Origin of the sequence: Alteromonas profundi (assembly GCF_010500865.1) — a bacterium.
Classification (GTDB): Bacteria; Pseudomonadota; Gammaproteobacteria; order Enterobacterales; family Alteromonadaceae; genus Alteromonas; species Alteromonas profundi.
This window is the reverse complement of record NZ_JAAAWN010000032.1, coordinates 1-40,744: the sequence shown is the minus strand read 5'-3', so window position 1 is coordinate 40,744 and position 40,744 is coordinate 1. Positions and strand designations below refer to the sequence as shown.

Annotated in this window: 39 protein-coding genes; 24 read left to right on the top strand and 15 right to left on the bottom strand. The window is 45.8% G+C overall.

What is annotated here, in order from left to right:
• Positions 1-53: 53 nt before the first annotated feature.
• The 5 genes from GTH32_RS17485 to rsd all read right to left on the bottom strand — a co-directional run bounded on the left by GTH32_RS17485 (position 54) and on the right by rsd (position 3,219).
• Positions 54-1,256, bottom strand: coding sequence for an OmpA family protein (locus tag GTH32_RS17485; protein WP_163088192.1), 1,203 nt, complete (start codon positions 1,254-1,256; stop codon positions 54-56).
• 93 nt (positions 1,257-1,349) lie between these two features.
• Complete coding sequence (locus GTH32_RS17480; RefSeq protein ID WP_163088190.1) at positions 1,350-1,796, bottom strand: secondary thiamine-phosphate synthase enzyme YjbQ; 447 nt, start codon at positions 1,794-1,796, stop codon at positions 1,350-1,352.
• A complete protein-coding gene (locus GTH32_RS17475; protein ID WP_163088188.1) occupies positions 1,786-2,250 on the bottom strand; it encodes a chemotaxis protein CheX in 465 nt (154 codons plus the stop codon). Before GTH32_RS17475 ends, GTH32_RS17480 begins: the two co-directional genes overlap by 11 nt.
• Positions 2,240-2,713 carry a transcriptional repressor gene (locus GTH32_RS17470; RefSeq protein ID WP_163088186.1) on the bottom strand — a complete coding sequence of 158 codons (474 nt, stop codon included), beginning with the start codon at positions 2,711-2,713 and terminating at the stop codon, positions 2,240-2,242. Before GTH32_RS17470 ends, GTH32_RS17475 begins: the two co-directional genes overlap by 11 nt.
• Before the next feature lie 29 nt (positions 2,714-2,742).
• Positions 2,743-3,219, bottom strand: a complete 477-nt coding sequence (rsd, locus tag GTH32_RS17465; protein WP_163088184.1) for a sigma D regulator — start codon at positions 3,217-3,219, stop codon at positions 2,743-2,745.
• 149 nt (positions 3,220-3,368) lie between these two features.
• Between rsd and nudC the strand changes: the two genes are divergently transcribed.
• The 3 genes from nudC to GTH32_RS17450 all read left to right on the top strand — a co-directional run bounded on the left by nudC (position 3,369) and on the right by GTH32_RS17450 (position 6,136).
• Complete coding sequence (nudC, locus tag GTH32_RS17460) at positions 3,369-4,205, top strand: NAD(+) diphosphatase (RefSeq protein ID WP_163088182.1); 837 nt, start codon at positions 3,369-3,371, stop codon at positions 4,203-4,205.
• 255 nt (positions 4,206-4,460) lie between these two features.
• Positions 4,461-5,552: a uroporphyrinogen decarboxylase gene (gene hemE / locus GTH32_RS17455; protein WP_163088180.1), complete on the top strand. Its 1,092-nt coding sequence runs from the start codon at positions 4,461-4,463 to the stop codon at positions 5,550-5,552.
• 35 nt (positions 5,553-5,587) lie between these two features.
• Positions 5,588-6,136 carry a hypothetical protein gene (locus GTH32_RS17450; protein ID WP_163088178.1) on the top strand — a complete coding sequence of 183 codons (549 nt, stop codon included), beginning with the start codon at positions 5,588-5,590 and terminating at the stop codon, positions 6,134-6,136.
• Here GTH32_RS17450 and queG read toward each other — a convergent pair.
• A complete protein-coding gene (gene queG, locus GTH32_RS17445; protein ID WP_163088176.1) occupies positions 6,133-7,296 on the bottom strand; it encodes a tRNA epoxyqueuosine(34) reductase QueG in 1,164 nt (387 codons plus the stop codon). The two genes, GTH32_RS17450 and queG, sit on opposite strands and share 4 nt — an antisense overlap.
• Positions 7,297-7,302: 6 nt before the next feature.
• Between queG and GTH32_RS17440 the strand changes: the two genes are divergently transcribed.
• The 14 genes from GTH32_RS17440 (at position 7,303) to GTH32_RS17375 (ending at position 24,149) form a co-directional block, all read left to right on the top strand.
• Positions 7,303-8,802: an NAD(P)H-hydrate dehydratase gene (locus GTH32_RS17440; RefSeq protein ID WP_163088174.1), complete on the top strand. Its 1,500-nt coding sequence runs from the start codon at positions 7,303-7,305 to the stop codon at positions 8,800-8,802.
• Positions 8,803-8,849: 47 nt separating this feature from the next.
• Positions 8,850-9,332, top strand: coding sequence for a tRNA (adenosine(37)-N6)-threonylcarbamoyltransferase complex ATPase subunit type 1 TsaE (gene tsaE, locus GTH32_RS17435; protein WP_163088172.1), 483 nt, complete (start codon positions 8,850-8,852; stop codon positions 9,330-9,332).
• Positions 9,333-9,402: 70 nt separating this feature from the next.
• On the top strand, positions 9,403-10,761 hold the full coding sequence (locus GTH32_RS17430; protein WP_163088164.1) for an N-acetylmuramoyl-L-alanine amidase: 1,359 nt from the start codon (positions 9,403-9,405) through the stop codon (positions 10,759-10,761).
• 39 nt (positions 10,762-10,800) lie between these two features.
• Positions 10,801-12,633 (top strand): DNA mismatch repair endonuclease MutL, encoded by a 1,833-nt coding sequence (gene mutL, locus GTH32_RS17425; RefSeq protein WP_163088162.1) that lies wholly within the window; start codon positions 10,801-10,803, stop codon positions 12,631-12,633.
• Entirely contained in the window at positions 12,626-13,561 is a 936-nt protein-coding gene (miaA, locus tag GTH32_RS17420; RefSeq protein WP_163088160.1) for a tRNA (adenosine(37)-N6)-dimethylallyltransferase MiaA, read from the top strand. Before mutL ends, miaA begins: the two co-directional genes overlap by 8 nt.
• 78 nt (positions 13,562-13,639) lie before the next feature.
• Positions 13,640-13,891 carry an RNA chaperone Hfq gene (gene hfq, locus GTH32_RS17415; protein ID WP_163088158.1) on the top strand — a complete coding sequence of 84 codons (252 nt, stop codon included), beginning with the start codon at positions 13,640-13,642 and terminating at the stop codon, positions 13,889-13,891.
• 17 nt (positions 13,892-13,908) lie between these two features.
• Positions 13,909-15,198, top strand: coding sequence for a ribosome rescue GTPase HflX (gene hflX, locus GTH32_RS17410; RefSeq protein ID WP_163088156.1), 1,290 nt, complete (start codon positions 13,909-13,911; stop codon positions 15,196-15,198).
• 70 nt (positions 15,199-15,268) lie between these two features.
• Positions 15,269-16,420: an FtsH protease activity modulator HflK gene (hflK, locus tag GTH32_RS17405; protein ID WP_163088154.1), complete on the top strand. Its 1,152-nt coding sequence runs from the start codon at positions 15,269-15,271 to the stop codon at positions 16,418-16,420.
• Positions 16,421-16,422: 2 nt separating this feature from the next.
• Complete coding sequence (gene hflC, locus GTH32_RS17400) at positions 16,423-17,307, top strand: protease modulator HflC (protein WP_163088152.1); 885 nt, start codon at positions 16,423-16,425, stop codon at positions 17,305-17,307.
• A 291-nt stretch (positions 17,308-17,598) separates the two neighbouring features.
• A complete protein-coding gene (locus GTH32_RS17395; RefSeq protein ID WP_203565542.1) occupies positions 17,599-19,200 on the top strand; it encodes an AbgT family transporter in 1,602 nt (533 codons plus the stop codon).
• A gap of 160 nt (positions 19,201-19,360) precedes the next feature.
• Positions 19,361-20,440: a ferrochelatase gene (hemH, locus tag GTH32_RS17390; RefSeq protein ID WP_163088150.1), complete on the top strand. Its 1,080-nt coding sequence runs from the start codon at positions 19,361-19,363 to the stop codon at positions 20,438-20,440.
• Between the two features lie 10 nt (positions 20,441-20,450).
• On the top strand, positions 20,451-20,876 hold the full coding sequence (locus GTH32_RS17385) for a DUF4112 domain-containing protein (protein WP_163088148.1): 426 nt from the start codon (positions 20,451-20,453) through the stop codon (positions 20,874-20,876).
• Positions 20,877-21,064: 188 nt separating this feature from the next.
• Positions 21,065-22,705, top strand: a complete 1,641-nt coding sequence (locus GTH32_RS17380) for an acetolactate synthase large subunit (RefSeq protein WP_163088146.1) — start codon at positions 21,065-21,067, stop codon at positions 22,703-22,705.
• Positions 22,706-22,715: 10 nt separating this feature from the next.
• Positions 22,716-24,149: an aldehyde dehydrogenase family protein gene (locus GTH32_RS17375; RefSeq protein WP_163088144.1), complete on the top strand. Its 1,434-nt coding sequence runs from the start codon at positions 22,716-22,718 to the stop codon at positions 24,147-24,149.
• A gap of 29 nt (positions 24,150-24,178) precedes the next feature.
• Here GTH32_RS17375 and GTH32_RS17370 read toward each other — a convergent pair whose 3' ends face one another.
• On the bottom strand, positions 24,179-24,547 hold the full coding sequence (locus GTH32_RS17370; RefSeq protein ID WP_163088142.1) for a DUF2237 family protein: 369 nt from the start codon (positions 24,545-24,547) through the stop codon (positions 24,179-24,181).
• Between the two features lie 142 nt (positions 24,548-24,689).
• Here GTH32_RS17370 and ubiG point away from each other — a divergent pair, with 142 nt between their 5' ends.
• The 3 genes from ubiG to GTH32_RS17355 all read left to right on the top strand — a co-directional run bounded on the left by ubiG (position 24,690) and on the right by GTH32_RS17355 (position 26,859).
• A complete protein-coding gene (gene ubiG, locus GTH32_RS17365) occupies positions 24,690-25,442 on the top strand; it encodes a bifunctional 2-polyprenyl-6-hydroxyphenol methylase/3-demethylubiquinol 3-O-methyltransferase UbiG (RefSeq protein ID WP_163088140.1) in 753 nt (250 codons plus the stop codon).
• Positions 25,443-25,591: 149 nt separating this feature from the next.
• Positions 25,592-26,200: a glutathione S-transferase family protein gene (locus GTH32_RS17360; RefSeq protein ID WP_163088138.1), complete on the top strand. Its 609-nt coding sequence runs from the start codon at positions 25,592-25,594 to the stop codon at positions 26,198-26,200.
• Positions 26,200-26,859, top strand: a complete 660-nt coding sequence (locus GTH32_RS17355; protein WP_163088137.1) for a glutathione S-transferase family protein — start codon at positions 26,200-26,202, stop codon at positions 26,857-26,859. Before GTH32_RS17360 ends, GTH32_RS17355 begins: the two co-directional genes overlap by 1 nt.
• A 119-nt stretch (positions 26,860-26,978) precedes the next feature.
• Here GTH32_RS17355 and GTH32_RS17350 read toward each other — a convergent pair whose 3' ends face one another.
• Complete coding sequence (locus GTH32_RS17350; RefSeq protein WP_281360054.1) at positions 26,979-27,866, bottom strand: homocysteine S-methyltransferase family protein; 888 nt, start codon at positions 27,864-27,866, stop codon at positions 26,979-26,981.
• Between the two features lie 31 nt (positions 27,867-27,897).
• Positions 27,898-29,055, bottom strand: a complete 1,158-nt coding sequence (locus tag GTH32_RS17345; RefSeq protein ID WP_163088135.1) for an ROK family transcriptional regulator — start codon at positions 29,053-29,055, stop codon at positions 27,898-27,900.
• Positions 29,056-29,405: 350 nt separating this feature from the next.
• Between GTH32_RS17345 and GTH32_RS17340 the strand changes: the two genes are divergently transcribed.
• A complete protein-coding gene (locus GTH32_RS17340; RefSeq protein ID WP_163088133.1) occupies positions 29,406-30,374 on the top strand; it encodes a carbohydrate kinase family protein in 969 nt (322 codons plus the stop codon).
• Between the two features lie 116 nt (positions 30,375-30,490).
• Here GTH32_RS17340 and GTH32_RS17335 read toward each other — a convergent pair whose 3' ends face one another.
• Positions 30,491-32,083 carry a cisplatin damage response ATP-dependent DNA ligase gene (locus tag GTH32_RS17335; protein ID WP_163088131.1) on the bottom strand — a complete coding sequence of 531 codons (1,593 nt, stop codon included), beginning with the start codon at positions 32,081-32,083 and terminating at the stop codon, positions 30,491-30,493.
• Positions 32,070-33,101: a ligase-associated DNA damage response exonuclease gene (locus GTH32_RS17330; protein WP_163088128.1), complete on the bottom strand. Its 1,032-nt coding sequence runs from the start codon at positions 33,099-33,101 to the stop codon at positions 32,070-32,072. The genes GTH32_RS17335 and GTH32_RS17330 overlap by 14 nt, the downstream gene beginning before the upstream one ends.
• A 149-nt stretch (positions 33,102-33,250) precedes the next feature.
• On the opposite strand from GTH32_RS17330, the gene GTH32_RS17325 reads away from it, so the two are divergent.
• Together GTH32_RS17325 and pdeM are read left to right on the top strand one after the other, a co-directional pair.
• Positions 33,251-35,719: a ligase-associated DNA damage response DEXH box helicase gene (locus GTH32_RS17325; RefSeq protein WP_163088126.1), complete on the top strand. Its 2,469-nt coding sequence runs from the start codon at positions 33,251-33,253 to the stop codon at positions 35,717-35,719.
• A gap of 83 nt (positions 35,720-35,802) precedes the next feature.
• Positions 35,803-36,552 carry a ligase-associated DNA damage response endonuclease PdeM gene (gene pdeM, locus GTH32_RS17320; protein ID WP_163088124.1) on the top strand — a complete coding sequence of 250 codons (750 nt, stop codon included), beginning with the start codon at positions 35,803-35,805 and terminating at the stop codon, positions 36,550-36,552.
• A 108-nt stretch (positions 36,553-36,660) separates the two neighbouring features.
• Here pdeM and GTH32_RS17315 read toward each other — a convergent pair whose 3' ends face one another.
• From GTH32_RS17315 to folM, 3 genes are all read right to left on the bottom strand, one after another.
• Positions 36,661-37,554 carry a carbon-nitrogen hydrolase gene (locus GTH32_RS17315; protein WP_163088122.1) on the bottom strand — a complete coding sequence of 298 codons (894 nt, stop codon included), beginning with the start codon at positions 37,552-37,554 and terminating at the stop codon, positions 36,661-36,663.
• Entirely contained in the window at positions 37,535-38,605 is a 1,071-nt protein-coding gene (locus tag GTH32_RS17310; RefSeq protein WP_163088120.1) for an agmatine deiminase family protein, read from the bottom strand. Before GTH32_RS17310 ends, GTH32_RS17315 begins: the two co-directional genes overlap by 20 nt.
• A 131-nt stretch (positions 38,606-38,736) precedes the next feature.
• Positions 38,737-39,444, bottom strand: coding sequence for a dihydromonapterin reductase (gene folM / locus GTH32_RS17305; protein ID WP_163088118.1), 708 nt, complete (start codon positions 39,442-39,444; stop codon positions 38,737-38,739).
• Between the two features lie 170 nt (positions 39,445-39,614).
• Between folM and folE the strand changes: the two genes are divergently transcribed.
• Complete coding sequence (gene folE / locus GTH32_RS17300; RefSeq protein WP_163088116.1) at positions 39,615-40,301, top strand: GTP cyclohydrolase I FolE; 687 nt, start codon at positions 39,615-39,617, stop codon at positions 40,299-40,301.
• A 55-nt stretch (positions 40,302-40,356) separates the two neighbouring features.
• Here folE and GTH32_RS17295 read toward each other — a convergent pair whose 3' ends face one another.
• On the bottom strand, positions 40,357-40,566 hold the full coding sequence (locus GTH32_RS17295; protein ID WP_163088114.1) for a hypothetical protein: 210 nt from the start codon (positions 40,564-40,566) through the stop codon (positions 40,357-40,359).
• Positions 40,567-40,744: the final 178 nt, after the last annotated feature.

Genomic DNA, 40,744 nt, shown 5'->3' with positions numbered 1-40,744 from the left:
AAGCTATAAAAAAGGCGCCCAATGGGCGCCTTTTTTTATTAGGTGAAAGAAAATTACTTCTCTTCTGGTACTTTAACCGTTTCTTCAACTGTCACTGAAATGCGACGGTTGATGCGGTGCGCTTCAGCGTTATTCGCTGTATCTAGTAAGCGAGTCTCACCGTAGCCAACAGTTTCTAGACGGCTGCTATCAATACCGTACATATCAACCATTACGTCTTTAAAGCTAGCGGCACGTTCCTTAGAAAGGTCCATGTTGTATGCTTCTGTACCTGGCGCTGAAGTGTGACCTTCAATAACCGCAGTAGTAGAAGGATACTGCTTCATAAATTCAGCAAACTCTGAAATCTCTGGATCTTTAGGCATTTTCACTACCGCACTTTCGTTATCGAAAAGTACGCGTAGGGTAATTTCAACTTTTTCTTCGTCAAATACTACACAGCCTTTAGCATCAACTTTAACGCCTGCCTCTGTATCTGGGCACATGTCTTTTGCGTCAACGACACCGTCGTTATCAGAATCTTTAATTGCACAACCTTTCGCGTCAACGTTAACGCCAGCAGGTGTATTAGGACACTGGTCTACGCTGTTAAGTACACCATCGTTGTCATTGTCTACGGCACAGCCTGTTGCATCAACACGAACGCCAGCAGGTGTCATCGCGCACTGATCACGACTATCAATAACGCCATCGTTGTCGCTATCTTGCGGCGCAGTTGGCGTTGATTTACCGAAAGGAATGCTCACACCTACTTTTACGCTGTAATCGTTGTAGTCTTCACCGAAATCGTGATAAGTAGCAACTTCAGTAATAATTTTAACTGAATCAGCAAGGTCCCAGTGTTTACCGATACCAATATTTGCAAGCGTAGTAGACTCACCCACTGATTGACGTTTAATACCACCAAATAGGTAATACATGTCGTCAGGCATGAAGTATAGTGCGTCTACACCAACCATTTCGCCGTCTTCACTATCTGAACCAGAACTGATAGGTGAACGGTAATCTAACTCAAGGTCAGTATACTCGATACGCGCAGCCCAGCTTTGTGTAAAACGAAAGCCATACTCAAAAGAGACGCCTTGGCCATCGTCATAAATTCCTTCAGCTAATGGGCGACCTGGATCGGTATTGTAATACATACCAGAAAGACCAAACCATTGCTTATAATCTGGCTCTTGAGAGTCTTGAGCAAATGCTGAAGTTGAAGAAAGAACAGCTAGCGAAAGTGCAGCCAATTTAAAGTGTCGTTTCATAGTCACATCCTGTTAAACGTTGAGTGATTATCGATTTATGATAATTCTATCTTGTGCTTACTTAAAATCTGTAAGCACGATTTGTGCCGTTTGTTATATGGGATTTATTTCAGTCCCTTGTAATGTGGCAATAATTCTTCTTGGGCCGCCATAATTGCGGTGTTCTCCGAGTATGATACCCTGCCAGGTACCTAGCTGGAGTTTACCTTGCTGAACAGGAATGGTTACCTGACAACCAAGTATACTAGATTTTAAGTGCGCTGGCATATCATCACTGCCTTCGTACGTATGTTTTAGATACGGCAAGTTCTCTTTAACACTGTCGTTAAAGAAAGCCTCCATGTCTTGTCGTACGGTCGGATCGGCATTTTCGTTCACAGTTAAACTAGCACTCGTATGTTGCAGCCATAAGTGTAGCAAACCTACGTCAATATTTTTCAAAACCGGTAACGCTTCAACAATGTACTCTGTTACGAGATGAAAGCCACGGGGGAATTCCGGTAGTGTAATTTTTTCAGAGTACCAGAAATTATTTGTCAAAACAGATTTCCAAGTGCGCTAGCCCCTCCTCGCACATAAAAGGTAAAATGATTTTAGCACCGTCTACTTGATGGCTTATCGTATGTTGCTTTCCCGACACTACCATAGGGGTTGCCATACCAAACTCAAACCCCCTTTCAGCTAAGTCGCGCTTGGCGTTGCCACATATCATATTAGTGACTTCACCCACCATATCACCGACTTCTGCGTCTAACTTTTGTGGCCGTTCACCCACCATACGCTCCATTATTGTAAGGGCGAGGGACTCATCAAAGGTAATCGACATTGACCCGCGAACGTTAGGGCCTACCATACCAATTAAACCTGATACGTCACCTTTGGCTACATCGCTCTGTTTACGCTTAGGCTTACCCGGTGTAAGCGTGGTTTGTGCCATTGTTTCCAACACATTTAACAACCCTGCAATGAAAGGGTTTACAAAATCAGCATTCATGTGCGTGCTCCTTTGAGTCAGGGTTTTCTGTCTCTTGACAGTCTGCACACAGTCCATGAGCCTCTATGGTTTGCTTGGAAATACTAAAGCCATGCGCTTTCGCTTGGTTGTCTAAGGTATCTTTTAAACCTTCCGACTGTATCTCTGCGACGTCACCACAACTGTCGCAAATTAGGAACTGTACTGGGTGTTTACAGCCGAAGTGGTAACATGCGACAAACGCCTTATTTGACTCTAGGCGATGGATTAAACCAAAATCTAATAGAAAGTCTAAGGCTCTATACACCGTGGCGGGCTTAGCACCTGATTCGGTTTCCTTTAATGCATCTAACAGTTCATAGGCGCCCATAGGCCCGTGTTTAGACACTAAAATTTCGTATACTTTTTCCCGTAAAGGGGTGAAACGAGCTCCTCGCTGCTCACAATAGACGCGGGCTTTATGGATCAGCGTTGCATTATTCATTTATTACTACCATGGCTACGTTGTGAATTTCACTGCGTCGGTCGAACTTCGTGTGCGGCGCGAGTTGGGGTGGTGTGCATATGTTCTATCAGTTTATCTTCTAAACCGAAACGTTCTTCTAATGTTTCACCAAGTTTCGCTAATGCATCGTCAAAGTTTGCAGCTTGCTCAATCGTAACGGCTTCTGCAAATTTATCATTAAATTGTAACGCAGCATCGGTGGTTTGGGTAAGTTTTGGGTAAAGATGCGCTTTTAATTGTTGTCCATCAGCATCGTCACTGACCAAGATATCGAACACTTCGAAATGACCCGCTGATAAATAATCCATTAAACATTCGCAAAAATGCGCTATCTCATTGGCTTCGGGTAAGGTTTCGTTTCTTTTATCCATACCTGCGAGGTTGCAAAAGTTGATCAATAATTGCTGTCTAGCATTTAGCCAGTTATCAACTGTTTGACTTTTACCGCCCCATTTTGTTTTAACATCTTCTAGTTGCTTTAACATGTTTTGGTCCTCAAAACGATACCCGCGCCGCGCAAGTGAGTGCTAGTATAACACCGTGTTAACGCGACACAAATTGAAGGCGGTGACTGGATAGGATTAAATTTATGCTATCGTAGCGCTAATTAGACCCGAAAATAGGTAATAAGCTTATGATGATCAAGCAAAATATGACACAACTGGATACGAGGGCTGGCCATTGGGTTATTGTCAGTAAGGAACGGATCATCATACGAAAGGGTGAGAAAACAATCCCTTCCGGGCACGTATCTCAGTTCAATTTTCTTACATCCTACCTAGAAGACGTTCACGAACTGCCTCCATTAAGTCCTGATACCGATGTATTAAATGACCCCGTTTACGTTGTTGATATGGGGGCTGAAATGGTACAAGAGGAAGAATGGGAAGCTGTGCCGCTGCGTCATTTATTGTACGAACAGCAAACGATTATTTTCTCTGTCATTGGACGGGCATGGCAATACGTTCACTTTTTGCGTACTCACCGATTCTGTGGCAAGTGCGGCAGCCATACCGAGCGCGTAAATTGGGAAATGGCTGTGCATTGTCACCGTTGCCATCATCGCAGTTACCCGCGGGTGTCACCCTGCATTATCGTTGCAATTCACAATAAACAGGCGTTGTTATTAGCAAAAGGGGTGAGACATAAAGAAGCCAATATGTACTCTACGCTGGCCGGATTTGTTGAAAGCGGCGAAAGTTTAGAAGAAGCTGTGCATCGCGAGGTGTTTGAAGAAGTTGGCGTTAAAGTGAAGAACCTTCAGTACTTCGACAGCCAACCCTGGCCCTTTCCCCATTCTATTATGGTGGGGTTTATCGCTGAATACGCTGGAGGTGATATTCGCTGCCAAGAAAATGAGATTGACGACGCTCAGTGGTTCAAGCCAGACGCGTTACCCACTATACCGCCTAGAGTATCGATTGCAGGAAAGCTAATAGAAGAAACGCTTTCTATTATTGAAAACCAGTAAACACCAGACAATAAAAAACCCTGCCGAGGCAGGGTTCCAATGAGGTTAGCACGGTCCCTTAATGGGCTTCTTTTTCGTTGCTGTAGTAGTAATAGCAAACGCTTTCATTTAATGCAAATTTATTTTCAAGTAAACCTTATCCCATTTTCTGGTTATTTGACCGCAAGGTTTAAATATTACTAACCTTTTAGCACAATTAGCAGGGTTTGCTGATATAATTCCGGTGTTTAATTTTTCTTTAGTTTAGGTGAGTTTATGTCGCAGAATGAGAGCAGTGTTGCAAAGCCAGCATTAAAAAATGACCGCTATCTTAGGGCCCTTTTGAAACAGCCGGTCGACGCAACGCCTGTTTGGATGATGCGACAAGCGGGTCGTTACTTACCTGAGTACAAAGCGACCCGCGCGGTGGCGGGCGATTTTATGTCGTTGTGTAAAAACGCAGAGCTTGCGTGTGAAGTTACGTTGCAGCCATTGCGTCGTTTTCCACTTGATGCAGCCATTTTGTTTTCTGATATCTTAACTATCCCTGATGCTATGGGCCTAGGCCTGTATTTTGAAACCGGTGAAGGCCCGCGTTTTAAGAACCCTATTACGTGTAAAGCCGATGTAGACAAAATTGGCCTTCCCGATCCAGAAGGCGAATTGCAATATGTGATGAACGCCGTGCGTACCATCAGACGGGAACTTAAAGGTGAAGTCCCGCTAATTGGTTTTTCAGGTAGCCCATGGACACTGGCCACTTATATGGTTGAAGGCGGGTCAAGTAAAGCGTTCACTAAAATTAAGAAGATGGCCTTTGCTGAACCAGCAACCCTACACGCATTGCTGGCTAAACTTGCCGACTCAGTGACTGAATATCTTAATGCCCAAATAGCCGCGGGCGCGCAGTCAGTAATGATATTTGATACATGGGGCGGCGTATTATCCCCCCGTGATTACAACGATTTTTCTTTACAGTATATGGCACGTATTGTTGATGGGTTAACCCGTCATGCCGATGGCCGCAAAGTACCTGTAACCCTATTCACTAAAAATGGTGGCATGTGGTTAGAATCTATTGCTGCAACGGGCTGTGATGCTGTGGGTCTTGATTGGACAATTGATATTGCCCAAGCGCGTGCGCGTATTGGGGATAAAGTGGCACTTCAGGGTAACATGGACCCTTCTATGCTTTATGCATCGCCTGAGCGTATTCGTGAAGAAGTCGCCACTATCTTGTCTGGTTACGGTGAAGGCAGTGGTCATGTATTCAACCTTGGTCATGGTATCCACCTAGATGTGCCGCCAGAAAATGCGGGTGTGTTCGTTAACGCCGTGCATGAACTAAGTACGCCGTATCACAAATAATTACGCAATCAAGAGACAAGCGAATTTCCTAAAACATGATGAAGCTTTGGGTTGGCATTGTTTTAGTACTTTTTATTGCTGTAGCCGGTTACCAATTTGGCTTTTACCACGGTAAATTAACCGCGTCTACAGCAGAAAAGGTGCGCCTTAATAGCTTACTTACCCGTGAGCGTAGCCACGCGCCTGGCGATTTGCGTGTTATGAAAGGCCTAGGTCAGGCGCATAGCAATAACCAGGCAAAACAAGGCGGGGCGGACGCGACAGGGGAGCGTGATCGCAGTACAGATAAAAACAGCAACGGTGAACGTCAGCTTATTGCTTACCTGCAACAACACCCGCAAGGACAAACGCTAACTGTCAGTGCGTTTGCATGCGTGAATGAAATTTGTGAGTTTTCTGCGCGATATGCGGGCAAGCAGGAAGACTTTTCCCGTTTGCTTCACGACCTACAAAGACAAAGTTGGTGGCGGTATCAAGAAGCTGAACGCTCATCTAATGTTCAAAATGGCATAGAGCAAATAGATATAACCTTTACCACGAATGCGTCCACACCCGAGCAGCATGTAGGCGAGTTAACAAGCTAGGCGTCTCGCGGTAGCCCTTTTTCGACTACCCGTGTTAGACGTAACTGTTGACGATTACTAGCTGAAACGGCTTCTTTGTCATCTCGTTTACTCGTTTGCTGTTCGATAGCCCATTGAATATGGCGATCTACTTGCGCATTCACTTTGCCATGTTTTTCCAACAAGGCTGCAAGTATTGCCTCGCTGTATTGCGCATTGCCTAACGCCACGGCAATATTACGTTGCCATTTGTTAAAACCGATTCGCCGAATTGGCGAACCTTGGGTATTTTCTAAAAACTCAGATTCAGACCATTCAAAGAGTGAAAGTAAAGGCTGCCCGTGAAGCATTTTACGGGGGTGGAAGTCTTCTTCTTCGGTAATATCTGCGTATCTATTCCATGGGCAAACAAGTTGGCAATCGTCACAGCCGTATATTCGATTACCCATTAACGGGCGCAACTCTACAGGAATATCCTCGTCAGATTCAATGGTTAAATAAGAGATACAACGACGGGCATCTACTGTATACGGGGCTACAATTGCCTTAGTAGGGCACATTGTTATGCACGCCGTACAACTGCCACAGCCTTCCTCAACGGGGCTATCTACGGGCAAGGGTAAATTTATAAATAATTCACCGAGAAAAAACCACGAGCCAGCTTCCTTATTGAGGGTAAGACTATGTTTACCCGTCCAGCCAAGGCCAGCTTTTTCAGCAATGGCATGCTCAAGCACCGGGGCAGAGTCTACAAAGGGGCGATATTCGGGCGTAGTATCCATCTCACTTAACGCACTCGCAATTTTATCACCCAGCTGTTTTAGCCGCTTGCGCAGTACTTTGTGGTAGTCACGGCCCAGCGCATAGCGACTGATATAGCCTACGTCTGATTGTCGTAAATGGCGGGCAAACGATGCATCAGGGGGTAAATAGTTCATGCGTACACTTATTACCCGCAATGTACCGGGGACTAACTCATCAGGTCTCGCCCGCTTCATACCATGGCTTTGCATATACGACATACTGCCGTGATAGCCTTTCTCTAACCATTGAGCGAGGAACTTTTCATGGTGACTTAGATCAATATCGCTAATACCAACTTGTTGAAAGCCTAGCGCGCGGCCCCAAGCCTTGATATTGTGGGTTAATTGGATTAAGTCTACAGATTGAATTTTGGACATGTCATTATGTTAGATACTCAGCTCTCCTCAAGCTTATCATACAAACTGTTTCGCGCCGACCAGGTGAGAGAAAACGAAGCCAAAGCGGCGGAAAAATCGGGGTGTGATATGTTCACACTTATGCAACGAGCAGGAGATGCCGTTTATCAACAGTGCCAAGAGCGGTTTGCTAATTCCGATGTTTTTTTAGTTGTAGCAGGGCAAGGGAACAATGCGGGTGATGGTTACATTACTGCCTTACACGCTAAGCAAAATGGTAAGCGGGTGATCCTTTGTGCAGTGGAACCCGAGCGAAAATTAGAGGGCGATGCGGGGAAAGCGCAACAGCATTGGCTTGATGCAGGAGGAAAGGTTGAGGCATTCGACCCTACATTTATCGAAAGTGCAGACGTAGTTATTGATGCTCTACTTGGTACCGGCATTACCTCCCATATACGAAACGAATTCGCCGATATTATTGATGCCCTCAACGGCGCGCAGACGCCAGTAGTGAGCATTGACGTGCCCTCCGGATTAGATGCCAATACCGGGCAAAGCCTAGGGCGCTGTGTTCAAGCTACGCTCACGGTGACCTTTGTAGGCATTAAACCTGGTTTGGTAACAGGTGCAGGAAAACAATCTTGTGGCCAGCTCATTTACGCCGATTTGGGTATAGGTAAAGCATTTCAGTCACTTGCCAGACCTTGCGCCACATTACTTAATATCGATCACTTTAAGGGAATGGGGCCAAGGGATGTTCATAGTCACAAAGGCACCTATGGACGTTTGCTTTGTATCGGGGGCAATAAAGGTACCGCTGGTGCTATACGCCTTGCCAGTGAAGCGGCGCTTAGAAGTGGTGCGGGTATGGTAAGAGTTTACACCCATGAAGCATCCATCATTCAAGTTAGCGCTGGCCGCCCGGAACTTATGGTAACAGATAGCGACCTTGCTGCCGCACTAGAGTGGGCCACCTGCATTGTAATTGGTCCGGGGCTTGGGCAAGACGCATGGGCAGAGGCCACCTTCGCCGCCACTATGAAGCACTGTCAAAGTGAAAATAAACCTGTGGTTATTGACGCCGACGCTCTCAACCTGCTTTGCCAGCAGTCCACTGCGTTCACTATTAACGAGTCTATTCTTACCCCCCATGCGGGAGAAGCCGCGCGTCTGCTGGGCGTGTCAGTCGATGATGTGGAATCAGACCGCTTTAATTACGCCCGACAATGTTCCCAACGCTATCACGCGGTGTGTGTACTTAAAGGAGCAGGCACGTTAATTGATAACGAAGAGCGAACATGGGTTTGTCGACATGGCAACCCTGGAATGGCCACCGCGGGCAGCGGTGATGTACTGAGCGGCATATTAGGTGCGTTGATGGCTCAGGGGTTACCTGTGGATTTGGCTGCTAAATATGGTGTAGTGCTGCACGCAAAGGCAGGGGATGATATTGCGCAGTTATATGGTCAACGTGGTATGATAGCGAGCGACTTATTTGATGCTGTTCGCGCGCTTATTAACCACTGACGCCGGGTAGCGAGTTATTTAGCACCTGATGTGGAACCGAATTAACGATGTCATACCCACAAACTACCTATTTCGCCGCAACGCCAGAAGAAACGCAAACGCTTGCTGTAGACTTAGCAAACGCAATAGCAAGCCAGCGCCCAATAGATACCGTGGTCTTTCTTAATGGAGACCTAGGCGCTGGAAAAACCACCTTTAGCCGGTTTTTTATTCAGTCTTTAGGTCATGAAGGGAGTGTAAAAAGTCCAACTTATACCCTCGTTGAACCTTACGAGCTGGACGTGGCATCTATTTACCATTTTGACCTGTACAGGCTGGCTGATCCTGAAGAGCTAGAGTTCATGGGTATAAGGGACTACTTTGGCGATGGAACTATTGCGTTAATTGAATGGTCAGAAAAAGGCGGGGAATACTTGGCATCGCCAGACTTAGTGATTAGTATAAATATTGAACGTGAAGGACGACGCTTTTGTGTAGAAGCTCGTTCTGCAAAAGGCGCTAAAATTTTGCAAAACTGTACGTGTGTTTAACCGGCCACTGGCAGATCAAAAAAGATAATAAACCTGTATAGACAGGTAAAAGGCGGTGTAAGGCTTGAATATGGTGCGCATAATTTGTTCGGTAGTTTGCTTATGGGTGATCGCAGGCATAGCTGTGGCTGCCCAAAACAAAATAGATGGCGTTCGTATTTCGCCCTCCTCAAACACCACGCGTTTGGTGTTTGATATGCACAGCGAACCTGAATTCACCTATTTCACCCTAGAGGGTCCTCATCGACTGGTTATCGACCTACCTAATACCTCAAATAAGACCGATCTTTCTACTACTGCCATCAACGGCAGTTTAGTTCGTAAAGTGCGCTACTCCACGCCCAAAAATAAACATTCAGCGCGGGTGGTGGTAGAGCTAAACAGAGTGGCGAAGCCGTCGCTCTTTAGCATGGCTCCCGCTGCACCCCATGGCCATAGATTGGTGGTAGATTTAGAAGATAGCCAGCCTGCCTCTGTATCTACTCCAACTGTATCTGCATCAGCGAATGCGTCTAACCGCGTAGTAATGGACGGTTCTACAAGCACGCGAGATCGGGACATCATAGTTGCGATTGATGCGGGACACGGCGGGCACGACCCTGGCTCCATAGGTCCTGCTGGAACCTATGAGAAGAACATAACGTTAAGTATAGCCAAGAAACTGGAAGCTATGGTGAATGCAGAGCGGGGTATGCGGGCGATTATGACGCGAAGTGGCGATTACTATATTTCGCCGAATAAACGCCCTGAAGTTGCACGACAAAAGAAAGCTGATTTGCTGATATCTATACACGCCGATGCCTTTAGTCAACCTCAGCCGAGAGGGGGGTCTGTTTGGGTGTTGTCTATGCGCCGGGCCGATTCAGAGTTAGGGCGGTGGTTGGAAAAATCTGAACGCCACTCAGAGCTATTAGGCGGCGCAGCGGAAGTGATAAGTGATAAATCCAGCGAACGCTACCTAACTGAAACGATTTTAGGATTGTCTATGGATCATAGCATGGCCACCAGCCATGATTTAGGCAATAAGGTAGTAGAAGAATTAAGGCAAGTAACAAGTTTGCATAAAAGGCGTCCTCAAGCCGCTAGTTTCGCCGTATTAACAGCGCCAGATATCCCCTCTATTTTGGTAGAGGTTGGGTTTATTTCAAACCCGCAAGAAGAAAAGAATTTAAATTGGTCGAAGTACCGAGAACGCCTTGCCCATGCGATGTTCAATGCAACAAAGCGTTACTTCAAACAAGTGCCCCCCGATGGCACGTTATGGGCCGCAGAGAAAATGAATAACCGTACGCATAAGGTAAAAAGTGGTGAATCACTTTCTTTGCTCGCCCAACGATATAATATAAAAGTAAGTGCGCTTAAAGCTGCCAATAATCTTAATAGTGATGTGGTAAGAATAGGGCAAGTACTCAGCATTCCAAGCACCTAAACTAACGTTTTCATTTAATTTTAGCTCACAGGTATCCCATTGCCTATACAGTTTTTATCTCCCCAATTAGCGAACCAAATAGCGGCGGGTGAGGTCGTTGAACGACCTGCGTCTGTGGTTAAAGAGTTACTCGAAAATAGCCTCGACGCCGGCGCCGACCGTATTGAGATTGATATTGAAAAAGGCGGCCACAAAAGAATACGCATTTTCGATAACGGAAAAGGTATCCCGAAAGACGAATTACAATTAGCGTTGAGTCGGCATGCAACCAGTAAAATTGCCACCCTAGACGATTTGGAACATATCTTATCGTTGGGCTTTCGAGGCGAAGCATTGGCAAGTATAAGCTCGGTGAGCCGTTTAACGCTTACTTCGCGTACGGCCAATCAAAACGAAGCATGGCAGGCATGTTGTGAAGGACGAGAAATGGCGGTTACAGTGCAGCCCGCCGCTCACCCACAAGGCACCACCATAGATGTGGCCGACCTGTTTTATAACACGCCCGCCCGACGTAAATTTCTGCGTACTGAAAAGACCGAGTTTCAACACATTGAAGAAGTGATAAAGCGCATTGCGCTGAGTTACCCCCATGCCAGCTTTTTATTAAAACATAATGGGAAACTGGTAAAGCGTTTTATCGCCGACAAGCAAGGTGCGCTGGCGCCACGGATAGCCTCGGTATTGGGACAAAAGTTTGTCGATAACGCAGTGCATATCAATGTGGATTATGAAGGCATTCAAATGGATGCATGGCTAGGTAACGAGTCGGTGCTACGCAGTAGCAACGACTGTCAGTTTAGCTTTGTGAACGGAAGGGGGATGCGCGATAAGCTTATTATGCACGCAATACGTCAAGCCTATGAAAGTGTTTGGGGCGTATTAGAGCAGCCCTCATTTGTGGTTTATCTTACCCTTGACCCTCGCGACGTAGATGTAAATGTTCATCCGGCTAAGCATGAGGTACGTTTCCAGCAAGGACGATTAGTACACGACTTTATCTGTAAGTCTGTGTGCGATGCATTGCATGCTATTTCCCAGCCTGAATCCCACGAAGAAACGGTTACTGAGTCCTCAACAAGGGCTGACACCATTAGTCAAAGTCCCGCGCCATTTCAACATGAGCCTGCGAACCACGAATACATCAGGCCATTGGCCGCAGCTCCCCAGTCGCCTAAAGTGGGCGGTCAGAGCGCACCATTCACGCCTCGCCAATCAAAAGGGCCGAGCGCAGCTTATCAAGCGGGGTTTCAATCCCTTATGTCGCCAAATAGCGACATGCAAACGAAAGATTCAGGATCGCAACCTAACCATGTGCAGTATCTGGGCCTATCGTCACTGTGTAGAATTTACTCACACAATGAACGAATTTACCTACTCGATGTGGTTAACATAGTGGGGTACTGGCTTACTGAGTTGTGTTCGAAGGCACAGCACAGCCAGCCCCTATTAATGCCCGTAGCCCTTGCTATGCCAATGGATAGTGCGGGCGATGAAGCGGATAATCGAGCAGAAAATATCGCATTATTAAACGGATTGCACTTTGAAATAAATCAGGTAGCTGGAAAATACCGTTTACAGCAAGTTCCGGCTGGAACTCGCCATTTACCGTGGCTACGTTGGTTTGAAAAACTCTTGTCGGCAAAACTTTTTTCACACGCAAACACAAAGGATTCGGAAGAAGGTAGCCAAAAACAGACAGTTTTATTTGACTTTTCCGTCGCAGAAAATGAATTGGACGATAATACCGCGCATCAGGTGTGGCACTGGTTGGAGCAGCAAAACGATCTGAAACAATGGGAAATGATCGAGCGATTTGGTACAGTGCGCGACGTAACGCAAGTAGTTAACTTCTTGAGAGGGACAAATGGGTAGTGGCATAAATCCTGCTAAACCTGTAGTAGCCATTATGGGGCCAACTGCCTCGGGTAAAACAGGGCTTGCTCTTGAATTAGCAAAAGAAGTTGATTGCGAAATTATTAGCGTAGATTCTGCATTGGTGTACACCGATATGGATATCGGCACTGCGAAGCCCACGGCTGGCGAACGTCAAAGTGTGCCTCATCATTTAATCGATATTATTGACCCTGTACAAAGCTACTCGGTAGCGCAATTTTGTCAGGATACGGTAAGACTGATTGGTGATATTCACAGTAGAAATAAGGTGCCAGTATTAGCTGGTGGTACAATGATGTACTTTAATGCCTTGATAAATGGAATTTCGCCACTACCTAAGTCAGATGAAAACATTCGTAGCGAAATTAACGCCCAGGCAAAGAGCAAAGGCTGGCAAGCACTACACCAAGAGTTGTGTCGTGTGGACCCCGTTAGCGGCGAGCGAATTCACCCGAATGACCCTCAGCGGCTAACCCGCGCATTAGAGGTGTTTAGAAGTTCGGGACGAACGCTAACACAATGGCAGCAAGAAGAAAGCGACACTTGCCCTTATGAGATAACACAATTTGCTATAGCGCCAACGGAAAGACGTGTGCTGCATGAGCGAATTGCTACTCGTTTTGACATAATGTTAGAAAGCGGGTTTGAAGAAGAAGTTAAAAAGCTCTATGAACGTGGTGATCTAAATGAAGATTTACCTTCTATTCGTTCGGTGGGGTATAGGCAGATGTGGCAGTACCTAGATGGTCAGCTTTCTTATCATGATATGCGTGAAAGAGGTATCATTGCCACCCGGCAACTTGCAAAGCGCCAATTAACTTGGCTGAGAGGGTGGGAGAAGGTGACCTGGTTAGACACATTTGGTAAAGATAATTTGACTAAAATTACAGCAAAAGTCACACTCTAGTTTCGTCGAGTGTGGTATATATTAGACGTGCAGTAACACCTTAGTGGTGTTACCAATAATAAAAACTAAGGATATCAAATGGCTAAAGGGCAATCTTTACAAGACCCATTTTTAAACGCGTTGCGCAAGGAACGTATACCAGTATCAATTTACCTGGTGAATGGCATTAAACTGCAAGGGCAAGTAGAATCATTCGATCAATTCGTGATCCTACTTAAAAATACAGTAAGCCAAATGGTGTATAAGCACGCAATTTCTACCGTGGTACCTGCTCGCGCGATTACTATGCCGAGCACAACAGGAGATTCTGAAAATACTAAAAGTGAATAGAATAAAAGGTAACGCGCTTGTTTGACCGTTATGAAGCCGGTGAACAGGCTGTACTTGTTCATGTTAATTTTACTGATGAGAACAGCAAAGAAGATTTAGCCGAGCTAGAATTGCTCGTGTCTTCTGCAGGGGTAAACGCCGCCGAAGTATTAACTACATCGCGTAGTGCGCCTCAAGCTAAATTCTTTGTAGGTTCGGGAAAGGCTGAAGAAATCGCTGCAGCTGTAAAAGCGCACGACGCCAATGTAGTGATCTTCAATCATTCTTTGTCCCCTTCACAAGAGCGTAACTTAGAAGCGGTCTGTCAGTGCAGAGTGTTAGATAGAACTGGACTTATCCTCGATATCTTTGCCCAAAGAGCCAGAACGCACGAGGGGAAACTTCAGGTCGAGCTAGCACAACTGCGTCACATTTCTACGCGACTTATTCGCGGCTGGACTCACCTTGAGAGGCAAAAAGGGGGGATTGGTTTACGTGGGCCGGGGGAAACTCAGCTTGAAACCGACCGCCGTTTGTTACGAGGACGTATTAAAGCAATACTTCGTCGTTTAGAAAAGGTGCAGAAACAGCGAGAGCAAGGTCGTCGTTCGAGGAAACGCGCTGAAATACCTACCGTATCCTTAGTAGGTTATACTAACGCGGGCAAATCAACGCTCTTTAATACAATAACTGACTCTCACGTTTATGCAGCCGATCAGCTTTTCGCTACGCTAGACCCTACGTTAAGAAAAATTGAGCTTAAAGATGTCGGGCCTGCAATATTAGCCGACACCGTGGGTTTCATTCGTCATTTACCCCATGATTTAGTGGCTGCTTTTAAAGCCACGCTGCAAGAGACACAGGAAGCGGACTTATTGCTTCATGTGGTAGATATTGCAGATGCGAAGTATCGTGAAACCATGGACGAAGTAAACGATGTATTAGAAGAAATTGATGCCGGAGACATACAACAATTACTAATCTGTAATAAGATTGATAAACTGGACGATGTTGAACCGCGTATAGAACGAAACGAGGAAGGGATCCCAACGCGTGTATGGTTATCGGCACAGACCGGTGAAGGTACCGAACTATTGGGACAAGCGCTTACTGAATGCTTGGGTACAAGCATGGTTAACTACACGCTTAAAATACCTCCTGCGCAAAGTCAGCTTCGTGGTGTGTTATACGAATTAAACTGTATTGCAAACGAAGATTATGATAGTGAAGGTGACTGGGTTGTCGATGTGCGTATGCAAACGGCAGACTGGAATCGTTTAGAAAAGCGTCTCGAGAACGGAATATCAGAGTATGTTGTGCGACATTAATCGTTGTGATTAGCACATCGACTATGCTTGCGAATTTCAAAAATAAAACAGTAATCTATGGAGTATCAGCATGGCTTGGAATGAGCCGGGTGGCAATAATAATGACCCGTGGAAAAACCGCGGCGGACGCGATCAAGGTCCCCCGGATTTAGATGATGTATTTAAGAACTTATTCGGTAAGTTCGGAAAATCTGGTGGTGGTAATGGCGGCTCAGGCAAAAGCCTAGGCGGCATCGGCGCTGGTATTTTAATTGGCTTAATTGTTGTTATCTGGATTATCAGTGGCTTTTATACCATTCGTGAAGCGGAGCGAGGCGTTGTGCTTAGGTTTGGTGAATATGTCAAGCAAGTAGAACCAGGTTTGCGTTGGGCACCTACATTTATTGATACTGTAATCCCTGTGGATGTTCAATCTATTCGCGATCAGTCATCGTCAGGCTCTATGCTGACAGAAGACGAAAACGTGGTAGATGTGCAAATGGAAATGCAATTTCGAGTGGTTGACCCTTATCGCTGGACGTTCGCTGTAGAAAGCCCAGAAACCAGTCTAAGCCAGTCTCTCGATAGCGCAATTCGCTATGTAGTAGGCCACTCTACCATGGACGATGTGTTAACCGATGGCCGTGAACTTACGCGTCAGCGAGTGTGGGAAGAGCTACAGGGTATTATTGAGCCCTACAACATGGGAGTTGCTATTATTGATATGAACTTCCGTGATGCCAGACCACCTGAGCAAGTTAAAGATGCCTTTGATGATGCTATCGCAGCACAGGAAGACGAACAGCGTTTTATTCGTGAAGCCGAAGCCTATGCGCGTGAAATTGAACCTCGCGCCCGTGGTCAAGTTAATCGTATGAACGAAGAAGCGCAGGCTTATAAAGAGCAGGTTACCCTTGAAGCGCAAGGTGAAGTTGCCCGTTTCGAAGAGTTGCTGCCTCAATACGAGCGCGCACCTGAAGTAACCCGTGAGCGTATCTATCTAGAAACGATGGAACAAGTGTTAAGCAGTACCAGCAAAATTTTGGTGGATAGCGACGGCGGCAATAACATGATGTATCTACCTTTAGATAAAATTATGGAACGCCAACAAAACAGTTCGAAACCACAGTCTCGCAGTACGTTAGAAGGCCTGCAGATGCCAGTCGTTGATGAAGGTCAACGTAGCCGTAACTCTTCGTCAACTTCAGGGTTGCGCGGCGAAAGTTACAGAGAAGGGAGATAATAATGGTTAAGAATTTAGCTATTGCCGTATTAGTCGTTCTTGTCGTTCTTGCCTCAGGTGCTTTATTTGTGGTGAAAGAGGGCGAGCGCGCCATTGTCATTCAATTTGGTAAAGTACAGCGGGACGATGCTAGTGGTGAAACTCGTGTGTTTGAACCGGGTCTTCATTTTAAAATCCCCTTTATCGACTCGGTTAAGCATTTAGATGCAAGGGTACAAACCTTAGATGATACCCCTGACCGTTTCGTAACGAGCGAGAAGAAAGACCTAATTGTTGATTCTTACGTTAAATGGCGCATCGATGACTTTGCACGTTACTACCTTTCTACGGGAGGTAATAAACTCCAAGCAGAAGCCTTATTGAAGCAGAAAGTAAACAACGGACTGCGTTCAGAATTTGGTACCCGTACCATTGGCCAAATTGTTTCAGGTGAGCGTTCTGCACTTATGAATCAAGCTATGGAGCAGGCATCGACATCGTCAGATGAACTAGGCATTGAAATAGTTGATGTTCGAGTGAAGCAAATTAACCTACCTACCGAGGTAAGTAATTCAATCTTCCAACGTATGCGTGCTGAACGTGCAGCGGTAGCCAGAGAACACCGTTCTGAAGGTCAGGAGCAAGCAGAAGTTATTCGCGCCAACATTGATGCGAAAGTAACGGTTATGTTGGCCGATGCTGAGCGTAACGCTCGTCAACTTCGTGGTGAAGGTGACGCTCTTGCCGCTCAAATCTATGCTGATGTGTACTCTAAAAATCCCGAGTTTTATAGCTTCTTACGTAGTATGGATGCTTATAAAGCCAGCTTTGATAGTAAAAATGATGTGCTAGTTATTGCTCCTGATAGTGATTTCTTCCGCTTTATGAACGCCTCTCAGGGTAAATAAAGCGCGTCACCTAACACTGCGTTACGATAAAACCAGCTACCTTGTAGCTGGTTTTTTTTGCTTAGTATAAAGCTATAAAAGTGCGTAACATCATTAGGTTGCAGCGTTTTTGAATACTTTAGTTTGTGCGGCTGTCCCGACCAATAGGCGACCCCTGCCCTTAGCACCTAAAATCGGGTAAGATAGCCGCGGTATTAATATTATAAAAAACCACCTATTTTAGTATTGGTCATGTGAAAGCGATGGCGTTAATACACAAAAAGCGTGGCATAAAAACGACAGGGGAACGCTTTGATTCCGGAAAATTCTAATACCCATTCTGCCGAGGAGCACGGCGGAAAAAGTGGGTTATTCTCTCGATTTCTCGCTACTGTAGAGTGGCTAGGAAATCTGCTTCCACACCCAGTAACCTTATTTGCCTTACTATCTGTGTCTATCGTAATACTCAGTGGTATTTTAGGTTACTTCGATCTCGCGGTAGCTGACCCTCGCCCGGAAGGCGCGAAAGGGCGCGAAGCGGATGGCATGATAGAAGTCATCTCACTAATGAGCGCTGAAGGGCTGCAACGTATTGTTACTGGTTTAGTGACAAACTTTACCGGCTTTGCGCCGCTTGGAACCGTACTTGTTGCCTTGTTGGGTGTATCGGTGGCTGAGCATTCTGGGTTATTGTCGGCGGCTATGCGTGGGCTTGTTATGAACGCGTCTAAGCGTGCAGTAACATTCGCGGTAGTGTTCGCCGGTATTATATCTAATACAGCAAGCGAATTAGGCTATGTGGTATTGATTCCCCTCGCTGCAATGATTTTTCATTCATTAGGACGACACCCATTGGCTGGTCTAGCCGCTGCATTTGCAGGGGTGTCAGCCGGCTATAGTGCCAATTTACTATTGGGTACTGTGGATCCACTGTTGTCTGGCATTACCGAAGCCGCCGCCCATATGATTGACCCCGACTACTCGGTTGGCCCAGAAGTAAATTGGTACTTTATGTTCGTGAGTACATTTGTGGTAGCAACAATGGGCGCACTGGTTACCGAAAAAATTGTAGAGCCGCGACTTGGTAAGTTTGATGAAGCTGATGCGCCAAGCGACCTTGGAAAACAAAGCATGGATGCGCCAACCTCGCTTGAGAAAAAAGGCCTGGCGTGGGCAGGTATTTCATTTTTAATCGTGTGTGCTGTACTCGCTCTTACCGTGGTCCCTGAAAACGGGATTTTGCGCCACCCTGAAACAGGCGCAGTGTCAGGCTCTCCGTTTTTAAAAGGCATTGTTGCCTTTATATTCATTACCTTTGCCGTTCCTGGGTTTGTCTATGGGCGTATAACCGGCAGCATGAAAAACGATCGTGACGTAATAAATGCAATGTCTAAAAGTATGGGCGCAATGGGGTTGTATATCACCTTGGTCTTTTTTGCCGCGCAGTTTGTTGCTTTCTTCAAGTGGACTAACCTGGGAACAGTGCTAGCGGTTAAAGGGGCGGCGTTACTGCAAGCAGTGGGACTTGATGGTCCCTCCGTGTTTATCTTATTTATTATAATGTGCGGTATCGTGAATCTTTCTCTAGGTAGTGCGTCGGCCCAGTGGGCGGTTACCGCGCCTATATTTGTACCTATGTTGATGCTAATAGGGTATTCGCCAGAAGTGATTCAGGCAGCGTATCGTATAGGCGACTCGGTGACTAACGTTATTGCACCTATGATGAGTTACTTCGGCTTGATCCTCGCCATGGCAGCAAAATATAAAAAAGACTTGGGGATGGGGACCCTCATTGCCATGATGTTGCCTTATTCCATGGTATTTATTGTAGGCTGGACTATTCTTTTCTACATATGGGTGTTTGTACTCGGTATGCCAGTTGGGCCAGGTGCGGCAACCTACTATCAGCCATAAATCACAATTATAATCGAAAGGGCAGTTTAATACTGCCTTTTTTAATCGCTTTTTGTTGTTAATCCAATCGGCGTTTATTTCTCTTTCCTTAGATCATAATTCCTTTAAATTCAGTATAATTAGCACATGAAAAATATTAGTGCCTAACGCGGATTAATCGATGAAATACAAGAGCAACAATGGTTTTACTCATTCTCAGCCAGACAAGATTGGCGTATTGGTGACAAATTTGGGCACGCCTGATAGCCCTACCGCTGCCGCGCTACGCCCTTACCTAAAAGAGTTTTTATCAGACCCAAGGGTAGTAGAAGTGCCAAAGGCGATATGGTGGTTTGTTCTTAATTTGGTTATTTTAAACATTCGCCCGAAAAAGTCGGCCCAAGCCTACTCCACGGTGTGGACAGAAGAAGGTTCGCCTTTACTCGCGATAACAAAGGCACAAGCTCATGCCTTAGAAGCCCGTTGTAAGAAAAAATACGGTGAAGATGTAGTGGTTGATTACGCCATGCGTTATGGCAATCCTTCGATAAGTGCAGCCCTAGAACGTATGTTGACAAATGGTGTAAGAAAGCTCGTTGTACTGCCCTTATACCCGCAATACTGTGCGTCTACTACAGGCTCAACGTTCGATGCGATTGCGAACGACTTTACCCAACGGCGTTGGTTGCCCGAACTACGCTTTGTAAATAACTATCATGACAGGGACAACTATATAACGGCGCTGGCAAATAAGGTGAAAAAGCACTGGGCGGAGCACGGAAAAGCAGACAAATTGCTTTTCTCTTATCATGGGATCCCTAAACGCTATCTAAAAAATGGTGATCCGTATCACTGTGAATGTCATAAAACGTCACGTCTATTGGCAGAAAAGCTCGGTTTGGCCCATGATGAGTATATGACCACGTTTCAGTCGCGCTTTGGCCGCGAAGAGTGGTTAACCCCCTATACAGATGAAACCATGAAGTCGCTGCCCAGCAAAGGTGTGAAATCAATACAAGTAATGTGCCCCGGGTTTTCTGCAGACTGTTTGGAAACTATCGAAGAAATAGGCGAAGAGAACCGTGAATATTTTATTGAAGCCGGCGGTGAAAGATACGAATACATACCCGCGCTCAATAGCGATGATGAACATATTGACGTGCTATTTGATATTGTTGAAGAGAATTTGCATGGCTGGCAGGTGAGTGCAGACAATTCACAGCGCGGCGGATTAGCCCGCGCCCTTGGGGCCGAAAAATAGGAATACCATTATGACCGCGAAAAAGCACACGGACGTTAAAGCGCCTAACGCATTGTTAAAGGCCCAAAAATTAGCCAACATACTAGATACCGCGGTTAAAATTCCGTTTACGCCTATACGAATTGGTTTAGATTCTCTCGTGGGTTTAATCCCCGGTGCAGGTGATGCCGTCATGTTACTGGTTTCACTGCGAATAGTGTGGCTCGGAAAGTCTCTTGGCATGCCCAAAACACTGGTTGCGGAAATGGTGAAAAATTCCGCTATCGATTTCGGTTTAGGTTTCATTCCATTTATCGGTGACTTAGTGGATGTGTTTTATAAAGCAAACCTTAAAAACGTACGCTTGATGGAGCGTTGGTGGATAAGTCAAAATAAAGCCAACGTGGACGCAGCTACTCAGGAAAAACTTGCCCAATGGGAAAACCAACTCGATTAGCCTATTTGCATTGGTAATGTGTTCGGCCTGGTTACACCCTCACTTCTCATAGGAAACCACGGGTTTGTGCTCGTGGTCTTTTATTGAAAAATAGTAATCGTTAATGCCTCTCAGTGCGTAGCAAAGGCTACATACACACTAATCATCGCTAAAGCGTTCTACGCTCAGCGAATAAGGAGTGGAGGGGAATGAAAGCATCTGATCTTTTCGTTAAAGCATTGGAAGCTGAAGGCGTCGAATTTGTGTTTGGCATACCGGGGGAGGAAAATCTCGATTTACTTGAGTCGCTACGGGCTTCGTCTATAAAGCTTGTGCTTACACGCCATGAACAGGGGGCGGGGTTTATGGCTGCTACTTATGGCCGCTTAACCGGTAAAGTAGGAGTTTGCCTAGCAACCTTAGGTCCAGGCGCTACCAACCTAGTTACCCCAGCCGCCTACGCCCAATTAGGGGCTATGCCTATGTTAATGATTACCGGTCAAAAGCCTATCAAGACGAGTAAGCAGGGGCGTTTCCAGGTAATTGATATCGTCGATATGATGCGCCCTTTAACAAAATATACGTCCCAGGTAGTTAGCGGCGATCGTATCCCTTCTATCGTCCGTGAAGCGTTTCGATTAGCACATGAGGAGCGCCCGGGAGCGGTTCACATCGAGTTACCAGAAGACATAGCAGCAGAAAAAACCACGCAGCCGTTATTACAACCCAGTATTTCCCGACGGCCTATCGCCGAATATAAAGCCATTTCTACTGCAATTGAAATGATTGAACAAGCTACCTCGCCTTTACTTCTCATTGGTGCGGGGGCCAACCGAAAACTCACAGCTAAGATGCTTAGAGAGTTCGTTGATAAAACCTGTATTCCTTTTGTCACCACCCAAATGGGGAAAGGGGTACTAAATGAAAGCGATCCCCGTTTCGCCGGGAATACCGCCTTGTCAGATAATGATTTTGTGCACCGAGCGATAGAACGGGCCGATCTTATTGTTAACGTGGGACATGATGTAGTCGAAAAGCCGCCGTTTTTTATGCACCACAATGGCAAAAAAGTAATTCACGTAAATTTTGAATCTGCCGCGGTGGATCCGGTGTACTTTCCCCAGGCGGAAGTGATCGGGGATATAGCCAATAGCATCTGGCAGATAAAAGAGGGGATTACGCCGCAGAACGACTGGAAACTCGATTTTTATAAAGACGTTCATGATGCCTACGTAAAACACAGAGCCGAGGCGGAGAACGACAATCGTTTTCCTATTATGCCTGAACGCTTCGTTCGCGATATCAGAAAGGTTATGCCAGAAGACGGCATAGTAACTTTGGATAATGGCGTTTATAAAATCTGGTTCGCCCGTAATTACCCGGCTTATCATCCCAACACGCTATTATTAGATAATGCACTTGCTTCAATGGGCGCAGGTTTACCTTCTGCTATAGGGGCAAAATTAGTACGCCCCGATGTGCCTGTTCTCAGTGTTTGTGGCGATGGTGGCTTTATGATGAATAGCCAAGAGATAGAGACGGCAGTGCGCTTGAATCTCGACCTTGTCGTCATCATCCTAAGGGATGATGCTTACGGTATGATTAAATGGAAGCAGGCGCATATGCATTTCGATGAGTTTGGACTCGATTACCAAAATCCAGACTTTGTTAAATACGCGCAAAGTTACGGCGCACAAGGGTGGCGCGTTGAAAGTGCGGATGGGCTTATACCTTTAGTCGAGAAGTGTTTATCCACACCAGGCGTACATATCGTCGATTGCCCTGTTGATTACAGCGAAAACGATAAAACCCTTAATCAAACCATTGCCCAACTTAGCGCCCAGTTATAAGGAATCTTATATGTTGAAGGAAAGCTATCCCTATTACTTAGCCAGTGAAGCCGTATATGCTAATACTGATTTAACTGTCACCAATAAGTACTCTGGTGATCCAGCTACACAGGTAGCGTTAGCTGACGCTGAGGTGATTGATAAAGCGATTGCCGCGGCCGAAAAGGCCCAACCTGCTATGTCAGCACTTGCCCCTTACCAGCGCCAGGAAATTCTTGAGCACTGTATTAAACGGTTTCAAGAGCGTGAAGACGAACTTGCACAAGCGCTATGTATAGAAGCCGGGAAACCAATAAAAGACGCGAAAGGTGAGGTAGCGAGATTAATCGACACCTTTAAAATTGCTGCTGAAGAAGCGGTAAGAATAAATGGCGAAGTGGTAAACCTAGAGATTTCCGCACGTGCGAAAGGATACCAAGGGATGACGAAGAAAGTGCCTATTGGTCCATGTTCGTTTATTTCGCCTTTTAATTTCCCCTTGAATTTAGCTGCACACAAGGTAGCACCTGCCATTGCAGCAGGCTGTACCTTCATACTAAAACCGGCCTCACGAACGCCAATAGGCGCGCTTATTATCGGTGAGGTACTAGCAGAAACCCAGCTTCCTAAGGGCGCGTTTTCTATTTTACCGTGCAGTCGTGATGGCGCAGACTTATTTACTACTGATGAGCGCTTAAAGCTACTGAGTTTTACTGGCTCGCCAGATGTGGGCTGGGCATTGAAAGCGAAGGCAGGCAAAAAGCCAGTGGTTTTAGAGCTTGGTGGGAATGCGGCCTGTATTGTTGATGAAGATGCTGATATTAGCGATGCCATCGACCGAATTATTACGGGGGCTTACTATCAGTCAGGACAAAGCTGTATTAGCGTACAGCGGATACTTGTTCACCGTGCTATTTATGACGATTTTAAACAGCGCTATGTTGAACGGGTTAAAGGGCTAGTGGCGGGCGACCCTGCCTATGAGGATACCTTTATTGGGCCAATGATTTCAGAATCTGAAGCCGAGCGCCTAGAGGGTTGGATTACTGCGGCGAAAGAAGCAGGGGCGTCCTTATTATGCGGAGGTACGCGAACAGGTGCTATGCTCGATGCTACCGTACTAGAAAATGTACCTAAAGACTGTGATGCCAGTGCGGAGGAAGCCTTTGGCCCCTTGTCTATCCTCCTCCCGTTTGATGATTATGATGCAGCACTGGATGAAGTGAATAACAGCCGCTATGGTTTGCAAGCGGGTATTTTTACCCGAGATATCTACAAAGCCAATAGAGCATGGGATGTGCTTGATGTGGGCGGTGTGGTAATTGGTGATGTACCTAGTTGGCGGGTGGATAATATGCCCTATGGCGGCGTAAAAGACTCGGGGCTAGGCCGCGAGGGTATACGCTATGCTATTGAAGATATGACCGAAACCCGACTAATGGTTATTCGTACTCCACAAAACTAACGCCACTGTTATCAAGGCCTACGTGGCGGTTATCCGTGCTTATCTACCGCGTAGGCTTCTAAGATAGCAAGGGGGATCACCGCGAGAGCCTTTTCATGGGTGGCCTCTAATCTCACCTTAGGCGCCACACCTGCTGCGTAGGCTTGCAGCCATCGCTCTGCGCACAGGCACCACCTATCGCCGGCCAGTAAACCGGCAAATTGCATGCTGGGCCACGGGGTTATAAGATCGTTACCTTGGCGTAATGAGAACTGCAAGAATTCATCGCTCATTACAGCACATACACTATGGTTACCACTATCTGACTCAGGCACATAGCAAAAGCCTTCTCGGGTAAAACCTGTGTTGCCACAACACAGTTGCAATGGTCGCCCATAAACATTTTTTGCATTAGCCAAAACGATAATCTCCTTTGCAGCGTATAATTAATTCGTGTGGTCTTGGTCGATCGCTAGTGAATTTTACTCTTTGAATAAACCATTGCAGCAATAGACAAAAAAGGCAAATGTGGTTTGTATCTACAACATACATGGCAAGCCAATGCTAGATAAAAGCGAAAAGACACCTCCGTTAAATTTTTCTCCCCAAGAGATTGCCCGTTTCGATGCACTGGCAGAAAGCTGGTGGGATGAAAACGGTAAATATAAAACCGCGTTAGACTTTAACCGTGCACGGTTAACTGTGATAGAGCAGCAAATTCGTCACCATTTTACTATTAGCCCAACAACCCCTACACCTTTTACAGCTTTATCGGTAGTAGATATTGGCTGTGGCGGCGGCCTTATAAGTGAACCTTTGGCGAAAAAAGGGGCGCAGGTTACTGGCATTGATGCAAGTGCAGTAAGCGTAGAAGTGGCTAAGCGCCACGCGCATATTAGTCAACTCGATATTGATTATCGCCATCAACTCGCCAGCGAAGTTGTTGAATATGGCGAAACCTTTGATGTAGTTATTAATGCCGAGGTAGTGGAACATGTTCCCAATCAGAAACAGCTAATTAGACAGTGTGCTCAGTTAGTGAAACCAGGGGGATTATTGGTACTCGCCACCTTAAACCGTACAGTTAAAAGTTATATCGTTGCGATAGTTGGAGCCGAGTATATTATGCGCTATTTACCCATTGGCACCCATGCGTGGAGAAAGTTTGTCACACCTAAGGAGCTGAGCCAATGGGTGGGCAACGAATTCACTTCTACCTATCAAACGGGAATGAAACTTAATCCGTTTACCCAGCGTTGGAAATTAACTTCCAGTAGACAAGTTAACTATATTCAATGTTATGCAAAATCATAATATCACCATGAGGAAGTAACCCCCCTTCTGGTGATTTTCCACAGGTATAACCATTCAAGCGCTGAATATATATCCCCTATATTTTAATGATTTGCACCTTACAAGCGTGGGAACTACCCTGAGAATGACGACAAAGCCAAGGTTATACTATGAAAATCTACGAAACCCGCACAGCACCTAATCCCCGACGGGTACGGATGTTCCTTGCTGAAAAAGGCATTGATGTTGATTATGTTCAGGTTGATATTCAAAAGGGCGAGAACTTAAGCGCACAAATGAGGGCGAAAAACCCGCTAGGTAAAATTCCCATTCTCGAGCTCGATGATGGTACCTGTATTGCCGAAACAGATGCGATTTGCACTTACTTCGAAGCACTTCACCCCTCCCCCTCATTAATGGGTGAAACTGCATTAGAGAAGGGCGTTATTTCTATGTGGCAGCGCCAAGTTGAACTTGCCTTAATGCTACAGGTTGGTATGTGCTTCCAACATACAACCGGCTACTTTAAAGATCGTATGGTGCCGGTGCCAGAATACGGTAAAGAAGCAGGGATCAACGCCTCTAAGTATTTTAACATTCTTGAGCGCCGTTTGTCGGTAACACCCTTTATCGCGGGGGATTCATTTTCTATTGCTGATATCACCGCCTTATGTGCTATTGATTTTGCGCGGGTAGTGGGGATACGTATTAAAGACGAGCAAGAGAATTTGCGTCGTTGGTATGACAATGTAAGTAGTAGAGAGAGCGCTAAAGCCTAATGATAGAACTCTATACAGCAGCCACGCCTAACGGATGGAAGGCGTCAGTAGCCCTGGAAGAAATGGGCTTACCCTATACGGTTAAACCGGTAAATTTAATGAAAGGGGAACAGAAAACCGACGCGTTTTTGACGATGAACCCAAACGGACGAATTCCCGTTATCAAAGATAAAGAAAATCACGATCATGTGGTGTTTGAATCTGGCGCGATTATGATCTATCTGGCCGAAAAAACCGGGCAGTTCCTGCCAAGCGAAATTACCCGGCGCAGTCAGGTGCTGCAATGGTTAATGTTTCAGATGGGCGGTGTAGGGCCTATGATGGGGCAAGCGAATGTATTTTATCGGTATTTAGATGAGAAGATCCCCGTAGCAATTGACCGATATCAAAATGAGGTGCGCCGGCTATTTACGGTACTAAATGGGCACTTAGCAGATCACGAGTACCTAGTGGATGATTACAGCATTGCTGATATGGCCAATTGGTGTTGGGTAAGAACCTATGAATGGTCGGGCGTGAGTATGGAAGGGCTAGCGCATTTACAGCGCTGGAAAAACAGTATAGAAGCCCGGCCGGCGGCGCGGCGCGGCGTGGCAGTACCCAATAAGATTGACAAAGAGGCGCTGATTAAAGGCGCTAAAAACGTGGTCACTCGTTAATAGGGTAAACAGTTAGAATAATACTCAGCGTAGAGTGAAACAAAGAGGCGTTCAACGGCCTCTTTGTTTTACGATGCATGTTATTTTGGCTATGTGGAGTGTGTTGTAATTGTGCGCAGCTACTTGATAAGCTCATTGAGCGCTTTTATGTGAGCGGGGCCTATACCACAACAGCCTCCAATAACCGTAGCACCTGCGTCTAGCCAACGTTTTGCAAATTGTTGGTACTTTTGTGGTGTCACATCTTCACGTAAGGAAGACAAAAGTGCATTGGCGTTATGCTCACGCTTAATTTCCGAAAAACTATTGGCGTAGGCTCCGATAGTTAAGGCTGGCGCGGCCTTATGGATATAGGCAATTGCGTCCTCCATTTCTTCTGGCTGTGAACAGTTAAAAAGCACTGCGTCTACCACGGATAAAAGCGGTATTATTTGCGACAGGGTTTCACCAGATCGAAGTCGAAGGGGTTTTGCTAAGTCATCTCGATTAGTCAGGGTAAAGGCTAACCATACAGGCTTGTTAGAATGTGCTTTTAGCAAGCGAACCACGTGTAATGCTTCGTCATAAGACGCTGCTGTTTCAATTAACCAGAAGTCTACCAAAGCTTCTTGACCCTGTATTAACGGCAGCAATATATCGGCGACTTTTTCAGGGTCGAATAACTCGGGTTTGTACGAACCGAAGGCGGGGGGAATACAACCGGCAACCTCTACACCATTTTTCTCCGCTAATTTTCGCGCTATTTGGGCGGCAACGTGTGCCAGCTGTTTTGCGCTTGTGGCAAATCGCTGCTCACCTAAATGAAATGGCACCAGGGCATACGTATTGGTGGTAATAATACGCGCGCCCGCATCAATAAAATGTTGATGAGCTTGGGCGACTAAGTCGGGAGTTTCAATCAAGGCGAGTGCCGACCATTCGGGTTGTCTAAACGGGGCGCCAATGCGTTCGAGTTCACGGCCCATTCCACCATCGAGGATACGGACCTTTGGATATAACGTATTCAATGAAAAAACCTATTCGTTTGAAGCTAAAAGCTTAATAATAATTCGCAATGAGCGGTAGGTTAGCACTGCCTATAGATTGTGCCTTACTGCCTACCTTCCCTAATACTAATTCACCTACGCTAACGCCCCGTAAGTCGGATTGCATTAGCACCTTTTGTGTCTTAGTGAGAAGCTGTTGTTTAACATCAACAGGCATGGCCCCATCAATGATGACGCCATCAAGATCCAATAAGGTAAACGCACACTGCGCGGCATATGCCAACCCAGTGGCTGCGTTGTCTACCCATTGGGTTAATGCTTTGCCATAGGATGGCCAATATTCGCTATCATCATATATTCTATTGCCGTTTTCCCCCGCCTCATTTAGCGCCTTTTCTAATAAGTATAGGGAAGACTGGCTGATTAACTGATTCGCGCCACTATGAGTGACAAAAGGCAATGACCCAATAGCGCCTGCGTTTTTTGACTTACCCGTAAAAAGGTGGCCGTTTAACACCAAGCCACCGCCTAAAAAGGTGCCTACAAATATGTACAGGTAATTGGTTAAACGAGGGCTATTGCCGAATGTCATCTCTGCACTGCAAGCTGCGGTAGCATCATTGCTTAAAAAGACAGGCAGTTGTAATTGTTGATGAAGCTCTTGTTGAATATCAATGTTTCGCCATGTAGCTAACGCGTCAGGAGAGGCCCCCGCTTCTTCCGCCCAATTCCATATTTCAAAGGGCATTGCTACCCCCAACCCTCGTATCCGAGATGCGTCGTTGATTTGCTGTGAGAGCAGACTATATGCACGTTTCGAGAAGGTGAGTAGTGAGGAAACGGTAGGGTATGCAATATTCTCATGTAAGGTGGCTTTCACCTCGCCAGATAAATCAATCAACGACATATCATAACTACGCCGTCCAATTTTCAATCCAACCCCATAGGCCCCATTTGCCGCTAAACCGAAAGGCACTTTAGGTTGTCCTACGCCGCCCCGTATAGCTGGTAAACGTGTTACTAGCCCATCGTTTTCCAGTTTATTAATAATAACGGTGGCTGATTGGGCCGACAGCCCACTGCGTTTGGCAATCTCTGCTTTTGGTAGTGCTCTCTCTTGGCGGATAAGTTTTAATATCGCGCGTTCATTTTGACTGCGTCCGTCCAGTAATTCGGATGTACTTTGTCGTTCAGTTTCGCTCTCTGCCATGACTTATGTAGGGTAGTTTTGTGGTCTGTAATTCGCCCATTTATACCATAATTCCTTAAATAATCATGCATGCTGATTTATCTGTCAGAATTTTCCTCTAGTCTTTTTAACGAACTCTCAGTTATCTTAGAAGAATAACTTTTTAAATTTCAGCTATCTAAAAAGACTTCTCTTATAAATCGTACAACACGTTGTAAATTATTAAATCAATAAGGTTGATTTAATTGTTTTACTGATAAATACTATAGCCAATTTAATTAACGACTCATTAACGAATGAAGCTGGAAGCATTGCTAATCGCTCCTTCGTTTTGTTAGTCAATAAACTGCTTTGAAGGGGTGAGGTGAAAAATGAAAGTCTTATGTTTAGGTGAAGTATTAATCGATATGTTAAGTCAGGGTGCAGCACCTAAAGAGGGCACAACACCCACCATGAAACCTTTTCAGCCATATGCTGGTGGCGCGCCCGCTAACGTGGCTGTAGCCGTAGCGCAGCTAGGCGGAAACAGTGCGATGGTATCTAAAGTAGGCCAAGATAACTTCGGTACTTTTTTAATCGATATGTTAAATCATTATAAGGTGGCTACCGATAATGTATGGCGTTGTGACAAAGGCAATACTGCCCTTGCGTTTGTTAACCTTGACGCAGATGGTGAGCGTTCCTTCGATTTTTATGTCGACAATGCTGCACATAAACATATAGGTCAGGCCGACCTTGCAGAAATACCGTGCGATAAAAATACCATCTTACATTTTTGCTCTGGTTCAATTGCTGGTCCTGAGCTTATTCCAGGCACTGAGTTTATCCTTGAAAAGGCGAAACAAGAAAACATGATGGTGTGCCTTGATATTAACTATCGTCCGGCCTTTTGGGATGACACCAATAACGCGCCAGGACGTATAGACGAAGTAGCGAAAAAGGTAACAGTACTTAAAGCAAGCCGTGAAGAACTAGCGCAGTTGTATGGCGAAGAAAATGCACAAGAGAAAGTTAAGCAGTGGCTAGAAAGTGGCGTTAAAGTGGTATTGGTTACCGACGGTGGCGAGCCTATCCAGTATATTACCAGCAGCTTTAGTGGCACTCTTGCTTCACCAAAAATGGATGTGAAAGATACTACCGCAGCGGGCGACTCTTTTATTGGCGGGTTCCTTTACTATCTTACTACGCAGGTTGCCGATACCGATGAGTTTAATCACTGGGTTGAAAGCTTTGAAAATGTAAGCGCAGCAACTGAATTCGCTATTCGCTGTGGCGCGTTTACGGTAACCCAGTATGGTGCATTTAGCGCACTTCCTACCCAGGCCGATATCGCACAGTAACAGCCCCCGCATTTTTTTGCAGGTGGTATTAAAAAGGAAGGCATATGTAGTCTTCCTTTTTTATGGGTCTGATAGGTAAAGGCGGCAGTAACACCGGCTATTACACTAACCCCAAACTAGGTGTCTATAAGCGAGACTATTGTCTCTAGGGTATCTGCCTCGCTTGCCGGTTTGTCCCACCTTATGCGATGAATGCGCGGAAATCGCAGGGCGACCCCCGACTTATGGCGACTGGAAGTATGCACAGCATCAAAGGCAACTTCCAATACCAGTTCTTTTTTCACTTCGCGGACAGGGCCGAAGCGGCCTATTGCATTGCGACGTACCCAGTTATCGAGTTTCTTAAGTTCGTCGTCAGTAAATCCAGAATATGCTTTGCCAATGGGAAGCAGGGTGTCATCTTGCCACGCACCAAAGGTATAATCTGAATAGAAACTAGAGCGCTTACCGTGGCCTCGCTGCGCGTACATCATTACTGCGTCTACGGTAAATGCGTCACGCTTCCATTTATACCACTTACCTTTAGGGCGTCCGGGCACGTAATAACTGTCGAGACGTTTTAGCATAAGACCTTCTACCGCTCGGTTTTGACATACCTTTTGATGCAGAGCGCGTAATTCATCGGCAGACGCGGCGAATAGGGTTGTTGATAAGTGCAGACGAGGGTTTATTCCCTTTTCGGTTTGGGTTAAATAATCCTGTAACTTTTTTCGCCGCTCCGCCAAAGGAAGCGAGGTAAGATCGATTCCTTCAATAACCAGCGCATCATAAACAATCATACCTGCGGGGAATGTTTTCATTAACGCATTGCTGGGCTTCTTCTTGTTTAACCTTTGCTGAAGTGCGTTAAATGTATCAATACTTTCCTTGTGCATAACAAGCAATTCACCGTCGAGCACGAGATTGCCAGATATTGCTTCTAATAAGTCGGGGAAGGCATGGCTAATATCGTCGCCAGTTCGAGAAAACAGTGCTTTTTGAGACTCCGCTTTTTGTGTGTTGCAGGCGAGCTGCACTCTAATACCATCATACTTGTTTTCTATTTGCCACAAGTGAGGACAAAAATCATCGATATGCTTTTCTTCAATTGGGTGGGATAGCATTACAGGATGGAAGGTTAATACATCGCTAATATCAGGTTTAGGGCCTTTGTCTTCAAGCCATAGAAGTAAGTTTGTATAAGGCGGCTTAACGCCGTGCCATAACGTTTCAATGTCGCTAATATCTTTGTTGCCGTAATCGGCTAAAATTTGTTTAATCGATCGTGCCGACACGCCAATACGCAGCCCTCGTGTTCCTAGCTTCAATAGCGCCCAGCGCTGCGCGGGTGTCATTATCGATAGATAATTGGCCAATGTGCCTGATACCTTATTGCGGCTAACACCCATAAAGTCATCGATAATCTCGCTTAATGCTGGCAGCTTTACACTCGGTTCGTAATCAGGCCACAAGTGAGCTACGGTTTCGCTAACCTCGCCCACGTAATCGTAACTCATGGCAAATAATTCGCCGTCCACTCGTTCGGTAATCAATTTTTTTACGGTATTACGTTTGAAGAAGTCGAATTTGAGTGCACCTGCAATCGCGGCTACAGCCCATCCTCTATCGGGGTCAGGGGTACTGGCGAGGTAATCTTTGATAAGCGCTGCTTTAGCATTATTGCCAGAGGTAAAGTACAACTGTTCGAGTAATTCGCTAAACGCTTCCATGAAACGACTCTCCTTGTTCGTCTTCGTCGTAGCCCACCATGGAAAGGGCTCGTGCGCGATAGCCCATTTTACGCGCTTGGTAAATAAGTGCATCTTCCCGCCCGTGTGTCACCCAAACTTCTGTCGGATTAACCTCTTCGATAGTTTGTAAAAGTTCAGGCCAATCACAATGATCGGAGATAATAAGCGGTAGTTCAGCATTTCGCTGTTTCGCGCGCGCTCGAATTTGCATCCACCCAGAAACCATTACGGTTCTAACGTTTGGTAAGCTACGTGACCATCGGTCAGCCAAGGCCGAGGGGGGCGCTATCACAATTTCTCCCGCCAACGTTTGCTTATCGACAACCTCACTAACAGGTATAAGTTCGCCTAACGCTATATCGAACTGCTGATAAAGCTGACACAGCTTTATCTGTGCCCCATGAAGATAAATAGGCGCATCGTAACCTGCTTCCCTAAGCGCTAAGATGACGCGCTGGCATTTGCCTAGGGCGTAGGCGCCTACGAGGTGGCATCGAGAAGGAAATACCGCTAATGAATGGAGTAGTTTGGCAATTTCATCACCGATAGGGGGGTGGCGAAAAACAGGGAGCGCAAATGTGGCCTCGGTAATGAACACATCACACGGAATAACCTCAAATGGGGGACACGTAGGATCGTGCCGACGTTTATAGTCGCCTGATACGACTACGCTGTAGCCCGCATATTCGATGAGTATTTGGGTGGACCCTAAAATATGACCAGCGGGGTAAAAAGTGACCACCACGTCATTAAATGTCAGTGGGGTTTGCATGGCTACCCCTTGCTGTTCGTCGGCCATCTCTTCGCCATAGCGGGTGCGCATTATGGCGAGGGTTTCATGGCTTGCGAATACGTGCTTGTGACCCTCTCGAGCATGATCGGCATGACCGTGAGTAACCAGTGCGGTCTGCACCGGTGACATAGGGTCGATATAGAAATCACCGGGTTTACAGTATAAACCGATATTATCAATCTTCATCCATTGGGAAGGGTGCAAGCTAAGGGCTCCTGAATCATTTTTAGGAAATGTGCTGTAAAAGTCAGTACGCAATACACGGGACATTGGTTGAATTAAGCGCAAAATAAACCGATGTGGCGACAAAACGTATACAGTGTTTCTATACTTCAACCGTTTTATGAGTTTCTATGTCAGCCAAACGGCCTTCGCTTTTGCCGGTATTTCGTCAGTGGTTTTCAGATAAAGGATGGCAACTGCGTGGTTACCAGCAAAAGATGCTGGCGCAAAAAGATAAGCACAATGCAATATTGCTGATAGCCCCCACGGGAGCAGGTAAAACCTTATCCGGTTTTTTGCCTAGTCTTACAGAGCTATATCAACATGATCATAGCGGCATGCATACGCTTTATATTTCGCCGCTAAAAGCGTTAACGCAAGATATCCATAGAAACTTACTACAACCAATTGAAGATATGGCGTTACCTATTTCTGCCGAAACGAGAACCGGCGATACCCCTTCGCACAAGCGGCAGCGACAACGTAAGAAACCCCCGCATATATTGCTAACTACTCCTGAGTCTTTAATGCTGATGCTAAGTTATGCCGATGCGGATCGCATCTTCGGTAAGCTTAAACGGGTAATTATTGACGAGGCACACAGTTTATATACTAACAAGCGCGGCGATTTTCTCGCATTAGCATTGGCCCGTCTTAACATTCTTTCACCCACCCTTCAGCGTATTGGCCTATCGGCCACGGTCGCTTACCCAGAAACCTTGGCAGCGTGGTTAGCTGGAACCAAGGATACTGCTCATATTATAAAAGTGAAAGCGGGCGAAAAGCCGAAAGTTCAGCTGTTAAAATCAAAAGCACGAATGCCTTTTGGGGGCTTTATGGCACGCTATGCTATCGATGATATTTACACGGCTATTTGTGAAGCAAAAACCACGTTGGTTTTTGTAAATACCCGCGCTCAATCCGAGCTTTTATTTCAAATGTTATGGGAAGCGAATACCCATTCACTCCCTATCGCTCTTTATCATGGTTCGCTTAGCAAAGAGCAGCGTCGCAAAACTGAAACTATGATGGCTAATGGTATGTTGCGGGCGGTAGTGTGTACCTCAGCATTAGAATTAGGCATAGATTGGGGGGATGTGGATAAGGTTATTCAAGTGGGTGCGCCGAAAGGCGTAAGCCGTTTGCTACAGCGAATTGGACGGGCAAACCATAGGCTAGATGAACCCAGCGAGGCATTGTTAATACCAGCAAATCGTTTTGAAGCCCTTGAGTGTCAGGCTGCTATCACTGCAATTAAGAAAGGACAGCTTGATGGCGAGGCTCCTCAGCCAGGCGCACTGGATATTATACCGCAATTTATCCTTAACTGTTTATGTAGCACGTCTAGTACTCCAGATTCGTTGTATAAAGAGATTTTGAATGCAACACCCTATCAAGGACTAGAAAGGTCAGACTTTGATAAATTATGGCAATTTACATTAGACGGTGGCAGTGCGTTAAATGCCTATGAAAGGTATCAGCGTCTTAAGATTGATGACGATGGACGTTATTCTCCCGCTAATCGCAGAGTCATTCAGCGGCACCGACAAAATATTGGAACTATAGTTGAGGCGGGAAGGCTGAAAGTTAAACGCATTCACCGCGGTAACCAAGGAAAAATTATTGGTGAAGTTGAAGAGTCTTTTGCCCAACAGTTAACCCCCACAGACACCTTTTACTTTTCAGGAGAGATACTGAAATTTGAGGCTATACGGGATATGCAGCTGCACGCTAGACCCGCTAAAGCGAAAGAGCCGAAAATCCCAAGTTATGCGGGTGGACAAATGCCGCTCTCTACGTTTCTTGCCGAGGGGGTAAGAGAACTGCTCGCGCAACCTAGGCGATGGCGAACGTTGCCTGCGCAGGTAAAGGATTGGCTGCGCCTGCAACAGGCTTTTTCTCAACTTCCGTCGCCAGAAAAGGTGCTAGTAGAGCAGTTTCCATTTCGGCAAACTAACTATACCTTGTTTTATACGTTTGATGGACGAAAAGCGAACCAAACCCTGGGCATGTTACTCACTCGGCGTATGGAGAAAATGGGCGTGAAGCCGTTGAGCTTTAGTGTAACTGACTATGGTTTGTCTATTAGCGCTGTGAACCCTATTACTGCTGAGCAACTGACCCAGCTATTTCAGCCAGATATACTGGGCGATGAATTAGAAGACTGGATGTTACAAGCCTCCATGTTAAAACGGGCTTTTCGCCAAGTTGCCGTGGTAAGTGGTTTGACGGAACAACGCTACCATGCCAGCCAAAAAACCATGAAACAAGTGACCTTCTCAACAGATTTAATCTATGACACGTTACGTGCACACGATCCTGATCACATTTTATTAGCTGTTGCGAGAGCCGATGCTGAGCGCGAATTGCTGGATGTACGAAGGTTAGCTAACCTTTTGATACGGTACGTTGGACAAGCCACTTTGGTTAACCTTGAGAAGGTTTCTCCTATGGCAATTCCTATTGTATTGAATGTTCGAAGTGAACAAATAAAGGGCGCGGGGGCCCAATCGGTCATTGAACAGGCCAGTTTGTATGAAGAAGCGCAAACTATGCTGGATGAGGTGAGGGCGCTACTTGCGACTCAATCTACGCCCTAGTATATAAGCACAGTAGCTTAAGACCCTATTGATAGGCTTAAGGAGGAAGCGCTTGCATCGTTAGTAAGGAGAATAAACACTCAGTGGCAATAACAGATAAATGGGTAACTGAAAAAGTTGCCACGGGGCGCATAACCATAGTGAAATTTGCTGAACACTTGTGGCTGTTAGACGCCAGAGGCGTGGCTTATATTCCTGCTTTAGATTTTTTAGTGGTATCAGACCTACACTTTGAAAAAGGCAGTTATTTACGCAGTTATGGGAATCCCTTGCCTAGCTTAGATACGCGCGCCACATTAACGCGGTTACGTAGTGTAATCGAAGATTATACGCCTTCTAAGGTAATTAGCTTAGGCGATAGTTTTCATGACAAACATAGTATGTCGCGAATGACTCAACAAGATAGGGCGTTGTTATTCAACTTAGTTAATCATGTGCCTAACTGGGATTGGGTGGAAGGAAACCACGATCCTGTTTTACCCGAGGGTGTGCCGGGTACCGCGCTAAAGCAGCTAACCCACGATCGGCTTTGTTTTCAACATGAGCCTACCACTGCTTATCAAGGTGATAGTACTACGCGTAAGTCGTTGCCGACGTATCAGGTGATTGGACATTACCATCCAAAAATAAAAACCAAAGTGTCGCAAAGGCGTTATTCGGGGAAGTGCTTTGTGGTGGGGAATAATATGTTGATGATGCCAGCATTCGGGCAGTTCACCGGGGGGCTAGATGCGAATGAACAAGTTTTGAAAGACCTTATTTCAGTATCCGAACGAGCTTGTTACCTTATGTGCGATGATATCATTTTCAAAGTTTCACCCACGAGAGAGTAATGTGTCAAATAGCTAAATCATTCGTGTTATTTTGTGCTTAATTGGCAAAAAAAGAGCGCGTACTAATTACGCGCTCTTTTTTTCGAACTTAATGCCTGGCCCTAGACATTAGTCGCGCCAGCGCTTAGTTAGCTCGTCGTAGGCATCAATACGTCTATCTCTAAAATATGGCCAGATACGTTTAACTTGCTCGGTGCGCGCTAAATCAATGTCTACCGCTAGCGTTGCTTCCTCATTCGCATTGGCCTTCGCCAGTAATTCGCCTTGTGGTCCGGCAATAAAACTTTGCCCCCAAAATTGTATGCCTGGATCTCCTTCTACCGGAGAGGCTTCAAAGCCTGTTCTGTTGGCAACAATTACTGGCACAGAATTGGCTACTGCGTGAGACCGTTGAATGGTTTCCCATGCACCATGCTGACGGCTACGTTCTTCTTCTGTGTCGGTTAAATCCCAACCTATAGCCGTGGGATAAAACAGTAAATCTGCTCCCGCCATTGCCATTAAACGCGCCGCTTCGGGGTACCATTGATCCCAGCATACCAAAACGCCTAGTTTACCTACGCTCGTTTCAATTGGCGTAAACCCCATATCACCGGGGGTAAAGTAGAATTTCTCGTAGAAGCCAGGATCGTCAGGAATATGCATTTTCCTATATTTACCGGCTATCTCCTCGCTTCGGTCGAACACCACCGCAGTATTGTGGTAGAGGCCAGAGCCCCTTTTCTCAAATAACGAAGTTACTAATACGATATTGTGTTTTTTAGCCAACTGGCCAAAAAAATCGGTAGCGGGCCCTGGTATTGGCTCGGCAAGATCGAAAGCGTCTGTGTCTTCTTGTTGGCAGAAATACAAGGTACTGTGTAATTCTTGAAGCAAAATGCATTCGCACCCTTGCTCTGCCAGTTTTGCGACTTGCTCAGCGCTTCGTTTCCAGTTTTTAGCTTTATCGTTGTCGGCAACGGCTTGTTGCACAACACCCACTTTAAGCGTGGTCGGACGCATATATGGATACTCCTTTCTCTAGCATAGCAAGCACCGAGGGGCGCAATGTGTTGGTAGGCACTTGCATCGAAATACAATGTAAGCTGCCGTACTGTTGTATTAGTACAGAACAGTCAATTGGTTCAATTATATGATCCGGATACGCCCGTTGCATGACTTCAATGGCAGAAGTATCTTCAGGTTGTCCATATACGGGCAGCAAAATAGCGCGGTTACAGATCAAGAAATTTGCGTAAGAAGCGGGAAGCCTATCACCGCTTTCATTCACTATATGTGGAAGTGGCAAGTGAAATTGTTCGTATTCAGGTAACACTTGCATACATTCGTCACAAAGGGATTTTAAACCCGCAAAATGTGAATCGTCGGCACGATTAAAAGCGGCCTGTATAACTAAACCATAGTGTGGCGTGAAGCGTACTAGCGTGTCCACATGGCCGTCGGTATCGTCACCTTCTAAATGCCCATGCTGGAGCACCGTCGTTTTACTACAACCTAACATTTCTTCAAATACGTGGGCGTACTCGGTAAGGCTTAGTTCGCCATTGCGTTTAGGGTTCAGTAAACACTGTGCAGTTGTGAGTAAGTGCCCAGCTTGGTTAATTTCTAATGCACCACCTTCCAACACCACTGGGCTACTACGCAATGGTTGCTCGCATAGCGCTGCCAAATAACGTTGATTGGCCATATTATCTTCGGAGGCATCAAATTTTTCGCCCCAACCGTTAAATCTAAACTCTACTGGTGCGCCATAACCTTGATCATCTACGCATGATATAAAGCCGTAATCCCGCATCCATGTATCGTTGTATGAGGCAGGAATAAGCAATGCTTTGGCCTGTTCAGGTAATAGTGCCTTTAAATCATCTATATCATCTGGGGCACACAAAATGATAACACCAGCCTGATAGCGGTTAATGGCGTTGATAATATCTAAATAGGTTTGACGAGCTTGTGAAAGCCATGGGGCCCAATCGGTTTGACTGTGCGGCCAGGCTAATAAAACAGCATCTACCTTATCCCACTCCGGGGCCATAACTCGTGTGCCTTGCATGCAACTCTCAATGATTAAATAAAAAGGTGATTATAAGTCAGCAAAGTGTTGCTACCAACAGCTTTCATGATGAATTTACTGGGCAGCTATGAGTATTTACCTCGCTAGCTTAATTGCGCTTACGATTGCTGTTATTTAAGATGCCTACCGCCGTTTAAATGCACCGTTTGCCCGGTAATATAATCGCTCTCTAGTAAATAATTCATCGCTTTAACAGCTTCATCTGCACCGGGCACTATTTCCAGTAATGACTTTTTCAGTGCTTTTTCTCTATAGGCCTCATCATCGCCGGAATTAAACATCAGCAAGGCTGGGGCAATACTATTTACCTTCACCGAAGGCGCCAAACGCTTAGCAAACGAAAGGGTTAGGTTGTGCAACGCGGCCTTACTCGCAGCGTACGCCACATGCTTAGCACTACCGGTTTGTTGCACATAATCCGTCATGTGAATTATATCAGCGGGCCCTTCACGGTGAGTCAACGCGGTTTCCAGTGCCATGTTTATTCGATACGGAGCAAATACGTGTACACGCATCATTTGTTCCATCAAACTATCGTAGTTGTCATTGTCTGCTTCTTGCGCCCAATCAGATGCATTGTGTATAAGCGCGCGATAATAAGGACTAACCGCTATAATCTCATCAATTGCTCGATCAATAGCCGCCTGAGTGCTAAAATCTGCCCTAATTAATATGGCTCCCTTTTGTTCTAATCGATGAATACTCTGCTTGGGTGTTCGATAGGTTACAACGATAGGGGTATTTTGGCTCAGTAGGCTTTCTGCCATCGCCAGACCGAGGCGTTGAGTAGCGCCGGTAAGTAACACAGGTAACGGCAAGGGCGTCTCCTTTATACTGGGTACGAAAACCATCGCTAGTTTGATAGGTTCGCTAGCAACAACAATGAATAGGCTGTGAAGATTAATAAACTGTCATCTTCCAGCTGTGCGGATCTTTACGATTTTAACAGCGTATAAGGTCAAAAAAGTAGTAATCACGGAATAAGTTAATGTTAGCAAAAGAAGCGGTAATTGTGCGTGATGCACTGGATCCCTCCATTTCTGAATCAGCGCAGCGAGTGAGAAGAGCCCTTGAAGATAAGGGGTTAGAAACACCGATGGTGCGCAATGGTTTGTCTGACGAACAGAAACGCAAGCGTATTGAAGGCGCTATGCATGATGTTATGGTTACCCTTGGGCTCGATTTATCTGATGATAGCCTTTGCGATACGCCTCAACGTATTGCCAAAATGTATGTCGATGAAATTTTTGGAGGGTTGGATTATCGCAAGTTTCCTAAAATTACCCAAATCGAAAACAAGATGAATATCGACCAGCCGGTGCAAGTATCAGACATTAGCTTAACAAGTACCTGTGAGCATCACTTTGTGACCATTGATGGAACTGCTACCGTAGCTTACATACCCAAGGATAAAGTACTTGGATTGTCGAAAATTAATCGATTAGTCGGCTTTTTCGCACAGCGACCTCAAGTGCAAGAACGCTTAACGCAACAGGTGTTGGTTGCTATTCAAACACTTACTGAAACTGAAGATGTGGCGGTTAGTATCAATGCGACGCATTATTGCGTTAAAGCTCGTGGTATAAGAGACACGAATTCATTTACAAAAACCTCAGCGTTAGGTGGCCAGTTCCTTACTGATAGAGAGTTACGAAGAGATTTCTTTTCTTCATAGTCGCTTCTACGCAGCTTTTCTTTGCTGTAAACGCCCATAGACCTAGTGGGCGTTATTACTTCGCTTGTATATCTTGATCAAGCTCACCAATAACTAAATTAATTTGGCCCGCAATCCCATCTGCCGCAGTTAGACTCAAATTTTTACCACAACATTTGCAGGTTTCAACTTGCTCTTGATACATGTCTCTTAAAGCATGTAAGGGGAATGTATTAACTATGCCGCAATGGGGACACAGGTATTCGAGAGAATCGTGTTTATTCATAGCGCTTCCTTTTATTTACTACCATTTCCGTATGGGCTTACTTCGTACCTAGCAGAAATACAGAATATTAATCTGACGTTCTAATAAGTACCGTTAATTGCCAAAAATAGATTTATAGAATAAATATAGTCGGGATTTTCTACAAAAAAGCGCGCGTTAATAAACTTTTTAGTAAGCC

Bases quoted from the DNA above. Each gene is read 5' to 3' on its own strand.
- nudC (WP_163088182.1), top strand. From the start codon at position 3,369: ATGATGATCAAGCAAAATATGACACAACTGGATACGAGGGCTGGCCAT.
- GTH32_RS17475 (WP_163088188.1), bottom strand. From the start codon at position 2,250: ATGAATGCTGATTTTGTAAACCCTTTCATTGCAGGGTTGTTAAATGTG.
- GTH32_RS17345 (WP_163088135.1), bottom strand. From the start codon at position 29,055: ATGGCAGAGAGCGAAACTGAACGACAAAGTACATCCGAATTACTGGAC.
- GTH32_RS17385 (WP_163088148.1), top strand. From the start codon at position 20,451: ATGACCGCGAAAAAGCACACGGACGTTAAAGCGCCTAACGCATTGTTA.
- GTH32_RS17315 (WP_163088122.1), bottom strand. From the start codon at position 37,554: ATGCGTCCGACCACGCTTAAAGTGGGTGTTGTGCAACAAGCCGTTGCC.
- GTH32_RS17325 (WP_163088126.1), top strand. From the start codon at position 33,251: ATGTCAGCCAAACGGCCTTCGCTTTTGCCGGTATTTCGTCAGTGGTTT.
- ubiG (WP_163088140.1), top strand. From the start codon at position 24,690: ATGCTAGATAAAAGCGAAAAGACACCTCCGTTAAATTTTTCTCCCCAA.
- miaA (WP_163088160.1), top strand. From the start codon at position 12,626: ATGGGTAGTGGCATAAATCCTGCTAAACCTGTAGTAGCCATTATGGGG.
- GTH32_RS17340 (WP_163088133.1), top strand. From the start codon at position 29,406: ATGAAAGTCTTATGTTTAGGTGAAGTATTAATCGATATGTTAAGTCAG.
- GTH32_RS17375 (WP_163088144.1), top strand. From the start codon at position 22,716: ATGTTGAAGGAAAGCTATCCCTATTACTTAGCCAGTGAAGCCGTATAT.
- GTH32_RS17470 (WP_163088186.1), bottom strand. From the start codon at position 2,713: ATGAATAATGCAACGCTGATCCATAAAGCCCGCGTCTATTGTGAGCAG.
- folE (WP_163088116.1), top strand. From the start codon at position 39,615: ATGTTAGCAAAAGAAGCGGTAATTGTGCGTGATGCACTGGATCCCTCC.
- hflK (WP_163088154.1), top strand. From the start codon at position 15,269: ATGGCTTGGAATGAGCCGGGTGGCAATAATAATGACCCGTGGAAAAAC.
- GTH32_RS17295 (WP_163088114.1), bottom strand. From the start codon at position 40,566: ATGAATAAACACGATTCTCTCGAATACCTGTGTCCCCATTGCGGCATA.
- GTH32_RS17380 (WP_163088146.1), top strand. From the start codon at position 21,065: ATGAAAGCATCTGATCTTTTCGTTAAAGCATTGGAAGCTGAAGGCGTC.
- GTH32_RS17360 (WP_163088138.1), top strand. From the start codon at position 25,592: ATGAAAATCTACGAAACCCGCACAGCACCTAATCCCCGACGGGTACGG.
- hemH (WP_163088150.1), top strand. From the start codon at position 19,361: ATGAAATACAAGAGCAACAATGGTTTTACTCATTCTCAGCCAGACAAG.
- tsaE (WP_163088172.1), top strand. From the start codon at position 8,850: ATGTCATACCCACAAACTACCTATTTCGCCGCAACGCCAGAAGAAACG.
- hemE (WP_163088180.1), top strand. From the start codon at position 4,461: ATGTCGCAGAATGAGAGCAGTGTTGCAAAGCCAGCATTAAAAAATGAC.
- GTH32_RS17335 (WP_163088131.1), bottom strand. From the start codon at position 32,083: ATGGAAGCGTTTAGCGAATTACTCGAACAGTTGTACTTTACCTCTGGC.
- GTH32_RS17440 (WP_163088174.1), top strand. From the start codon at position 7,303: ATGTTAGATACTCAGCTCTCCTCAAGCTTATCATACAAACTGTTTCGC.
- GTH32_RS17310 (WP_163088120.1), bottom strand. From the start codon at position 38,605: ATGCAAGGCACACGAGTTATGGCCCCGGAGTGGGATAAGGTAGATGCT.
- GTH32_RS17430 (WP_163088164.1), top strand. From the start codon at position 9,403: ATGGTGCGCATAATTTGTTCGGTAGTTTGCTTATGGGTGATCGCAGGC.
- GTH32_RS17450 (WP_163088178.1), top strand. From the start codon at position 5,588: ATGATGAAGCTTTGGGTTGGCATTGTTTTAGTACTTTTTATTGCTGTA.
- hfq (WP_163088158.1), top strand. From the start codon at position 13,640: ATGGCTAAAGGGCAATCTTTACAAGACCCATTTTTAAACGCGTTGCGC.
- queG (WP_163088176.1), bottom strand. From the start codon at position 7,296: ATGTCCAAAATTCAATCTGTAGACTTAATCCAATTAACCCACAATATC.
- rsd (WP_163088184.1), bottom strand. From the start codon at position 3,219: ATGTTAAAGCAACTAGAAGATGTTAAAACAAAATGGGGCGGTAAAAGT.
- GTH32_RS17485 (WP_163088192.1), bottom strand. From the start codon at position 1,256: ATGAAACGACACTTTAAATTGGCTGCACTTTCGCTAGCTGTTCTTTCT.
- GTH32_RS17355 (WP_163088137.1), top strand. From the start codon at position 26,200: ATGATAGAACTCTATACAGCAGCCACGCCTAACGGATGGAAGGCGTCA.
- hflC (WP_163088152.1), top strand. From the start codon at position 16,423: ATGGTTAAGAATTTAGCTATTGCCGTATTAGTCGTTCTTGTCGTTCTT.